The 43,995-nt window shown below is 74.2% G+C and carries 41 protein-coding genes and 2 tRNA genes; 24 read left to right on the forward strand and 19 right to left on the reverse strand.

The features are described from left to right. Window positions 1–22 precede the first annotated feature (22 nt). Window positions 23–1,147 carry a type ISP restriction/modification enzyme gene (locus AB0O29_RS17800; RefSeq protein ID WP_365152724.1) on the reverse strand — a complete coding sequence of 375 codons (1,125 nt, stop codon included), beginning with the start codon at window positions 1,145–1,147 and terminating at the stop codon, window positions 23–25. A gap of 150 nt (window positions 1,148–1,297) precedes the next feature. On the opposite strand from AB0O29_RS17800, the gene AB0O29_RS17805 reads away from it, so the two are divergent. After that, window positions 1,298–1,468: a hypothetical protein gene (locus AB0O29_RS17805; protein WP_365152657.1), complete on the forward strand. Its 171-nt coding sequence runs from the start codon at window positions 1,298–1,300 to the stop codon at window positions 1,466–1,468. 54 nt (window positions 1,469–1,522) lie between these two features. Here the strand turns inward: AB0O29_RS17805 and AB0O29_RS17810 are convergent, their stop codons facing one another. Together AB0O29_RS17810 and hmgA are read right to left on the reverse strand one after the other, a co-directional pair. After that, window positions 1,523–2,272, reverse strand: coding sequence for a GntR family transcriptional regulator (locus AB0O29_RS17810; RefSeq protein ID WP_365152659.1), 750 nt, complete (start codon window positions 2,270–2,272; stop codon window positions 1,523–1,525). Window positions 2,273–2,326: 54 nt separating this feature from the next. Next, entirely contained in the window at window positions 2,327–3,640 is a 1,314-nt protein-coding gene (hmgA, locus tag AB0O29_RS17815) for a homogentisate 1,2-dioxygenase (protein ID WP_365152661.1), read from the reverse strand. Window positions 3,641–3,869: 229 nt separating this feature from the next. On the opposite strand from hmgA, the gene AB0O29_RS17820 reads away from it, so the two are divergent. The 8 genes from AB0O29_RS17820 (at window position 3,870) to AB0O29_RS17855 (ending at window position 15,640) form a co-directional block, all read left to right on the forward strand. Further along, window positions 3,870–5,951 carry a right-handed parallel beta-helix repeat-containing protein gene (locus tag AB0O29_RS17820; RefSeq protein WP_365152663.1) on the forward strand — a complete coding sequence of 694 codons (2,082 nt, stop codon included), beginning with the start codon at window positions 3,870–3,872 and terminating at the stop codon, window positions 5,949–5,951. A 202-nt stretch (window positions 5,952–6,153) separates the two neighbouring features. Continuing rightward, complete coding sequence (locus AB0O29_RS17825; protein ID WP_365152726.1) at window positions 6,154–6,972, forward strand: hypothetical protein; 819 nt, start codon at window positions 6,154–6,156, stop codon at window positions 6,970–6,972. 143 nt (window positions 6,973–7,115) lie between these two features. Beyond that, a complete protein-coding gene (locus AB0O29_RS17830) occupies window positions 7,116–8,420 on the forward strand; it encodes a hypothetical protein (protein WP_365152728.1) in 1,305 nt (434 codons plus the stop codon). Between the two features lie 18 nt (window positions 8,421–8,438). Continuing rightward, window positions 8,439–9,059 (forward strand): TetR/AcrR family transcriptional regulator, encoded by a 621-nt coding sequence (locus tag AB0O29_RS17835; RefSeq protein WP_365152730.1) that lies wholly within the window; start codon window positions 8,439–8,441, stop codon window positions 9,057–9,059. Between the two features lie 148 nt (window positions 9,060–9,207). Further along, a complete protein-coding gene (locus AB0O29_RS17840; RefSeq protein ID WP_365152665.1) occupies window positions 9,208–11,451 on the forward strand; it encodes a molybdopterin oxidoreductase family protein in 2,244 nt (747 codons plus the stop codon). A 73-nt stretch (window positions 11,452–11,524) separates the two neighbouring features. Continuing rightward, window positions 11,525–12,961 carry a citrate:proton symporter gene (locus AB0O29_RS17845; RefSeq protein WP_365152667.1) on the forward strand — a complete coding sequence of 479 codons (1,437 nt, stop codon included), beginning with the start codon at window positions 11,525–11,527 and terminating at the stop codon, window positions 12,959–12,961. 105 nt (window positions 12,962–13,066) lie between these two features. Continuing rightward, a complete protein-coding gene (locus AB0O29_RS17850) occupies window positions 13,067–14,479 on the forward strand; it encodes an aldehyde dehydrogenase family protein (protein WP_365152669.1) in 1,413 nt (470 codons plus the stop codon). An 81-nt stretch (window positions 14,480–14,560) separates the two neighbouring features. Continuing rightward, on the forward strand, window positions 14,561–15,640 hold the full coding sequence (locus tag AB0O29_RS17855; RefSeq protein WP_365152671.1) for a Zn-dependent alcohol dehydrogenase: 1,080 nt from the start codon (window positions 14,561–14,563) through the stop codon (window positions 15,638–15,640). Window positions 15,641–15,779: 139 nt separating this feature from the next. Here AB0O29_RS17855 and AB0O29_RS17860 read toward each other — a convergent pair whose 3' ends face one another. Then, window positions 15,780–16,445: a TetR/AcrR family transcriptional regulator C-terminal domain-containing protein gene (locus AB0O29_RS17860; protein ID WP_365152673.1), complete on the reverse strand. Its 666-nt coding sequence runs from the start codon at window positions 16,443–16,445 to the stop codon at window positions 15,780–15,782. A gap of 77 nt (window positions 16,446–16,522) precedes the next feature. On the opposite strand from AB0O29_RS17860, the gene AB0O29_RS17865 reads away from it, so the two are divergent. Together AB0O29_RS17865 and AB0O29_RS17870 are read left to right on the forward strand one after the other, a co-directional pair. Beyond that, entirely contained in the window at window positions 16,523–17,677 is a 1,155-nt protein-coding gene (locus tag AB0O29_RS17865; protein ID WP_365152675.1) for an acyl-CoA dehydrogenase family protein, read from the forward strand. Between the two features lie 82 nt (window positions 17,678–17,759). Further along, window positions 17,760–18,389, forward strand: coding sequence for a TetR/AcrR family transcriptional regulator (locus tag AB0O29_RS17870; protein ID WP_365152677.1), 630 nt, complete (start codon window positions 17,760–17,762; stop codon window positions 18,387–18,389). A gap of 21 nt (window positions 18,390–18,410) precedes the next feature. On the opposite strand, the gene AB0O29_RS17875 is transcribed toward AB0O29_RS17870, so the two are convergent. Further along, window positions 18,411–18,872 carry a MaoC family dehydratase gene (locus AB0O29_RS17875; protein ID WP_365152679.1) on the reverse strand — a complete coding sequence of 154 codons (462 nt, stop codon included), beginning with the start codon at window positions 18,870–18,872 and terminating at the stop codon, window positions 18,411–18,413. A gap of 124 nt (window positions 18,873–18,996) precedes the next feature. Here AB0O29_RS17875 and soxR point away from each other — a divergent pair, with 124 nt between their 5' ends. Further along, window positions 18,997–19,446: a redox-sensitive transcriptional activator SoxR gene (gene soxR / locus AB0O29_RS17880; RefSeq protein ID WP_365152681.1), complete on the forward strand. Its 450-nt coding sequence runs from the start codon at window positions 18,997–18,999 to the stop codon at window positions 19,444–19,446. Here soxR and AB0O29_RS17885 read toward each other — a convergent pair. The 4 genes from AB0O29_RS17885 to AB0O29_RS17900 form a co-directional block, all read right to left on the reverse strand. Beyond that, window positions 19,421–20,341, reverse strand: a complete 921-nt coding sequence (locus tag AB0O29_RS17885) for a 3-keto-5-aminohexanoate cleavage protein (RefSeq protein WP_365152683.1) — start codon at window positions 20,339–20,341, stop codon at window positions 19,421–19,423. The two genes, soxR and AB0O29_RS17885, sit on opposite strands and share 26 nt — an antisense overlap. After that, window positions 20,338–20,952 carry a hypothetical protein gene (locus tag AB0O29_RS17890; protein ID WP_365152685.1) on the reverse strand — a complete coding sequence of 205 codons (615 nt, stop codon included), beginning with the start codon at window positions 20,950–20,952 and terminating at the stop codon, window positions 20,338–20,340. The genes AB0O29_RS17885 and AB0O29_RS17890 overlap by 4 nt, the downstream gene beginning before the upstream one ends. Before the next feature lie 164 nt (window positions 20,953–21,116). Further along, on the reverse strand, window positions 21,117–22,445 hold the full coding sequence (locus AB0O29_RS17895; protein WP_365152687.1) for a serine-threonine protein kinase: 1,329 nt from the start codon (window positions 22,443–22,445) through the stop codon (window positions 21,117–21,119). 169 nt (window positions 22,446–22,614) lie between these two features. Continuing rightward, window positions 22,615–23,862: a DUF1343 domain-containing protein gene (locus AB0O29_RS17900; RefSeq protein WP_365152689.1), complete on the reverse strand. Its 1,248-nt coding sequence runs from the start codon at window positions 23,860–23,862 to the stop codon at window positions 22,615–22,617. Window positions 23,863–23,969: 107 nt separating this feature from the next. Here AB0O29_RS17900 and AB0O29_RS17905 point away from each other — a divergent pair, with 107 nt between their 5' ends. From AB0O29_RS17905 to AB0O29_RS17915, 3 genes are read left to right on the forward strand one after another with little or no spacing between them, the layout of a single operon-like run. After that, window positions 23,970–24,734 carry an SDR family oxidoreductase gene (locus tag AB0O29_RS17905; protein WP_365152691.1) on the forward strand — a complete coding sequence of 255 codons (765 nt, stop codon included), beginning with the start codon at window positions 23,970–23,972 and terminating at the stop codon, window positions 24,732–24,734. After that, window positions 24,719–26,425 (forward strand): AMP-binding protein, encoded by a 1,707-nt coding sequence (locus tag AB0O29_RS17910; protein ID WP_365152732.1) that lies wholly within the window; start codon window positions 24,719–24,721, stop codon window positions 26,423–26,425. Before AB0O29_RS17905 ends, AB0O29_RS17910 begins: the two co-directional genes overlap by 16 nt. A gap of 36 nt (window positions 26,426–26,461) precedes the next feature. Beyond that, window positions 26,462–27,085, forward strand: coding sequence for a TetR/AcrR family transcriptional regulator (locus AB0O29_RS17915; RefSeq protein ID WP_365152693.1), 624 nt, complete (start codon window positions 26,462–26,464; stop codon window positions 27,083–27,085). A 9-nt stretch (window positions 27,086–27,094) separates the two neighbouring features. Here the strand turns inward: AB0O29_RS17915 and AB0O29_RS17920 are convergent, their stop codons facing one another. Beyond that, window positions 27,095–28,225 carry an alkene reductase gene (locus tag AB0O29_RS17920; protein WP_365152695.1) on the reverse strand — a complete coding sequence of 377 codons (1,131 nt, stop codon included), beginning with the start codon at window positions 28,223–28,225 and terminating at the stop codon, window positions 27,095–27,097. A gap of 62 nt (window positions 28,226–28,287) precedes the next feature. On the opposite strand from AB0O29_RS17920, the gene AB0O29_RS17925 reads away from it, so the two are divergent. Then, entirely contained in the window at window positions 28,288–28,665 is a 378-nt protein-coding gene (locus AB0O29_RS17925; protein ID WP_365152734.1) for a MerR family transcriptional regulator, read from the forward strand. On the opposite strand, the gene AB0O29_RS17930 is transcribed toward AB0O29_RS17925, so the two are convergent. The 6 genes from AB0O29_RS17930 to AB0O29_RS17955 form a co-directional block, all read right to left on the reverse strand. After that, the gene (locus AB0O29_RS17930) at window positions 28,656–29,870 is read right to left on the reverse strand and encodes an acyl-CoA dehydrogenase family protein (protein WP_365152697.1); all 1,215 of its coding nucleotides are present in this window, start codon (window positions 29,868–29,870) and stop codon (window positions 28,656–28,658) included. The two genes, AB0O29_RS17925 and AB0O29_RS17930, sit on opposite strands and share 10 nt — an antisense overlap. A 12-nt stretch (window positions 29,871–29,882) precedes the next feature. Next, a complete protein-coding gene (locus AB0O29_RS17935) occupies window positions 29,883–30,908 on the reverse strand; it encodes a phosphotransferase family protein (RefSeq protein WP_365152699.1) in 1,026 nt (341 codons plus the stop codon). Window positions 30,909–31,032: 124 nt separating this feature from the next. Next, window positions 31,033–31,941, reverse strand: a complete 909-nt coding sequence (locus AB0O29_RS17940; protein WP_365152701.1) for an MBL fold metallo-hydrolase — start codon at window positions 31,939–31,941, stop codon at window positions 31,033–31,035. 87 nt (window positions 31,942–32,028) lie between these two features. Further along, on the reverse strand, window positions 32,029–32,349 hold the full coding sequence (locus tag AB0O29_RS17945) for a DUF202 domain-containing protein (RefSeq protein ID WP_365152702.1): 321 nt from the start codon (window positions 32,347–32,349) through the stop codon (window positions 32,029–32,031). Then, window positions 32,346–32,744 (reverse strand): DUF202 domain-containing protein, encoded by a 399-nt coding sequence (locus tag AB0O29_RS17950; protein ID WP_365152704.1) that lies wholly within the window; start codon window positions 32,742–32,744, stop codon window positions 32,346–32,348. The genes AB0O29_RS17945 and AB0O29_RS17950 overlap by 4 nt, the downstream gene beginning before the upstream one ends. Before the next feature lie 20 nt (window positions 32,745–32,764). Continuing rightward, complete coding sequence (locus tag AB0O29_RS17955) at window positions 32,765–33,307, reverse strand: NUDIX domain-containing protein (RefSeq protein WP_365152706.1); 543 nt, start codon at window positions 33,305–33,307, stop codon at window positions 32,765–32,767. An 85-nt stretch (window positions 33,308–33,392) separates the two neighbouring features. Here AB0O29_RS17955 and AB0O29_RS17960 point away from each other — a divergent pair, with 85 nt between their 5' ends. The 4 genes from AB0O29_RS17960 (at window position 33,393) to AB0O29_RS17975 (ending at window position 39,641) form a co-directional block, all read left to right on the forward strand. Next, complete coding sequence (locus AB0O29_RS17960; protein WP_365152708.1) at window positions 33,393–35,048, forward strand: FAD-binding dehydrogenase; 1,656 nt, start codon at window positions 33,393–33,395, stop codon at window positions 35,046–35,048. 282 nt (window positions 35,049–35,330) lie between these two features. Beyond that, the gene (locus tag AB0O29_RS17965; RefSeq protein ID WP_365152710.1) at window positions 35,331–36,278 is read left to right on the forward strand and encodes a hypothetical protein; all 948 of its coding nucleotides are present in this window, start codon (window positions 35,331–35,333) and stop codon (window positions 36,276–36,278) included. 149 nt (window positions 36,279–36,427) lie between these two features. Continuing rightward, complete coding sequence (locus AB0O29_RS17970; RefSeq protein ID WP_365152712.1) at window positions 36,428–37,981, forward strand: APC family permease; 1,554 nt, start codon at window positions 36,428–36,430, stop codon at window positions 37,979–37,981. Between the two features lie 220 nt (window positions 37,982–38,201). Beyond that, window positions 38,202–39,641 (forward strand): amino acid permease, encoded by a 1,440-nt coding sequence (locus tag AB0O29_RS17975; RefSeq protein ID WP_365152714.1) that lies wholly within the window; start codon window positions 38,202–38,204, stop codon window positions 39,639–39,641. Window positions 39,642–39,787: 146 nt separating this feature from the next. Here the strand turns inward: AB0O29_RS17975 and AB0O29_RS17980 are convergent. Beyond that, window positions 39,788–39,872, reverse strand: a tRNA-Leu gene (locus AB0O29_RS17980). Window positions 39,873–40,036: 164 nt separating this feature from the next. Next, window positions 40,037–40,121, reverse strand: a tRNA-Leu gene (locus AB0O29_RS17985). A 153-nt stretch (window positions 40,122–40,274) separates the two neighbouring features. On the opposite strand from AB0O29_RS17985, the gene AB0O29_RS17990 reads away from it, so the two are divergent. The 3 genes from AB0O29_RS17990 (at window position 40,275) to AB0O29_RS18000 (ending at window position 42,960) form a co-directional block, all read left to right on the forward strand. Continuing rightward, a complete protein-coding gene (locus tag AB0O29_RS17990) occupies window positions 40,275–41,615 on the forward strand; it encodes a M20/M25/M40 family metallo-hydrolase (protein ID WP_365152716.1) in 1,341 nt (446 codons plus the stop codon). A gap of 136 nt (window positions 41,616–41,751) precedes the next feature. Beyond that, a complete protein-coding gene (gene chpH / locus AB0O29_RS17995) occupies window positions 41,752–41,985 on the forward strand; it encodes a chaplin ChpH (RefSeq protein WP_365152718.1) in 234 nt (77 codons plus the stop codon). A 150-nt stretch (window positions 41,986–42,135) separates the two neighbouring features. Then, window positions 42,136–42,960, forward strand: coding sequence for a chaplin (locus AB0O29_RS18000; protein WP_365152720.1), 825 nt, complete (start codon window positions 42,136–42,138; stop codon window positions 42,958–42,960). An 83-nt stretch (window positions 42,961–43,043) separates the two neighbouring features. On the opposite strand, the gene AB0O29_RS18005 is transcribed toward AB0O29_RS18000, so the two are convergent. After that, window positions 43,044–43,232, reverse strand: coding sequence for a DUF5703 family protein (locus tag AB0O29_RS18005; RefSeq protein ID WP_045950166.1), 189 nt, complete (start codon window positions 43,230–43,232; stop codon window positions 43,044–43,046). Window positions 43,233–43,279: 47 nt separating this feature from the next. On the opposite strand from AB0O29_RS18005, the gene AB0O29_RS18010 reads away from it, so the two are divergent. Beyond that, window positions 43,280–43,960, forward strand: a complete 681-nt coding sequence (locus AB0O29_RS18010) for a hypothetical protein (protein WP_365152722.1) — start codon at window positions 43,280–43,282, stop codon at window positions 43,958–43,960. The last annotated feature ends 35 nt before the right edge of the window (window positions 43,961–43,995 follow it).

The following is a 43,995-nucleotide window of genomic DNA, read 5'->3' on the forward strand; positions in this document are numbered from 1 at the left end:
CCCGCCCGCCCCTGCGGGCGGGTCACAGCAGGGCGAACTGCCCGCCCGGGCCCTCCTCCTGATGGTCCAGCACCGACGCCGGGCGGCGGGACCAGCGGGGCGGGGGCAGCACCCCGGCCGCCGCCAGCTCGGCGGCCGGGAGCGGCGGCCCGGGGGTGAACGCCGCCCGCTCCGGCGCCAGATCCGCCAGCAGCGCCAGCGTGGTCACCAGCGCGAGCAGTTCCGAGGTCCACGACTGCGGCCACTCGGCCGGCCCGAACCCCTCCAGGTCCCGCACCCCCGGATCGCGGTGCGCGCTCCGGGCCGCGAACCAGGACTCCAGCACCCGCACGCCCTGCGCCTCGTACTCCCAGGCCCCGGCCGGGACCGGCGAGACGGTCCCGTCCCCGAGGGACAGGGTCTCGGTCTCCGGGTCGTACGCGAGCTCCCGCGGCCAGACCGTCACCGCCGCCCGGACGTACGGCCGCCGCCCGCCCGGCAGCCGGGGCGGCTCCCCGCCCCGCGCCCCGCGCAGCTGGACCGTGAGCAGCCGGTGGCCCAGCTCCAGCCCGGCCCGCCAGCGCTCGGGGTCGGCCGCGAGCGGGACCTCGTACCCCCGGACCCCGGGGCGCCCGGCGGCGAGGATCCAGCACAGCACGTCCTCCGGGGTGACCCAGCCCCCGTAGCGGGACCCGAGCAGGGCCGGCAGGCCCGGCGCGAGGTTGGCCTCGGCGCCGCCCGGCCGCCGGTGCAGCGGGCGGATCCGGCCGAGCCGGCCGGCCGGGAGGTGGGCGGTGACCAGCAGGCCCGGGTTCTCCAGCAGGAACAGCTGCTGACCGTCCAGGACCCGCCACAGCTCCGGGCGGGCCGCGTCGATGAGCCGCTGGTCGGGCAGCAGCCACTGCTCGTCGAAGGGCGCGCGGAGCACCCGTACGGGGTCCGGGAAGGGGCCCGGGTCATCGGTGAAGCGGGCCGTGGCCGCCGAGCGCTGCCCCGGCAGGGCGGCCGCGCCGGCGGCGGGCGTACGGGCCCGGCTCGGCCGGAACAGCCTCTCGCGCTCCGGCCCTTCGGCCCCGGTCAGGGCCGCCCAGCGGGCGCGCAGCGTGGCCGGGTCGGGGGCCGCGACCCAGGCACGGCCCAGGCGCAGGCCGCTCACGGACCAGGGCATCAGATCGTCCAGCAGCGGTACGTCTTCGCTCACCCGGCCGATGGTAGCGACGGCCGGCCGGGCCCGGGCCGCGTCCCGGCCGAAGGGTTACGCTCCTTATGTACGCGTCCGTCACCTACATACGCATCCGTACGGACCGAGGAGCGCGCCATGAGTCAGTACGACGAGTATTCGACCCCCTCGCAGGCCGAGGGAGAGCGGCTCGACGAGGACATGGACGAGCAGCAGAGGGAGCAGCGCCACCACCCCCAGACGATGCGCACCACGCCCTCGCAGGCGGAGGGCGAGCGCCTCACCGAGGAGAACGAGCAGCAGAAGTAGCGCGTTCCCGGGGAGCCCGGGGAACCCGGAGCGTCCCGAGCGTCCGGGGCCCGCTCAGGGGGCGTCGACGGTGACCGTGAAGGAGAACCGGTCGCCCCGGTAGCGGATCCGGGCCACGTCGACCACCCGCCCGTCCTCCCCGTACGTCACGCCCGTGTAGTGCAGGATCGGGCTCAGCAGCGGCACCCGGAGCAGCTCGGCCGTCTCCGGGTCGGCGAGGCGCGCCTCGACGGTGTCCGTGATCCGGCTGATCCGCACGCCGACGACGTCGCGCAGCACCTTGGTCATCGGCCAGCGCTCCAGGTCGGCGAGGTCCACCCCCTCGGCGAGCTCGGGGCGCACCGCGTTCTCCGCCCAGTTGGTCGGCTCCCCGCTCTCGCCGTCGTAGCGCAGACGGCGGTACGCGACCACCTCCGGCAGGTCCGGGAAGTGCTCCAGCAGCTCCCCGGACACCGGCGTCCGCTCGCGCCCGAGGACCGTCGTCCGCTCGCCCGACTGCTGGGCCACGATCGCGTCGACCGAGCCCAGCAGCCGTACCGGGGCGCTGCGGCGGGCGCCCGGCTCGATGAAGGTGCCCCGCCGCCGGTGCCGGCTGATGAGGCCCTCGCCCTCCAGCTCCTTGAGCGCCTGGCGCATCGTCAGCACGCTCACCCCGTAGTGCTCGGCGAGCTGCTCCTCGGTGGGCAGGCGCAGCGAGGCGTCGGGGGTGCGCCCCAGTATCGAGGCGCGCAGCGACTGGGACACCTGGTACCAGAGCGGCAGCTTCCGGTTCAGGACCAGGGAGTCGGGGGCGAAGGCGGTCACGGGTGGTTCTCCGTACGGGACTTCAGCTGGTGCGTTGCGGGGGCAGGGGGAATCCTAGGCGCGGAAGTGGCGCTCCAGACCCTCCCAGACGTCGTCGTATCCGCGCTGGAGGTGGCCGGCGCCGGCCGCCTGGGCGGTGGCGGTGATCGGCCAGCGGGTCTCGAACATGAAGGCCAGGCCGTCGTCGATCTTCTGCGGCTTGAGCTCGGCGGCGCTGGCCTTGTCGAAGGTCTCCCGGTCGGGTCCGTGCGCGGACATCATGTTGTGCAGCGAGCCGCCGCCGGGGACGAAACCCTCGGCCTTGGCGTCGTAGGCGCCCTCGATCAGGCCCATGTACTCGCTCATCACGTTGCGGTGGAAGTACGGCGGGCGGAAGGTGTCCTCGCCGACCAGCCAGCGCGGGGCGAACACCACGAAGTCCACGCCCGCCAGGCCCGGGGTGTCGGAGGGCGAGGTCAGGACCGTGAAGATGGACGGGTCCGGGTGGTCGTGGCTGATGGTCCCGATGACGTTGAACTTCCGCAGGTCGTAGACGTACGGGACGTGGGTGCCGTGCCAGGCGACCACGTCGAGCGGGGAGTGGTCGTAGGTCGCGGCCCAGAGGTTGCCGCAGAACTTGTTGACCACCTCGGTCGGGCGCTCGACGTCCTCGTACGCGGCGACCGGCGCGCGGAAGTCGCGGGCGGCGGCCAGGCCGTTGGCGCCGATCGGGCCGAGGTCGGGCAGCTCGAAGGGCTGGCCGTAGTTCTCGCAGACGTAGCCGCGGGCGTCGCCGTCCAGGAGCTCGACGCGGAACCGGACGCCGCGCGGGATCAGCGCCACCTCGCCGGGGCCGGCGCTGAGCAGGCCGAGCTCGGTGCGCAGCAGCAGGCCGCCGCGCTCGGGGACGATCAGCAGCTCGCCGTCGGAGTCGCTGAACACCCGGTCGGTCATGTCGGCGTTGGCGGAGTAGAGGTGGACGGCCATGCCGGTGCGCTGGGTGGCGTCGCCGTTGCCGCCCAGGGTCCACAGGCCCGCCAGGAAGTCGGTGCCCGGGGCCGGGTCGGGCAGCGGGTTCCAGCGCAGCCGGTTGGGGTCCGGGACGGCCTCGGTGAAGGGGCCGGTGCGCAGCGTGCCGTTGTCGACGCGGGTGAAGGCCGGGTGCGCGGCGGAGGGGCGGATCCGGTAGAGCCAGGAGCGGCGGTTGTGGCGGCGCGGCTCGGTGAAGGCGCTGCCGCTGAGCTGCTCGGCGTAGAGGCCGAGGGGGGCGCGCTGGGGGGAGTTGCGGCCGTGCGGGAGTGCGCCGGGCACGGCCTCCGAGGCGTGCTCGTTGCCGAATCCGGTGAGGTACTCCAGCGCCTGCGCCGTCTTCCTGGCCTGCTCGCTCATGGGCTGCTCCCGCTCCGTCGAAGGAATCCTATGGTTGACAGTAGGATTCCGCGACCCACACGTCAACGCCGTCTTTCCGGTCAGGGTGCGGTGGGGGTCCGGCCCGGGGTCCGGCCCGGGGTCCGGCCCGGGGTCCGGCCGGGGGCCGGTCGCCGGGCGGACGCGTGTCTCCGCCGGGTTCGTGCGCGGGGGGATCCGAAAAGATGAACATTGCTCTACTCTCTCGCGCATGTCGTGGACCCGCAGGTTCCCTGCCGTGCCGGCGGCGCTCCTCGCCGCCCTCCTCGCGCTCCTGTCCCTCCTCGCCGCCGCGCCGGACGCCCGCGCGCACGAGGAGCGCCCCGTCGCCCTCCCCGACGGCACCGGATCCGTCCCCCTGTACCGCGCCGCCGAGCCCGACCTGCTGGTCTGCAAGACGGACCGGGCCGACTTCGAACGCCGCGTCGCGGGCTTCCCCGAGCAGCTCAGACAGCGCAACCTCACCCTGTACGAACGGTGTGAGAAGAGCGGCTACCGCCACCTCCAGGCGGCCGTGGACGCCGTCGACCGGCCGGGCATGAACATCGCGATCCTCCCCGGCCTCTACGAGGAGGAGCCCTCGCTCCCCAAGCCGACGGGGGAGTGCGCGCACCTCAAGGCGCCCGACTCGGCGCTCGGCTACCAGATCCTGTCGTACGAGCAGCAGGTGCGGTGCCGCCACAACCAGAACCTCGTCGCGATCCTCGGCAAGAAGGACCTGCAGATCGAGGGCACCGGCGCCGCCCGTACGGACGTGGTCGTCGACGCCAAGTACCAGAAGCTGAACGCCATCCGCGCCGACGGCTCCGACGGCGTCTACTTCCGCAACTTCACCGCGCAGCGCACCACCTTCAACTCCCTGTACGTGCTCGCGGCCGACGGCTTCGTCATCGACGACGTACTGACCCGCTGGAACGACGAGTACGGCTTCCTGACCTTCGCCAGCGACCACGGGCTGTACAAGAACTGCGAGTCCTACGGCAACGGGGACTCCGGCATCTACCCCGGCAGCGCCTCGAACATCAACGACGGCCGCGGCTACGACGTGCCCCGCTACTCCATCGAGATCACCGGCTGCCGCAGCCACCACAACATGGTCGGCTACTCCGGGACCGCCGGGGACTCCGTGTACGTCCACGACAACGAGTTCGACCAGAACATGGGCGGCGCCTCGATGGACAGCGCCTTCCCCGGACACCCCGGCCTGCCGCAGAACCACGCCCGCTTCGAGCGGAACCTGATCCACGACAACAACGCCGACTACTACCACTACGTCGCCGACGGCACCTGCGCCAAACCGCCCGTCGAGCGCGGCTACGAGCAGGGCGTGGTCTGCCCGCAGATCTCCATGCCGCCGGGCACCGGCATCATCACCGCCGGAGGCAACTGGAACCTCTACGAGAACAACTGGGTCTACGGGCACCGGCGCGCGGGGTTCTTCCTCAGCGCGGTGCCGGCCTTCATCCGCGGCGAGGAGAAGTGGTCCAAGCAGACCGACACCTCCCACCACAACCGCTACACGGGCAACATCCTCGGCAAGGACCGGTCCGGCGCCTCCCGCCCCAACGGCAGCGACGTGTGGTGGGACGGCCAGGGCCGCGGCAACTGCTGGCAGGACGGCCCCGACGGCTCCAGCCCGGGCACCCTCCCGCAGTGCGGCACCGCGCGCGGCCAGGTCAGCGGCGCCTCGGCCCGGCTCGTGGGCGAACCGGTCAAGCTGACCCAGCTGCTGGTCTGCGCCGACTACAACGTCCAGGCCCGCAGGCTCCCGGCCGGCTGCGACTGGTACGGGGCCCGGGGGCTGGAGCGGGTGGAGACCCAGATCGCCCTGGCGGTCGCGGCGGTCCTGCTGCTGGTCGGCGGGGTCCTGTGGGCGCGCCGCCTGCGCCGCTCCCGGCTCGGCACGGCCGCCGCCCTGCTGGGCCTGGCCGGCCTGGCCCTGGACGTCGCCGGCTCCACGACGTCCCTGGCACACACCCCCGTCCCCGCCCTCGCCCTGCTCCTGCTCGGCCTGTGGTGGACCGGCACCGGCCTGGCCCTGCGCCCCGACCGCCCCTGGCTGGCCCGCCTCACCCTCCTCCTCGGCGCCCTGACCCTGCTCGACGCCTTCGACAAGGCCGTCCTGATGATCCCCTGGATCCCGCTGAGCCCCGCCTGGATACGGGCCCTGGTCGCGGTCGTATGGGTCCTGTGGACGGCCGTCGCCTCCGCCCGCCCCGGCCCACCCACCCCGTCCGGCTTCCCGACGGACGACCCCACCCCGGCCCCGACCTCCGCCGGCGCCACCGCATGACCCCCACCCCCGAACCCCGCCCCTCGCCGCCCGGGCGTTCCGCAGCCTGCGGCCGGGTGCGGCCTTCCGCCGCCCCGGCGCGCCCGACCACCGGAGGCCCGCAGTGAACGACCCCGCCGAGCCCCGCGTCCCCTGCGACGTCTGTCGGGCCGCCGTCGCCCGGAGCGCACGCCGGCGCCGCAGGCCCGCCCGCGCGGCCGCGCTGGCCGTCCTGCTCCTGCTGCTCGTGGGCGGCGCCGCCACCGGCTGCGGCGGCCGCGCCACCACCCACCACAAACCCGGCACCACCCACGAGCAGGCCTCCGGCGACGTGGGCACCCTGCTCGACGCCCAGGACGGCGGCGGACACCGCCTGCGCGAGGTCCCGGCCCAGGGCGCGCCGGAGGTGCGGCTCACCGCCCGCCCCGACTCCGAGGACGGCTGGAACCTCCAGCTGGCCGTGACCGGCTTCCGCTTCACCCCCGACAGCACCGGCGGCGCCGCCCTCCCGGGCGCCGGCCACGCCCACCTGGACCTCGACGGCCACAAGCTGGCCCGCGTGTACGGCCCCTGGTTCCACCTGCCCGCGGCGCAGGTACCCCAGGGCCCGCACACCCTGACCGTCCGCCTCTACGCGGACGACCACACCGCCTGGGCCGTCGCGGGGAAACCGGTCGAGTCGACGGTCCAGCTGACCGCGGGCCCCCCGGGCCAGGACGCCCACAGCCACCCCGCACCCGCCCCGACCGGCTCCCTGGCGCCCCCGCAGGCACCCGAGGCCGACCGGACCGTCACCCTCACCGTCCGGGACGGCAAGGTGTCCCCGCCGCCCGCCCGCACCGAGCTCAAGCGCGGCGAACGGATCGCCCTGCGCGTCACCAGCGACCGCGCCGACACCCTGCACGTCCACGGCTACGACAAGGAACTCGCCCTGCCGGCGGGCCAGGAGGCCACCCTGGTCCTGACGGCCGACCGCACGGGCCTCTTCGAGGTCGAGACCCACGAGTCCCGGCTCGTCCTGACCCAGCTCCTCGTCCGGTGACCGCCCTACCCGTGACTGCCCTCCTCGTGCCCGCCCTCCCGGGCGGGCCACCCGGCGGGGGCTGGCCGGGCTTGCTCCCCGGCGGGCCCGGGACGGCCGGTCCCGGCGTGCTGCCGGGGCCGGGCCACGGGTCCGGCCAGGGCGTGGTCCTCCACCCGGCCGACCCGACGGCCCTCCTCGCGCACGGGATCGGCTCCCAGCACGATCTGCCGGTCTCCCCCTTCTACGCCTTCGCCGGCGCCTTCACCGCGCTCTTCGTCTCCTTCCTCGCACTCGGCCTCCTCTGGTCCGCCTCCCGCTTCCGCGGCGCCCGCTCCGGGCTCGCCCTGCCCGCCGGGCTCCAGCGGGTGGCCGACGCGCCGGCCACCCGCACCGCCCTGCGCGGACTGGGTCTCGCCACAGCCCTCGCCGTACTCCTCCACCTCCTCCTCGGTCCCGACGACCCCGCCCGCAACCCCGCTCCGGGCGCCGTCTACGTCCTGCTCTGGGTCGGACTCGTGCCCGCCTCCCTCCTCCTCGGCCCCGTCTGGCGCCTGCTCAACCCCCTCCGGACCCTGCACCGGCTCCTCAGCGTGGCCCGCCGCCGCCCGCCGGGAGCCGGCCGCCCCCTGCCGCCCGGGCTCGGCCAATGGCCCGCCGCCGCCGGACTGTTCGCCTTCACCTGGCTCGAACTCGTCTCGCCCGATCCCGCATCCACCACCTCCCTCCTGACCGCCCTCACCTGCTACGCCGCCGCGCACCTGCTCCTCGCCGCCCGCTACGGCGAGGGCTGGTTCGCCGGCGCCGACGCCTTCGAGGTCTACTCCGACCTGCTGTCCCAGCTCTCCCCCCTCGGCCGCCGCGACGACGGCCGCCTCGTCCTGCGCAACCCCTTCCACGGACTCGACGCGACGCCCGAGCGGCCCGGACTCGTCGCCACCGTCTGCGTCCTCCTCGGCTCCACCGCCTACGACGGCTACTCCGACAACCCCTCCTGGATCAACGCCACTCAGACCTCCCCCCTCGGCCGCACCCCCACGGCCACGCTCGGACTGCTCGCTTCCATCGCCCTCGTCGCCGCCCTGTACTGCCTGTGCGCGGGAGCCACCCGCCTCGTCAGCGGCCCGCACCCCCGCCCGCTGACCGCCTTCGCGCACTCACTCGTGCCGATCGCCCTCGGCTATCTCATCGCCCATTACTTCTCCCTTCTCGTCACCGAAGGACCACGCACGGTAATCATGGCACTCGGCACTGACAACGCCCCCGATCCCAGTCCCCCCTTGGGTCCTGGCGGTCTCGCCGCCCTCCAGGTGATCGCCGTCGTCGCCGGGCACGTACTCGGAGTGATCGCCGCGCACGACCGCTCCGTCCGCCTCTTCCCGCCGGCGAAGGCCGTCGCCGGACAGCTGCCGCTGCTCGCGCTGATGATCACGTACACCATCGGCGGGCTCACCCTCCTCCTGAACTGAGCCGACCGAAAGGGCATGATGGATCCCGTGCCTCCCGCCCACCCCCTGCGCCGGACCCCGGTCCAGCAGCGCAGCGCCGACCGCCTCGCACGGATCCTCGACGCCTGTGCCGAACTCCTCGACGAGACCGGGTACGAGAACCTCAGCACCCGCGCCGTCGCCGTGCGCGCCGGAGTGCCCATCGGCTCCGTCTACCGCTTCTTCGGCAACAAGCGGGCCATGGCCGCGGCCCTGGCCCAGCGCAACCTCGACCGGTACGCCGAGGGCATCACGGCGCGGCTCGCCCTGCTCCCCGCCACCCACTGGCGGCCCGTCGTGGACGCCGTGCTCGACGAGTACCTGGCCATGAAACGGAGCGTCCCCGGCTTCGCCCTGGTCGACTTCGGCATCCCGGCGCCCCCGGCCGAAGGGCCCGCCGCCGACCCCAACCACCAGGTCGCGGCCCGCCTCACCGACCTCCTGCGCACCCACCTCGGACTCGCCCCCGACCCGGTCCTCGGGCGGGCGGTCCTGGTGGCCGTCGAGGCGACCGACGCCCTCGTCCAGCTGGCCTTCCGCTCCGACCCCGCCGGGGACCCCGGGATCATCGACGAGACCCGGGCGATGATGCACGCCTACCTGGCCCGCGTCCTGGACTGACCGGCCTCCTCGGCCTCTCCAGCCTCTCCAGCCTCCCCGGCTGCCCTTCCTCCCGCGCTCGAACGGGCTTCCGCAACCCCCTCCCCGGCGTCCCTACCGGTCGGTATGCTCGGGGCGCCCGTGCGCCCGCGCCGCCCCAGGAGGGCCCATGCCCCGCACCGCCCCGCGTATCTGCCCGCTCTGCGAAGCCACCTGCGGCCTCACCCTCACCATCGAGGGCACCACCGTCACCGGCGCCCGCGGCGACCGGGACGACGTCTTCAGCCGCGGCTTCGTCTGCCCCAAGGGCGCCGCCTTCGGCGCCCTCGACGGAGACCCCGACCGCCTGCGCACCCCCCTCGTCCGCCGGGACGGGCACCTGCGCGAAGCCACCTGGGAAGAGGCGTACGAGGCCATCGCCGCCGCCGTGCCCGCCCTCGTCCGGGAACACGGCGCCCAGTCCGTGGGCGTGGTCCTCGGGAACCCCAACGTGCACACCATGGCCGGCGCCCTCTACCCGCCGCTCCTGCTCGGCGCCCTCGGCACCCGCAACCTCTTCACCGCCAGCACCCTCGACCAGATGCCCAAACACGTCTCCAGCGGGCTCCTGTTCGGCGACCCCTTCGCCATCCCGGTGCCCGACCTGGACCGCACGGACTTCCTCCTGCTCATCGGTGCCAACCCGGTCGAGTCCAACGGCTCCCTGTGCACCGCCCCCGACTTCCCCGGCCGGCTCAAGGCCCTGCGTGCCAGGGGCGGCACGCTCGTCGTCGTCGACCCGCGCCGCACCCGCACCGCCCGGCTCGCCGACCGGCACCTCGCGCCGCGCCCCGGCACCGACGCCCTGCTGCTGGCGGCGCTCGCGCACACCCTCCTGGAGGAGAAGCCCGCCGCCCCCGGAGCCCTCGCGGAACACACCGAGGGGCTCGGGGAACTCGCCGACGCCCTCGCGAGTTTCACTCCTGAGGCCGTCGCCCCCGCCTGCGACCTGCCCGCCGAGGAGATCCGCGCCCTCGCCCGTGAGCTCGCGGCCTCGCCGACCGCCGCCGTCTACGGGCGGATCGGCAGTTGCACCGTCGAGTACGGGACGCTCGCCAGCTGGCTCGTCGACGTCCTGAACATCCTCACCGGCAACCTCGACCGCCCCGGCGGGGCCCTCTTCCCGCTCCCCGCCACCGGCCCCCGGCCCCGTCCCGCCGGGCCCGGCAGGGGGTTCGCCCTCAGCCGCTGGCACAGCAGGGTCAGCGGACACCCCGAGGTCAAGAGCGAACTGCCCACCGCCGCCCTGGCCGAGGAGATCGAGACACCGGGGGAGGGGCGCGTCCGCGCCCTGATCGCCATCGCCGCCAACCCCGTGCTGTCCGCCCCCGACGGCCGGCGGCTCGACGCGGCCCTGGCCGGGCTCGACTTCATGGTCAGCGTCGACCCCTACCTCAACGAGACCTCCCGCCACGCCCACGTCGTGCTGCCCCCGCCGCCGCCCTCCCAGAGCGCGCACCACGACTTCGCCTTCAACGGGTTCGCCATCCGCAACCAGGTCCGCTACACCCGGCCCGCGGTCCCCCTGGAGGCGGACCGGCTCGACGAGTGCGAGATCCTCGCCCGCCTCGTCCTGGCCGTCTCCGGCATGCACGGCTCCGCCGAGCCGTCCGCCGTCGACGAGACGGCGATCCGGGCCGCCCTCGCCAAGGAGACCGCCGACCGCCACTCCCCCCTGCACGGAGCCGACCCGGACCGCCTCGCGGGGCAGCTGACCGGCGAGAACGGCCCCGAGCGCCGACTCGACCTGATGCTCCGACTCGGCCCGTACGGGGACCTGTTCGGCGCCGCCGGGCCCGGGGCGGCGCAGGACGGGCTCAGCCTGGAGCGGCTCCTCGCGCACCCGCACGGCATCGACCTGGGACCGCTGCGCCCCCGGCTCCCGGGGCTGCTGAGGACCCGCAGCGGCAGGATCGAGCTGCTGCCCGACCCGATCGCGGCCGAGCTGCCCCGGCTGCGCGGGGCGCTCGCCGAACGCCCCGCCGCCCTGGTGCTCGTGGGCCGCCGCCACCTGAGGTCCAACAACAGCTGGCTGCACAACGTCCCGGCCCTGGTCGGAGGTTCCAACCGCTGCACCCTCCAGGTCCACCCCCACGACGCCGGCCGGCTCGGTCTCGCCGACGGCGGCCTGGCCCGGGTCACCGCCGACGGGGGCAGCCTGGACGTCCCGGTGGAGGTCACCGACGCCGTCCGCACCGGCGTGGTCAGCCTCCCGCACGGGTGGGGCCACGACCGGGGCGGCACCCGGCTCACGGTGGCCGGCGCCGCACCGGGGGTCAACGTGAACCAGCTCCTCGACGGCAGCCGCCTGGACCCGCTCTCCGGCACCGCGGTGCTCAACGGATTCCCCGTCACCCTGACACCCCTGCCCTGAGCTGGGGTTTTGCTCGTATTGCTCACGCGCGGACGTCTTGTTGGCCCCAGGAGGCGGCACCTACCTTCCCTGCATGCTGACCTTCCTCGGCTTCGCCATGATCGCGACCTTCCTGGTCCTGATCATGCTGAAGAAAATGTCGCCCATCGCGGCGCTCGTCCTCATCCCCGCGCTCTTCTGCGTGTTCGCCGGAAAGGGCGCGCACCTGGGGGACTACGTCATCGACGGGGTCGGCAAGCTCGCGCCAACCGCCGCCATGCTGATGTTCGCCATCGTCTACTTCGGCGTGATGATCGACGTCGGCCTCTTCGACCCGGTCGTCCGGGGCATCCTGCGGTTCTGCAAGGCCGACCCCATGCGCGTGGTGGTCGGCACCGCAGTCCTCGCGGCGATCGTCTCCCTCGACGGCGACGGGTCGACCACCTTCATGATCACCGTCTCGGCCATGTACCCGCTCTACAAGCGGCTCGGCCTCAGCCTCGTGGTCATGACCGGTGTGGCGGCGACCGCGAACGGGGTCATGAACACCCTCCCCTGGGGCGGCCCCACCGCCCGCGCCGCGACCGCGCTCAAGCTCGACGCCGCGGACATCTTCGTCCCGATGATCCCGGCCCTGGCCATGGGACTGGTCTGCGTCTTCGTCCTGGCCTACGTGCTGGGCCTGCGCGAGCGCCGCCGGGTCGGATCCCTGGTCATGCCCGGCGAGGAGGCCGAGCGGGAGTCCGAGACCCTGGTCGCGGCCGGATCCGGTGCGCAGAAGGCCTCCGGGGGCGTCCGTACCGCCACCGGCGGCGGGAGCGGCGCCGGCCCGGACGCGGACACCGAGCCCGCCCCCGGCGCGGCGGCGCCCGCGGAGGGACCCGGGGAGATGCAGGGCCTGGACCCCCACCGTCCGACCCTCCGCCCCCGCCTCTACTGGTTCAACGCCGGCCTGACCGTCGCCCTGCTCACCGCGATGATCATGGAGTTGCTGCCGATCCCGGTGCTGTTCCTGCTGGGCGCCGCCCTCGCCCTGACGGTGAACTTCCCCCACATGCCCGACCAGAAGGCCCGGATCGCCGCCCACGCCGACAACGTCCTGAACGTCGCCGGCATGGTCTTCGCCGCCGCCGTCTTCACCGGGGTCCTCTCCGGCACCGGCATGGTCAAGCACATGGCCGACTGGCTCGTCGGCGCCATCCCCGACGGCATGGGCCCGCACATGGCCCTGGTCACCGGCCTGCTGAGCCTGCCCCTCACCTACTTCATGTCGAACGACGGCTTCTACTTCGGCGTCCTGCCGGTCCTCGCCGAGGCCGGCGCCGCCCACGGGGTCGCCCCGCTCGAGATCGCCCGCGCCTCCCTGGTCGGGCAGGCCCTGCACATGTCCAGCCCGCTGGTTCCGGCCGTCTACGTGCTCGTGGGCATGGCCCGGGTCGAATTCGGCGACCACACCCGCTTCACCGTGAAATGGGCGGCCCTGACCTCCCTCGTGGTGCTCGCGGCAGGGATGCTTTTCGGCATCATCTGAGCCCCGCACCCCTGGCCGCCCGAAAACTACCGACGCTAGTTTGTAGGGTGTTGGCGACGTCAGGTCCGCGCGTCTACGCGCTCGTGCGTGCTCGGGAGGAAAGCGATGAAGGCCCACGACGGGATGTACATCGGCGGGGAATGGCGGCCCGCCGCCGGATCCGGCCGCATCGAGGTCGTCAACCCGGCCGACGAGCAGGTCATCGGCGCGGTCCCGGCCGGTACGGCCGAGGACGTGGACGCCGCCGTGCGCGCCGCCCGCGCGGCCTTCCCCGGCTGGGCCGCCACCCCTCCGGCCGAGCGGGCCGCGCTCATCGGCGCCCTGCGGGACGTCCTCGTCGCCCGCAAGGCCGAGATCGCCGAGACGGTCACCGCCGAACTCGGCTCCCCGCTCGGCTTCGCGGAGGCGGTGCACGTGGGCGCGCCCATCGCGGTCGCCTCCTCGTACGCCGAGCTCGCCGCCTCCCACGCCTTCGAGGAGCGGCTCGGGAACTCCACCGTCTTCCAGGAGCCCGTGGGCGTGGTCGGGGCGATCACGCCCTGGAACTATCCCCTGCACCAGGTCGTTGCCAAGGTGGCGCCCGCTCTCGCCGCCGGCTGCACCATCGTCCTCAAGCCGGCCGAGGACACCCCGCTGACCGCACAGCTCTTCGCCGAAGCCGTGCACGAGGCGGGCATCCCGGCCGGAGTCTTCAACCTGGTGACCGGGACCGGCCCGGTCGCCGGCCAGGCACTGGCCGAGCACGAAGGGGTCGACCTCGTCTCCTTCACCGGCTCGACCGCCGTCGGCAAGAAGATCGGCGCCCTCGCCGGCGCCGCCGTCAAGCGCGTCGCCCTCGAACTCGGCGGCAAGTCGGCGAACGTCATCCTGCCCGGGGCCGATCTGGCCAAGGCCGTCGCGGCGGGCGTCGGACACGTCATGAACAACACCGGCCAGAGCTGCAACGCGCTCACCCGCATGCTCGTCCACCGGGACCGGTACGAGGAGGCCGTCGCCCTCGCGGCCGCCGCCGTCGCCAAGTACCCCTCGGGCGACCCCCGCGACCCGGGCACCCGCCTCGGCCCGGTCATCAACGCCACCCAGCGCGACCGGGTGCGCGGATACATCGCCAAGGGCGTCGAGGAAGGCGCGCGCCTGGTCGCGGGCGGCCTCGACGCACCCCAGGCGCAGGGGTACTTCATCGCCCCGACCGTCTTCGCCGACGTCACCCCCGACATGACCATCGCCCAGGAGGAGATCTTCGGCCCCGTGCTGGCGATCCTCTCGTACGAGGACGAGGACGAGGCCCTGCGCATCGCCAACGGCACCGTCTACGGCCTGGGCGGCGCGGTGTGGGCGGCCGACGCCGAGACGGCGGTGGCCTTCGCCCGCCGCATGGACACCGGACAGGTGGACATCAACGGCGGCCGCTTCAACGTGCTCGCGCCCTTCGGCGGCTACAAGCAGTCGGGTGTGGGGCGCGAGCTGGGCCCGCACGGCCTGGGGGAGTACCTCCAGACCAAGTCCCTGCAGTTCTGAGACTGCCTCTCCCGCTCTCGCCCCCTCAGCCGCACGTCCCGCACCCGAGCCCGCCGAAGACACGACACGGAGACGACGACCATGGTCCGCGCCGCCATCCTGCCCGCCGTCGGAGCACCGCTGGAGATAAGGGAGATCGTGCTGCCCGATCCCGGCCCCGGGCAGGTCCGGGTGCGGCTCGCCGCAGCCGGGGTCTGCCACTCCGACCTGTCCCTCACCGACGGCACCATGCGGGTGCCCGTCCCAGCCGTCCTCGGCCACGAGGGCGCGGGCACGGTGCTCGCCGTCGGGGAAGGGGTGACCCACGTCGCCCCGGGTGACGGGGTGGTGCTCAACTGGGCGCCGTCCTGCGGGGAGTGCCACCACTGCCGGATCGGGGAGGTCTGGCTCTGCGCCAGGGCCCTGTCCGGGGTCGGCGCGGTCTACGCCCATGACGCCGAGGGCGTGGAACTGCACCCCGGGCTGAACGTGGCCGCGTTCGCCGAGGAGACCGTCGTCGCGGCGAACTGCGTGCTGCCCGCACCCGCCGGGATCCCGCTCCAGGAGGCCGCGCTCCTCGGCTGCGCCGTGCTCACCGGGTACGGGGCCGTGCACCACAGCGCGCAGGTCCGGCCGGGGGAGTCGGTGGCGGTGTTCGGCGTCGGCGGGGTCGGCCTCTCGGCCCTCCAGGCGGCGCGGATCGCCGGGGCCGGGCCGGTCGTGGCCGTGGACGTCTCCCCGGCCAAGGAGGAGCTGGCGCGGGCCGCCGGGGCCACGGCGTTCGTGCTCGCCTCCGAGACCACCGCCAAGGAGATCCGTGCGCTGACGGGCGGGCAGGGGGCGGACGTCGCCGTCGAGTGCGTGGGCCGGGCGGAGACCATCCGGGCGGCCTGGGAGTCGACGCGGCGAGGCGGGCGGACGACGGTGGTGGGCATCGGGGGGAAGGAGCAGCGGGTGAGTTTTCACGCGCTGGAGATCTTCCACTTCGCGCGGACCCTCAGCGGGTGCGTGTACGGGAACAGTGATCCGGCGCGGGACCTGCCGGTGATCGCCGAGCACGTGCGGGCCGGGCGGCTGGATCTGGCGGCGATGGTCACCGAGCGGATCGGGCTGGACGGGATTCCGGGGGCGTTCGAGGCGATGGTCGCCGGGAAGGGCGGGCGGTCGCTGGTCGTGTTCTAGGCCGGGGCCGCTTCCAGGGGCTCCGCCCCTGCCCCCGCGCCTCAAGCGCCGGCGGGGCTGAAAGGGCCCGGCGCCGGCGGGGCTGAGAGGGCCCGGGGCCGGCGGGGCTGGAGGCGCCCGGAGCCCGGCGGTCGCCGGGTTACGGCTGGGCCGGGTGGTGGGGGAGGGCGTCGTACTGGAGGGTCAGGCCGTCCAGTAGGGCGGTGAGGCCCGTTTCGAAGGCGCCCTCGTCCACCTCGTGCCGGCGGTCCGCCAGGAGGTGGGCCTGGCCCAGGTGGGGGTAGTCCGCCGGGTCGTACGCCGTCTCGTCGTCCACGAAACCCCGGGCGAAGGAGGCCACCGCCGAGCCCAGGATGAAGTACCGCATGAGGGCGCCGATCCGGGTCGCGTGGGCCGGGGGCCAGCCCGCCGCGGTCATGGCGCCGAACACCGCGTCCGCCAGCCGCAGGCCCGCCGGGCGCCGGCCCGGGCCCCGGGCCAGCACCGGCACGATGTTCGGGTGGTCGGCCAGGGCGTCCCGGTAGGAGTGGGCCCAGGCGTGCAGTGCCCCCCGCCAGTCCGGGGCCGACCCGTCCGCGGGCGCGTCGAACATCGACAGGTCCACCCGCGCGCTCACCGCGTCCGCGACCGCCTCCAGGATCGCGTCCTTCGTCCGGAAGTGGTTGTAGAGGGACGGGCCGCTCACCCCCAGCGCGGCCGCCAGCCGCCGCGTGGAGACGGCGTCCAGCCCCTCCGCGTCCACCAGTTCGCCCGCCGCCTCGACGATGCGGTCTCTGCTGAGGAGGGGCTTGCGCGGTCTGGCCATGCGCCACATAGTAGGCCCTGCGCCGCAATAAACTACCGCTGCTAGTTAAACGTCGCCCCACGCCCCGGAGGGACCCCGTGAACCTGGAGCTCAGCGAGGAGCAGGAGGCCGTGCGCCGGCTCGCCCGCGCGTTCACCGACCGCGAGATCTCCCCCCACGCCGCCGAGTGGGACCGCGCCGAGAGCGTGGACCGGTCGATCGTCAAGAAGCTCGGGGACCTCGGCTTCCTCGGCCTCACCGTCCCCGAGGAGTACGGCGGCTCCGGCGGCGACCACCTCTCCTACGTGCTGGTCACCGAGGAGCTCGGCCGCGGGGACTCCGCCGTGCGCGGCATCGTCTCCGTCTCCCTCGGCCTGGTCGCCAAGACCGTCGCCGCCTGGGGGACCGAGGAGCAGAAACGATCCTGGCTGCCCCGCCTCTGCTCCGGCGAGGCCCTCGGCTGCTTCGGCCTGACCGAACCCGGCACCGGCTCCGACGCGGCCGCCCTCACCACCCGCGCCGTGCGCGAGGGGGACGCGTACGTCATCACCGGCAGCAAGATGTTCATCACCAACGGGACCTGGGCCGACGTGGTCCTGCTCTTCGCCCGGACCGACCCGGCCGACCCCGGCCACCGGGGGATCTCCGCCTTCCTCGTCCCCGCCGACACCCCCGGCCTGACCCGGCGCGAGGTCCGCGGCAAACTCGGCCTGCGCGGCCAGGCCACCGCCGAACTCACCCTCGACGGCGTCCGCGTCCCCGCCTCCGCGATGCTCGGCCCCGAGGGCAAGGGCTTCTCCGTCGCCATGTCCGCCCTCGCCAAGGGCCGGATGTCGGTGGCCGCGGGCTGCGTCGGCATCGCCCAGGCCGCCCTGGACGCGGCCGTCGCGTACGCCGCGGGGCGCGAGCAGTTCGGCAAGCCGATCGCCCACCACCAGCTGGTCCAGGAGCTGATCGCCGACATCTCGGTCGACCTGGACGCCGCCCGGCTGCTCACCTGGCGGGTCGCCGACCTCATCGACCGCGGGAAGCCCTTCGCCACCGAGGCCTCCACCGCCAAGCTCTTCGCCTCCGAGGCCGCCGTGCGCGCCGCCTCCAACGCCCTCCAGGTGCACGGGGGCTACGGCTACGTCGACGAGTACCCGGCCGGGAAGCTGCTGCGCGACGCCCGTGTGATGACCCTCTACGAGGGCACCAGCCAGATCCAGAAACTGCTCATCGGCCGCGCCCGCACCGGCGTCTCCGCCTTCTGAGGGACCCGTCCGCCCCGAGGTTCCTAAGCGCTTGCTCACCCTCCGGTAAGCTGTTCCATTCCTACAGGGCGAGAGGTGAGCGATGGACAGCGCGGCGGAGAGCACCGACGGCTACCAGGCGTGGTCGGAGGTCACCCCCGACGCCGCGCGGCGCCTGCTCGTGGCGGCCGTCGAGGCCTTCGCGGAGCGCGGCTACCACGCGACCACCACCCGCGACATCGCCGGCCGCGCCGGCATGAGCCCGGCAGCCCTCTACATCCACTACAAGACCAAGGAAGAGCTGCTCCACCGGATCAGCCGCATCGGCCACGACAAGGCCCTGGAGATCCTGGAGACCGCCGCCTCCGGCACGGGGGCGGCGGCCGACCGGCTCGACGCCGCCGTGCGGTCCTTCGTGCGCTGGCACGCCGCGCACCACACCACCGCCCGCGTGGTCCAGTACGAGCTCGACGCCCTCGGCCCGGAGCACCGCTCCGAGATCGTCGCCCTGCGCCGGCGCAGCGACGCGGCCGTGCGGCACATCCTCGCCGACGGCGTACGGGCGGGGGAGTTCGACGTCCCCGACGTCCCCGGCACCACCCTCGCCGTGCTGTCCCTGTGCATCGACGTGGCCCGCTGGTTCAACGCGGACGGGCGGCGCACGCCCGACGAGGTCGGCGCCCTCTACGCCGACCTCGTACTGCGGATGGTGGGCGCGCGCCCCGCCGCCTGAGCCCCGCTCGGGAGTGGTCGTTCAGAAGTAGTAGCGGGACAGCGACTCCGCCACGCACACCGGCTTCTCGCCGCCCTCGCGCCCGACCGTCACCGTCGCCGCGACCTGCACCCCGCCGCCCGCCTCCGTGACCTCCGTGATCACGGCGGTGGCGCGCAGCCGCGAGCCGACCGGTACCGGGGCGGGGAAACGCACCTTGCCCAGGCCGTAGTTGATGCCCATCCGCATGCCCTCGACCCGCATGATCTGCGGGACGAGGCTCGGCAGCAGGGACAGGGTCAGATAGCCGTGCGCGATGGTGGTGCCGAAGGGTCCGGCGGCGGCCCGCTCGGGGTCCACGTGGATCCACTGGTGGTCGCCGGTCGCGTCCGCGAAGAGGTCGATCCGCTTCTGGTCCACCTCCAGCCATCCGCTCGGCCCGAGCGGCTCGCCGATCGCGGCGCGCAGCTCCTCGGCGGACGTGAAGATCCTCGGTTCGGCCATGCCCTGCCCCTGTCTCCCGCTGAATCAGGCCATGCGCGTACCGCCCAGTGGGCGAACAAGCGCTTGCTCAGCATGCTGGGGGCCCCGGCGCCCTGTCAACGGACCGCCGACTACCCTCGGAGACGTGCCGCAGATTCCCGAGAAAGTCCACGAACTCACCGTCGGCCAGCTGTCCGCGCGCAGCGGAGCGGCGGTCTCCGCCCTGCACTTCTACGAGACCAAGGGCCTGATCAGCAGCCGCCGTACCGCCGGCAACCAGCGGCGCTACACCCGTGAGACGCTGCGCCGGGTCGCCTTCGTACGGGCCGCCCAGCGCGTCGGCATCCCGCTCGCGCACATCCGCGAGGCGCTGGCGCAGCTGCCCGAGGAGCGCACCCCGACCCCGCAGGACTGGGCGCGGCTGTCCGAGAACTGGCGGGCCGAGCTGGATCAGCGCATCCAGCAACTGAGCCGGCTGCGCGACCACTTGTCGGACTGCATCGGCTGCGGCTGCCTCTCGCTGAAGAACTGCGCGCTGTCCAACCCGGACGACGTCTTCGGCGCGAACCTCACAGGCTCCCGGCTGTCCTCGTGACCCGGCCCGGCGCGCCGTCCCACGCGGCGTCCCCCGACTCCAGGGCCGCCGCGACCAGTTCGGCGTTGGAACGCGCCGGGCGCCCGTCGGGCAGGTGCAGCACCTCGCCGACGCCGATGCGCGCGCCCGCGCCGCACCGCGCGGCCAGCCGCAGTACGGGCCAGGCCGCCGCCTCCCGCCCGTAGAACAGGACCGGCACCGGCGGCAGCCAGCGCATGCCGGCCACCAGCGCGGGGTCGGCCTCCGCCAGCTCCACCGCCAGCCGGACCCGCCCCGGCTCCGGCGGGCCCCACGCCAGGAACCGGGCCAGCGGCTCCGGCCCGGCCCCGCCGCCCAGCGGAACCACGGCGTCCACCGCCACCCCGCGCTCCAGCAGCGCCCGCCCCAGCCGTTCCGCACCCGGTTCGGCGAAGGGCACCACCGCCCGGTCCGGCAGCACCGTCCAGGACCGCACCCGCTCCAGCCGCTCCGCCGGATCCGGCTCGGCCGCGACGGCCGCCGGCACCGACAGGGGTACGCGGACCCCCGCGCCGCGCAACTCCGCCAGCACCGGCCCGACCGCCCGGGGCGAGAGGCTCTCCCGCCCGCACGGGGTCCGCGGATGCACCAGCACCTCACCGGCCCCGGCCGCGACCGCCGCCAGCGCCGACTCCGCCAGATCCGCCGGGGACAGCGGCACCGCACCCCCGTCACCGGCCCCGCGCGAACCGTTCAACGAGACCTGCAACACCCGCCCGCCCCCACCGCCCGCACCCCGGCCCTCCACACCCCGCCCGACCTCGGCGCCGCCGCCGGCCGGGCCGCCCGCGCCCGCCCCGCTCACGCCGCCCGCCGGGCCGCCCGCGCCCGCCCCGCTCACGCCGCCCGCCGGGCCGCCCGCATCCGCCCCGCTCACGCCGCGTCCGCCGACGCCGGGTGGGCCAGTACCGGGTGCGTCAGGGCCGTGTCCGCCAGCGCCGGGCGGGGCACCACGATGCCGCAGCCCCCGCACACCGGGCCGTCCCACGCCCACGCCCCGCCCCACGCCGCCGGCCCCGACAGGGGCGGCTCCCAGCGCAGCTCCCGCTCACCGCAGACCGGGCACGCCGTCCCCGGCTCCGACTCCAGCACCCGCACCAGCCGTCTCAGCACCTCGCCGAGCGTGCCCTCCGGACGTACGTCCGGATCGGCGCACCGCACCACCGCGTCCCCGCTGCCGCCCCAGGCCCACTCCGGCCGCCGCACCCCGTCGTGCTTCTCCCGTCTGCGCCGCGCCGCGAACTGCCTCTCGTACTCCAGCCAGACCGCCCGCGCCTCCTCCAGCTCCTCCAGCGCCGCGACCAGCCGCAGCGGATCCGCGCCCCGGTCCTCGGGGGCGATCCCGTGCCGGTCGCACAGGTGCCACCACGTCGCCCGGTGCCCGTACGGCGCGAACCGCTCCAGGCAGCGGCGCAGCGAATGGCGCCGCAGGGCCCGGTCGTTGCGCGCGTCACGCACCTGGTAGGCCAGACTCCGAAAACCCGCCACCGTACCTTCACCTCCGCCGTGTCCCCACCCGAACCCGCCCGTCCCGCCCCGCCCCGCCCTACCACGTAGAACGAAGCGACCCGCCCCGACGTGCCCAACATGCCCGAGGGGATGCGGGCGCATGCGGGGGCGGTCGAGGCGTACGGGTGGCACATGGCCGGAACTCAGCGCCCCATGCGCCCCGCGCCGACCACGAGCCAGGCCAGTTCCTCATGGCAGATGTCGCTGTGCGCCCCCGACGGAGGGCCGCCCCGGCGGACCACGGAACCCGCGTCCACGCTGACGCAGCCGGACCCCGGGAGCCCCCCGCCCAGGGCCCTGTCCAGGGCCAGCCGCGGGGCGCCCGGCACCGCCTGCACCCCGTCGTGCCCGATCGCGCCCCACCGCTCGTCGAAGCCGAGCAGACCGGCCGAATCCCCCGCCGCCCGGGAGGCCAGCGGGTAGAACACCCCGAGGGCCGAGTCGTGCGAGGAATGGCAGGCCACCACCGGTCCGTCCACCCGGCTCTGGAGCCCCCGCAGGACGCCGCCGCGCCCCGGGTCGTGGGGGAGCCGCTCGCTGAACGCGTAGTGGGAGAAGGCCCCCTGGAGCAGGGTCAGGGACTTCACGTGACGGGCGCCCTGCGGTACGGCGCGCAGCGAGAACGACACCACCCGCGCCCCGAAGCTGTGGCCGATGAGGTGGAAGCGCAGGGCGGGCCGGCGTCCCGCGAGGTCCGTCAGGACCGGTCCGAGCCCGTGCTCGCCGACCACCCCGGCCCGCTTCTTCATCTCGTAGTACGTAGCCTGGCGCAGCAGCTCCTTCGCGCCGTTCCACAGGGTGCGCAGCCCGTCATCCGCCGTGAAGCCCGGCCCCGTCGCGGCGTCCCGCGCCCCGTCCCCGGCGGCGGCGCCCGCCTCCGCCAGGGCGGTCGTCAGGGCCCGGCACACCTCCACCGCGTCCTGCGCGAACACGTCCGGCACCCCGGCCGACGCCACCGCCGCCGGACCGGCCGGACCGGCGGGGCCAGCCGGGCCGGCCCCCACGAGGTCCCGTACCAGCCCACCGAACTCGGCGAACGCCGCCGCCGACTCCGGCTGCCCCGCCAGCAGTTCCGCGACCCGGTCCAGCTCCGCCTCCCGTCCGGGCCAGAACCCGCCCAGCGCCGCCCGGGTGGCCGCGTCCAGGGAGGGGCCGGCGGGTGCCTCCGCGAGCGCGCCGTGCGGATCGAAGTCCGGTATCGGCTCGTCCGAGAACCGGATCGACGGCCACACCACCCCCACGTAGCCCAGCCGCACCCCCGACCCCACCAGCCCCGGGAAGGGGGCGAAGAAGGCGTCGTACAGCCGGGTCGCCGTGGAGCGGTCGCTGTTCCACCCGTGCGCGAAGACCAGCAGGTCGGTCGCCTCCATCCGGGCCACCGCCGCCCGCGTGGCCGGGTCCACGTCCCCCTGCGCGTCGAACGTCAGCTCCTGGTACGGCCCGACCCCGACCCCCGCTCCGCCGTCCGCCATGACGTACCCCTTCCGCGCGAGCCGTGTCCCGGGTCGGTCGCAGCATCCCGCCGCGCGGCCGCATCGGCCAGACCCGTGACGCCGGAAGTCGCGGCCGGCTCCCGGGCGGCCGGCTCACGGATCCGGCCGGCGGCTCCCGGGCGGGCGGCTCGCGGATCCGGAGGATCGCTCACGGATACAGCAGGTACTCCTCGCGGACCGCCGCGAAGCGGGCCAGCCCCGCCGCCCAGTCGCCCGCGACGTCCTCAACACCCGCCCCCGCGTCCACCAGCGTCCGCACCCGGTCCGACCCGGTCAGCCGGTCGATCCAGTGGTCCGGCCGCCAGCCGAACCCGCTCCACACCCGCCGCGCCGTCACCAGCAGCCCGATCCCCGCCCGCACCGGATCGAAGGCCTCCCGGTCGTGCACGATCAGCCGGACCCCGCCGCACACCCTCCCCGCGTGCTTGGAGAAGGCCGGGGTGAACCACGCCTCCCGGAACCACACCCCCGCCAGCCCCAGCCCGTTCGCCGCCTCCGCCCACCGCCGGTCGATCCCCTCGGCGCCGACCAGCTCGAACGGGGTGGTCGTGCCCCGGCCCTCCGACAGGACGGTGCCCTCGAACAGACAGGTCCCGGCGTACGCCAGCGCCGTGTCCGGGGTCGGCACGTTGGGGCTCGGCGGCACCCACGGCAGCCCGGTCTCCCCGAAGAACGAGCCCCGCCGCCACCCCTCCATCGCCACCGTCCGCAGCCGCGGCCCGGCCCCCTTGAGGAACTCGCCGTCGAACAGCAGGGCCAGCTCGGCCACCGTCATCCCGTGCGCGAGCGCGATCGGCTCCCGGCCCACGAAGCTCGCGTACGGCCGCTCCAGGACCGGCCCGGCGGCCCGGAGCCCGCCCACCGGGTTGGGGCGGTCCAGCACCACGACCTCCTTGCCGGCCAGCGCGGCCGCGCGCATGCAGTCGTAGAGGGTCCAGACGTAGGTGTAGAAGCGGGCCCCGACGTCCTGGACGTCGAAGACGAGCGTGTCGATCCCCGCCGCGGTGAAGAGGTCCGCGAGCGCGCGCCCGCTCCGGCCGTACGTGTCGTAGACCGGCAGGCCCGTCGCCGGATCGCGCCCGGGCCCCTCGGAGCCGCCCGCCTGCGCGGTCCCCCGGAAGCCGTGCTCGGGGCCGAACATCGCGACCAGGTCGACGCGTTCCTCCGCGTGCAGCACGTCGGCCAGGTGGCGGGCGTCGGCGGTGATCCCGGTGGGGTTGGTGACCAGCCCGATCCGCCGTCCGGCCAGCTCCGCGTACCCGTCCGCGGCCAGCCGGTCGCAGCCCGTGCGGACCCGGCCCGGCGGGCGGGGCCGGGAGGGTGCGCCCGCTCCGACCGTACCGGCGGCCCCCGCCGCCCCCGCCAGCCCCAGCAGTCCCCGTCGCGACAGTGTCATCCCGCCATGCTGGGGCGCCGCCCCCTTCCGCCCCGACATACCGACTGGTTAGTCTGCCCGGATCCGGCGGCCCGACGGGCCGGCAGGCAGCGGCGAGAGGTGAACCCGTGAGCGCGTACCAGGACCAGCGAGTCGTCGTCACCGGAGCGGGCGGCGGCATCGGCGCGGCCCTCGCCCACCGCTTCGCCGCCGAGGGGGCCGCCGTCGTCGTCAACGACCTCGACCCGGCCCGGGCCGCCGCCGTGGCCGGAGCCATCGGCGCCCGCGCGACCGCCGTCCCGGGCGACGCCTCCCTGATCGTCGAGGAGGCCCGGGAGGCCCTCGGCGGGCGGATCGACGTCTACTGCGCCAACGCCGGACTCGCCTCGGGCGGCGACGCCTTCGCCGACGAGGCCGTCTGGGAGGCGGCCTGGGACACCAACGTCATGGCCCACGTGCGCGCCGCCCGCGCCCTGCTGCCCGACTGGCTGGAGCGCGGCGAGGGGCGCTTCGTGTCCACCGTCTCGGCCGCCGGGCTGCTCACGATGATCGGGGCCGCGCCGTACAGTGTCACCAAGCACGGTGCCCTCGCCTTCGCGGAATGGCTCTCGCTGACCTACCGCCACCGGGGCGTCCGGGTCCATGCCGTCTGCCCGCAGGGCGTGCGCACCGACATGCTGACCGCCGCGGGCTCGGCGGGCGAACTCGTCCTGGCGCCGACCGCGATCGAGCCGGACGCGGTCGCGGACGCCCTGTTCGACGGCATGGAGAAGGGCCGGTTCTTGATCCTCCCGCACCCCGAGGTGGCCGGCTACTACGCCGGGCGCGCGGCCGACCCCGAGCGGTGGCTGGGCGCCATGAACCACCTCCAGCGCACCTGGGAGTCCTCGTGACGGGCACCACCGCCACCGGGGACGGTTCCCCGTACGCCGCCCGGCCGTGGCTGCGCCAGCTGAGCCCCGCCCAGCTGGCGCCGGTGTCGCCGCCGGCCAGCGTGCTGGACGCCTTCCGGGACGCCGTGGCGCGGGCGCCGCGGCGGACCGCGCTGGCGTACTTCGACGGGCGGGTCGGGTACGCCGAGGCCGACGCCCTCTCCGACTCCCTCGCCGGGTACCTCGCGGGGCGGGGGGTGCGGCGGGGCGACCGGGTCGCGGTGATGCTGCAGAACACCCCGCACTTCGTGCTGGCCGTGCTGGCGGTGTGGAAGGCGGGGGCGGTGGTCGTGCCCGTGAACCCGATGTACAAGTCCGCCGAGACGCGGCACGTACTGGGGGATTCCGGGGCGGTCGCGCTGGTCTGCGAGGCCGGGGCGTGGGGCGGGTACCTGGCGGAGGCCGTCCGGGGGACGGCCGTGCGGACCGTGCTGACCGCACGGGACCGGGACTTCCAGATGCGGAACGACCCCCGGGTCTTCCCCCCGGCCCCGGCCCCGACCCCCGACGCTTCCCCCACGTCGCCGGCCCCGGCCGATCTGCTCGCCGTGGCCCGGCAGGGCCACCCCGCTCCGGCGGATCCGGGGCTGCGGGCCGCCGACGCCGCCCTCATCAGCTACACCTCCGGCACCTCCGGGGTCCCCAAGGGGGCCGTCAACCCGCACGGGGCGATCACCTACAACGCCGTCCGCCAGGTCACCGGCCACCCGATCGCCGAGGGGGCCGGGTACTTCGCGCTCGCGCCGCTGTTCCACATCACCGGGCTGGTCTGCGAGCTCACCGCCTGCCTCGTCAACGCCGGCACCCTCGTCCTCGCCCACCGCTTCGACGCCGGGACCGTCCTCGACGCCTTCCTGGAGCACCGCCCCGCCTACACCATCGGCCCCGCCACCGCCTTCACCGCCCTGGCCGCGCACCCCGCCGCCACCCGCGAGCACTTCGCCGCGTTCCGGGTGGTCTCCTCCGGCGGCGCCCCGCTCCCGCCCGCCCTCGTCGCCCGCCTCCGCGCGGACTTCGGGTTCTACCTGCGCAACGGCTACGGCCTCACCGAGTGCACCGCCCCCTGCGCCTCCGTCCCCGCGCACCGCGAGGCACCCGTCGACCCCGGCAGCGGAACCCTCTCCGTCGGGGTCCCGGGCGCGCAGACCCTCGTACGGATCCTCGACGAGCGGGGCGCCGAGCTCCCGCTCGGGGAGACCGGCGAGATCGCCGTCCGCGGTCCGCAGGTCGTCCCCGGCTACTGGGGACGGCCCGAGGCCACCGCCGAGGCCTTCCCCGACGGCGAACTGCGCACCGGCGACGTCGGGTTCATGGACGCCGACGGCTGGCTCTACGTCGTCGACCGAAAGAAGGACATGATCAGCGCCTCCGGGTTCAAGGTGTGGCCGCGCGAGGTCGAGGACGTCCTCCACGGCCACCCCGCCGTACGGGAGGCCGCCGTCGTCGGCGTCCCCGACGCCTACCGCGGGGAGACCGTCAAGGCGTACGTGACCCTGCGCCCCGGCGCCCGCGCCGAGCCGGCCGAACTCTCCGCGTACTGCGCCGAACGCCTCGCCGCCTACAAGTACCCGCGCGAGGTCGAGATCCTGCCTGTTCTTCCCCAGACCACCAGTGGCAAGATCCTGCGACGAGAACTGCGCGAGCGCGGCTGAAAACAGTCGGAGGATCAGGAGAGGGAGGCGAGCACCATGGCCGCCAGGAACACCGCCGGGAACACCCCCGGGACCGAGGACGGCGACCGCGACACCCCGGTGCCGCAGCGGCTGCTGGCCGTCGCCACCAGGCTGTTCGCCGAGCGCGGCTACGACCGCACCTCCGTCCAGGAGATCGTCGAGGCGGCCGGGGTCACCAAGGGCGCGCTCTACCACTACTTCGGCTCCAAGGACGACCTGCTGCACGAGGTGTACGCGCGCATGCTGCGCCTCCAGCAGCAGCGGCTCGACGCGGTGGCCGGATCCGACGCCCCCGTCGAGGAGCGGCTGCGGGCCGCCGCCGCCGACGTCGTCGTCACCACGATCGAGAACCTCGACGACGCGATGATCTTCTTCCGGTCGATGCACCAGCTCAGCCCGGAGAAGTACAAGCAGGTCCGCGCCGAACGCCGCCGCTACCACGAGCGCTTCCGCGCACTGGTCGAGGAGGGCATGCGCGCCGGGGTGTTCGCCACGGCCACCCCCGCCGACCTGGTGGTGGACTACTACTTCGGCTCCGTGCACCACCTGTCCACCTGGTACCGGACCGACGGCCCGCTCACCCCCCACCAGGTGGCCGACCACCTCGCCGACCTGCTGCTCCGCTCCCTGCGCCCCTAGCGCCCGGTCCTAGACGACGGCGGCGACGGAGTCACGGGTCAGCGCCGGGTAGTCGGTGTAGCCCTCCGGGCCGTGGACGTGCATCAGGAACTCCGGGCGGAGCTCGTTGAGGGGCGCTCCCGTACGCAGCCGCTCGACGAGGTCGGGGTTGGCGATGAAGCCCCGGCCGAGGGCGACCAGGTCGGCGCCCGCCGCCAGCAGCCGCTCGCCCCGGGCCGCGCCGGCGTCTGCGGCGACCTCCTCGCGGGACAGCCGGGGGTTGGCGATCAGGGTGCCGGGCCAGGCCGCCCGGAGCTCCGTGAAGCCGGGGCCGTCCGGGTCGGCGTACTCCACGTGCAGGTAGACCGGCTCCAGCGGGGCGAGGGCCGCGAGGAGCGCCGGGTAGAGCTCCGCGGTGTCGGACTCCGTCACCCCGTTGACCTCCACCCCGGGCGAGATCCGTACGCCGGTCCGCTCCGGGCCCACGGCCTCGGCGACGGCGCGGACCACCTCGACGGTGAAGCGGATCCGGCCCTCGACCGACCCGCCCCAGGCGTCGGTGCGCAGGTTGGTGTTCGGGGCGAGGAACTGGTGCAGCAGGAGGCCGTTCGCCGCGTGCACCTCCACCCCCTCGAACCCCGCCGCGACGGCGTTGCGGGCGGCGTGCGCGAAGTCGGCGACGGTGGACCGGACGTCCTCCTCGGTCATCGCACGGGGCGTGACGGGGTCCTGGAGCCCGGAGGGGGTCTGCAGCCGCTCCGGGAGCGGGACCGCCGACGGCGCGAGCGGGAGGTGGCCGCTGGTGTCGGGGTGGCCGATCCGGCCGCCGTGCTGGAGCTGGAGGAACATCCGCCCGCCCGCGTCCCGCACACCGTCGCGGACCCGGCGCCACCCGGCCGTCTGCGCGGGGGTGTGGATCCCCGGGATGTGCGGATACGTCCGGCCCACGGCGTTCGGCGTGGTGGCCTCGGCGATGATCAGACCGGCCGAGGCGCGCTGCGCGTAGTAGGCGGCCATCAGCTTCCCGGGAACGCCGTCGGCCCCCGCGCGGTTGCGGGTCAGCGGGGCCATCACCAGGCGGTTGGGGAGGTCGAGCGGGCCCAGGCGGGCGGGGGAGAAGAGGCGGGATCCGGCGGCGGGGGTCTGTCGTGTCTGCGTCATGGCGGTACCGTAGAACCTGACATCAGTGTCAGGTTCAAGACGGATTCCCCCGTGAGGTGACCATGCGGATCGGCGAACTGGCGGCGCGCACCGGGGTCGGTGAGCGCTCGCTGCGCTACTACGAGCAGCAGGGCCTCCTGGCCTCCGACCGGACGCCCGGCGGCCACCGGGACTTCCCCGAACGGGCCGTCGACCGGGTCATCCGCATCCAGGAGCTCTACGCGGCCGGGCTGAACAGCTCCAAGATCGGACAGATCCTGCCCTGCATGCGGGACGAGGACGGCGGCCCGTCGGTGCGCGCCACCCCGGCCCTGGTGGCCGAACTGGCCGCCGAGCGGGACCGGATCGACCGGATGATCGGCGACCTCGTCCGCTCCCGGGAGGTGCTGGACGAGGTCATCGAGACGGCCTCCGGCCGGACCGCCGCCGTTCAGCGGTAGCGCTTGAGCTCGCGGTGCGCCAGGGAACGCTGGTGGACCTCGTCCGGGCCGTCCGCCAGCCGCAGCGTCCGCGCCGCCGCCCACAGTTCGGCCAGCGGGAAGTCCTGGCTCACCCCGCCCGCGCCGTGCAGCTGCACCGCGCGGTCCAGGATCTCCACCACCGCGCGCGGGGTGGCGATCTTGATGGCCTGGATCTCGGTGTGCGCGCCCCGGTTGCCGACGGTGTCCATCAGCCAGGCCGTCTTCAGCACCAGCAGCCGCAGCTGCTCGATGGTGACCCGGGCGTCCGCGATCCAGTTCTGCACGACCCCCTGCGCGGCCAGCTCCTTCCCGAAGGCCGTACGGCCCACCGCGCGCCGGCACATCAGCTCGACGGCCCGCTCCGCCATGCCGATCAGCCGCATGCAGTGGTGGATCCGGCCCGGGCCGAGCCGGGCCTGGGCGATGGCGAAGCCGGCGCCCTCCTCGCCGATCAGGTTCCCCGCCGGCACCCGGGCCCCGTCGAAGACCACCTCGGCGTGGCCGCCGTGGTCGTGGTCCGCGTACCCGTACACGGTCATCGCCCGGCGCACCTCCACGCCCGGGGTGTCGCGCGGGACCAGGACCATCGACTGCTGGCGGCGCGGATCGGCGCCGTCCGGGTCGGTCTTGCCCATCACGATGAAGACCTTGCAGTCCGGGTTCATCGCCCCCGAGATGTACCACTTGCGCCCGGTGACCACGTACGCGTCGCCGTCCCGCTCGATCCGGGTCTCCACGTTCGTGGCGTCCGAGGAGGCGACCTCGGGCTCGGTCATCGCGAAGGCGGACCGGATCTCCCCGGCCAGCAGGGGCTCCAGCCACTGCTTCCGCTGCCGCTCGTCGCCGAACTGGGCGAGCAGCTCCATGTTCCCGGTGTCGGGGGCCGCGCAGTTGGTGGCCATCGGCGCCAGGTGCGGGCTGCGGCCGGTGATCTCCGCGAGCGGGGCGTACTGGAGGTTGGTCAGCCCGGCCCCGTACTCGGCGTCGGGCAGGAACAGGTTCCACAGCCCCCGGCGGCGCGCCTCGGCCTTCAGTTCACCGAAGACGGCCGGGGTGTCCCAGGGCGAGGCCAGCCGCGCGCGCTGCTCGGCGGCGACGGCTTCCGCCGGGTGGACGTACTCCTCCATGAACGCGAGCAGGCGTCCGCGGAGTTCCTCGGTCCGGGTGTCGAATGCGAAGTCCATCTGCGGGGTTCCTCAGCCTTCCTGGAGGGTGGTCAGACCGTGCGCGATGAAGACCGGGACCAGCTCGCCGATCCGGTCGAAGCCGGCGCCGACCGTCTGGCCGAGCGTGTACCGGTAGTGGATGCCCTCGAGGATCACCGCGAGCTTGAACCAGGCGAAGGCCGTGTACCAGGCGATCGCCCCGGTGTCCCGGCCGGAACGGGCGGCGTACCGCTCGATCAGCTCGGCGGGCGCCGGATGGCCGGGGGCCCGGCTCGTCGTGCTGACGGGGGAGTCCTCCAGGCCCAGGTCGGAGCTGTACATCACCAGCAGCCCGAGGTCCGTCAGCGGATCGCCCAGCGTGGACATCTCCCAGTCCAGCACCGCCCGGATGGTGTCGTCCGGCCCGCCGATCAGTACGTTGTCCAGCCGGAAGTCCCCGTGCACCACGGTCGGCGCGGGGGAGCCGGGCAGGGCCCGGCCCAGCGCCCCGTGCAGCTCGTCGATCCCGGGGAGCTCCCGGCCGCGCGAGGCCGCGAGCTGCTTGCCCCAGCGGCGCAGCTGCCGGTCCAGGAAGCCCTCGGGCCGGCCGAAGTCCCCGAGCCCGACCGCCTCCGGGTCCACCGCGTGCAGGTCGACGAGGGTGTCCACCAGGCCGAGCACCGCCCGCCGGGTCCGCTCCGGGCCGATCTCCGCGAGCTGTCCGGCGGTCCGGAACGGCACCCCGTCCACGTACTCCATGACGTAGAACGGCGCCCCCAGCACCTCCTCGTCCTCGCACAGCAGCAGCGGCCCGGGCACCGGTACGGCCGTCCCGTGCAGGGCGGCGATCACCCGGTGCTCGCGCCGCATGTCGTGGGCGGTGGCCAGGACGTGGCCGAGCGGCGGGCGGCGCACCACCCAGCGGGCGGAGCCGTCGGTGACCGCGTACGTGAGGTTCGAGCGGCCCCCCTCGATCAGCCGGCCGGTCAGCGGCCCGGCGACCAGGCCGGGCCGCACGGCGTCGAGGTGGCCGCGCAGCCGCTCCAGATCGAGGCCTCGGGGGTCGGCTGGGGTCATGGGCGCGCCTCCGTACGAAGTCGGGTCGACGAGGGGTGTCCCGAGCCATCATGCCGACCAGTCGGTATGCCGTCCATAGGGCGGGCCGAAAGAAGCCCCTCCGGCCCGCCGCGGGTCTATCCCCTCACGCGTGGCACAGGATCGGCGTGCCCCCGTTCATCACCGTCATGTCCCGCAGCACGGCCATGATGTCCAGCGGAGCCCCCTCCGGCTCCCCGGCCAGCTCCGCGTACGCCCGGTGCAGGTTCGCCACCAGCCGCTCGCTCTCCCGCCAGGCCGCGAACTCCCCGAGGTCCGCGCGGCGCGCGGTCTCCAGCGGGGTCAGCCCCTCGTCCCGGCCCTCCCGCGCAAGCTCCGCCACGTACCGCAGGTAGCGCTCGGTGGACTCGTACGCCGACGGGTCCGTCAGCGGCCCGTGGCCCGGTACGACGGTCTCCGCGCCGAGCGAGCGCAGCAGCTCCAGCGCCCGCAGCGAACCGGCCAGCGAGCCCATCGCCAGGAACGGGGTGCCCCCGGCGAAGACCAGGTCCCCGGTGAACACCATCCGCTGCTCGGGCAGCCACACCACCGAGTCGCCCGTGGTGTGCGCGACGCCCGGGTGCAGGACCCGCACCTCGGTGTCTCCGACGTGCAGCGTCAGCCGGTCGCCGTAGGTGAGGTCGGGGGCGGTGATCTCTATCGCGCCGAAGTCCGTGGCGGGCCAGATCAGCTCCAGCTGGTGCCCGGCGGCGAGCTGCTCGGCCCGCGCGTTGTCGTGCCCCACGATCACGGCCGGCGCGAAGGCGGCGTTCCCGTAGGTGTGGTCGCCGTGGTGGTGGGTGTTGACCACGGTCCGGGGCGGCGGGGAGCCCGCCGCCAGGACCGCCTCGCGCAGGGCCAGCGCCCGCTGCTCGGTGGCGGCGGTGTCGACCAGCAGGGTCCGCCCGCCGTCGCTGACCCAGCCCGCGTTGTTCAGGCACCAGCCCCCGTCCGGCTGGACGTAGGCGTACACCCCGGCCGCGGGCTGGACGACGTACGGCTTCTCGACGGTCATGGGCGCTCTCCCCGGGTCGCTGTGACAGGCGGTCAGCATCCTGTCAGCCCGTCCGGGGCCGGAGGCGGGCGGGGCCCGGCCGATCGGTCAGACGATGACGGCCATCGCGAACACGGCCAGCGCCACCGCGCACGCCGCCGCTCCCACCGCCGCCGCGGGCGTCAGCCCCGCCGGCCGGGCGGCGGCCAGCTGCCGGATCCGCCGGTGTGCCACCCACAGGAAGGCCACCCAGACCAGCGCGATCACGGCCGCCCCGGTGACCTCCACCGGCGACCCGTGCCCGTGCAGGGCCTGCCGCAGCGCCAGCACCGCGGTGACCGAGCAGGCCAGGGTGGTGCGCCGCCACGCCAGCCGGGTCCGCTCGGGCTGTAGCCCGGCGTCCCGCGCGGCGGTGCCGGGCCGGGTCACGGCCGGGCCGTCCAGCCCATCAGCACGACCACCACCATCACCACCGAGACCAGCCCGACCCCCAGGCTCAGCAGCACCGGGAACGGCGACAGCGGCAGGTCCTCGCCCCGCCGCATCGCCCGCTCGCACCGCACCCAGTGGTGCACGGCCCGCAGCGCGCAGGCCGCCCCCACCGCCAGCAGGGCGAGCGCCATCCCGACCCGCACCCCCCAGCGCAGGTCCGGCAGGAACTGGTCCACCGCGAACCCGCCGCCCACCAGCGCCAGAGCGGTCCGTATCCAGGCCAGGAAGGTCCGCTCGTTGGCCAGGGAGAAGCGGTAGTCCGGGGTCTCGCCCTCGCCGCGCAGCCGCTGCGGTGCGAACCAGAGGCGCACGTCCTTGACGAAGTCGATCACCTGTCCAATTTACGTCCCCTTCAGGCGCGGGGCGCGGGCGGCCGGTCCCCCTCCCCCCGGAAGGCCCGCAGCCGGCGGTACGCCTCCAGCCCGTCCGGCACCCACGGCCACTCCGCGCCGGCCGCCCGCCGCTCCAGCTCCGCGGGATCCAGCCAGGCGTGCCAGTCCACCTCGGACTCCTGAGGGGCCACCGGCAGGGCGCACCGCACCTCGTGCACGTACGACCACCAGGAGCCGCCCGGACCCTCGTAGAGGAACTTGAACAGCGGGGCCGGCTGCTCCAGCCCGCTCACCCCGAGCTCCTCCTCCGCCTCCCGCAGCGCGGCCCCCGGGTAGTCCTCCCCGGCGCCGAGCACCCCGCCCACGAACATGTCGTAGTGCGCGGGGAAGACCAGCTTCGACGCGGTCCTCCGGTGCACGAAGACCCGCCCGGCCTCATCCCTGACCTGCACGAACACACACCGGTGGAGCAGCCCCCGGGCGTACACCTCGCCCCGCGGGGCCTGACCGGTGACCCGGTCGTCGCGGTCCACCACGTCCAGAACCTCATCCGCTGCGCTCACGGATCCATCCAACCACCGCTGTTGACGGGTTACCGCTCCGTAGCAAAGGATCTGCCCCACCACCGACCGGAGGACGGGCAGACGCATGAGCTACGACGCTGACGTGATCGTGATCGGAGCGGGCCTCGCCGGCCTCGTGGCCACCGCCGAGCTCGTCGACGCGGGACGGAAGGTGATCCTCCTCGACCAGGAGCCCGAGCAGTCGATCGGCGGGCAGGCGCACTGGTCCTTCGGCGGGCTCTTCTTCGTCGACTCGCCCGAGCAGCGCCGGATGCGGATCCGGGACAGCCGCGCCCTCGCCCTCCAGGACTGGCTGGGAACCGCCGGTTTCGACCGCGACGAGGACGCCTGGCCGCGCCGCTGGGCCGAGGCTTACGTGGACTTCGCGGCCGGCGAGAAGCGGCCGTGGCTGCACGCCCAGGGGGTGCGCTTCTTCCCCGTCGTCGGCTGGGCCGAGCGCGGCGGCTACGACGCCAACGGGCACGGCAACTCCGTCCCCCGCTTCCACATCACCTGGGGCACCGGCCCCGGCCTGGTGGAGCCCTTCGAGCGGCGGGTCCGCGCCGGCGCGGCCCGCGGCCTGGTCAGCCTGCGGTTCCGGCACCGGGTCACCGGCCTGGCCTCGACCGCCGGCGCCGTGGACACCGTCACCGGGGAGGTCCTGGCACCCTCGGACGCCGTACGGGGCGCGGCCAGCGGCCGCGAGAGCGCCGGCACCTTCAGCCTGCGCGCCCAGGCGGTGATCGTCACCAGCGGGGGCATCGGCGGCAACCACGACCTGGTCCGCGCCCAGTGGCCCGCCCGCCTGGGCACCCCGCCCGCCCGGATGCTCTCCGGGGTCCCGGCGCACGTGGACGGCCTGATGCTCGGGATCACGGAGAAGGCCGGCGCCAGCCACATCAACAAGGACCGGATGTGGCACTACACCGAGGGCATCGAGAACTGGGACCCGATCTGGGCCCGGCACGGCATCCGCATCCTGCCCGGCCCCTCCTCCCTCTGGCTGGACGCCACCGGCCGGCGGCTGCCCGTCCCGCTCTTCCCCGGCTTCGACACGCTCGGCACCCTCGACCACATCATGCGCACCGGCCACGACCACACCTGGTTCGTGCTCAACCAGCGGATCATCGGCAAGGAGTTCGGCCTCTCCGGCTCCGAGCAGAACCCCGATCTGACGGGCCGCTCGGTCCGCGAGGTGCTGGTCCGCGCCCGGCAGGCCGTACCGGCTCCGGTCAAGGCCTTCATGGACCGGGGCGCCGACTTCATCGTCGAACGGGACCTGTCCGCGATGGTCCGCCGGATGAACGAGCTCACCGGCGAGGGCCTGCTCGACGAGGCCACCGTCCGCCGCGAGATCACCGCCCGCGACCGGGAGATCGCCAACCCCTTCACCAAGGACCTCCAGGTCACAGCCATCCACGGGGCGCGCAGGTACCTCGGCGACCGGCTGATCCGCACCGCCGCGCCGCACCGGATCCTGGACCCCGCGGCCGGCCCGCTGATCGCGGTCCGCCTCTCGATCCTGACCCGCAAGTCCCTCGGCGGCCTGGAGACGGACCTGTCCTCCCGCGTCCTGACCCCCACGGGCGAGCCCCTGCCCGGCGTGTACGCGGCCGGGGAGGCGGCGGGCTTCGGCGGCGGAGGCGTCCACGGCTACCGCGCCCTGGAGGGCACCTTCCTGGGCGGCTGCCTCTTCTCGGGCCGGGCAGCGGGCCGCGCGGCGGCGTCCGCGGTGTCGTAGCCGCGATCCAGCCCCGCGATCCAGCACCGCGCGGCGGCACCGCCCCGGGATCCCTCCCGGCCGGTTCCATCCCAACTGCCCCGCTTCGCACACCAGTTGATTCCAGCCACCGCCCGGTCCGGACCTTGACGCGGAGCTGTGCGTACCGGTTTGCTGTGAGTGATCATCCGGATTGACCACCGGCCGATCGAGCCGCCGCGCCCCGGCGCGCCCCGCCCCGCGTACCGCCGCCACCGGCACCGCCCGCACCGCCCGCACCCGCGCTCTGGAGGGAACCCGCGGATGTCCCCGCCGCCGCCCCTCGGCCGCACCCGCAAGCGGAACGCCCAGCTCTTCGACCCGGCCCTCTGTGACACCGAACTCGTCTCCGTACGGGGTCAGTTCACCCAGGGCCGGTGGGCCAGGGCCCGCAGCCTGCTGGTGGCCACCGGTGACGACTGGGACCGCCGGGGCCACCGCGTCACCGTCCTCGCCGAGACCCCCTCCGCCACCGCCTGGGCCCGCGAATGGCTGCTCGCCGAGCCCGACAGCGCCGACGCCGCCACTCTCCTCGCCTGCTCCGCCGTCCACGCCGCCCTGCGCGGCAAGGGCACCCCGCAGGCCGCCGACGAGGCCTGCCGCCGGGCCGCCGCCCTGCTCCCGGCCGACCCCACCCCCTGGCTCGGCCTACTGATGCTCTCCCGGGCCTTCGGGTCCGACGAGGAGTTCAGCCGCCACTTCGACCAGGTCAGGGCCCGCCACCGCGAGCACCACCACGCCCACCACCTCATGGTCGCCCGGCTCGCCGAACGCGATCCCGCCGCCGGCCGCGACCCGCTCCACGAGGTCTACGACTTCGCCGCCTGGGCCGCCGAGGAGTCCCCCGCCGACTCCCCGCTCGCCGTGCTCCCCGTCATCGCCCACGCCGAGCGCTACCGCGTCCTCGCCGCCGCCCGGGGCGGCACCGCCCCCGAGACCGCCGTCGAGCACTGGACCGGCCGCCGCGCCCGCCAGGTCCTGCGCTCCGCCTTCGACTGGTGGCTGGAGTGGGAGCGCGAGGACCACCCCCGCAACCGGGTCGACCTCAACTTCCTCGCCCACGCCAAGCTCTGCGAAGGGCGCCCCGCCGAGGCCGCAGCCCTCTTCCACCGCATCGGCGCCCACGCCACCCGCGCCCCCTGGTCCTACCCGGACCGCGACCCCGTCAAGGCCTTCCTCGCCGCGCGCAGCGCCGCGCTCGGCACCGCTTGACCCCGACCCCGGCCCCGGCCACCACGCCGACCCCGGCCCGACCCCCGGGCGCGTGACCCCTGACCCCCGGGCGCCCGCCCCCCGACCGCAGCCCCGCCCCCGGACGCCCCGCCCCCGATCCGACCACTCGCCCCCGAAAGGACCCTGCCATGCCGACGGGCAGATCCACCGTGCCGGCCGCCGCCACCACCCAGGCCGAGATCCGCACCTACAAGGGCCAGGACCGGGCCCTGCGCGCCGGCCGCCTCGGCACCGCCGGCCTGCTGCTCTCCGTACTCGCCGCCAGCGCGCCCCTGATGGTCGTCGCCGGAGTCATGCCCACGATCTTCGGGGTCATGGGCATCGTCGGCCAGCCGCTGCTCTTCGTGATCCTGGGCGTGGTCCTCGCCCTCTTCGGCATCGGCTACGCCGAGATGAGCCGCCACGTCCACAACGCGGGCGCCTTCTACGCCTACATCGCCCGCGGCCTCGGCCCCACCGCCGGAGCCTCCGCCTCCTTCGTGGCCCTCGTCGCGTACAGCGCCATGCAGGTCGGCGTGTACGGCATCCTCGGCTTCGAGATCTCCGGCCTCTTCGCCACCTACCTGCACACGCAGATCGCCTGGTGGATCCCCGCCCTGCTCGCCGTCGCCGCCACCGGCGCACTCGGCTGGCTGAAGATCGACCTCAACGCCAGGGTGCTCGGCGTCCTGCTGCTCATCGAGTGCGCCCTCGTCGTCGTCTTCGACCTCGCCGCCCTCGGCAAGCCCGGCCCCCAGGGCCTCTCCCTGGACGCCTTCGACCCCGCCGGCCTCGGCGGGGCCGGGCTCGGCACCGCCCTGTGCTTCTGCATCGCCGCCTTCGTCGGCTTCGAGCAGTCCCCGGTCTACGCCGAGGAGACCAGCAAGCCGCACATCGTCGTCTCCCGCGTCATGTTCCTCGCCGTCGGCTTCGTCGCCCTCTTCTTCGCCCTCAGCGCCTGGGCCCTCAGCGTGGCCACCGGCCCCGCGCAGATCACCAGGGCGGCCGCCGACGCCGGCCCCGCCCTGCTCTTCGACCTCACGCGGAGCCGCCTCGGCGCCGGCTTCACCGACGTCCTGCACGTGCTCTTCGTCACCGGCATGTTCGCGGCCATGCTCAGCTTCCACAACGTCGTCGCCCGCTACGCCTTCGCCATGGGCCGCGAGGGCCTGCTCCCCGCCCGCTTCGGGCGGACGAACCCGGGCACCGGCGCCCCCGCCACCGGCTCCCTGCTCCAGACCGTGGTGGCGGCCCTCGTCGTCCTCGCCTTCGCGCTCACCGACGGGTCCCCGGCCGGGGACCCCACCGCCCCCGTCCTGCACCTGTTCACCTGGATGGGCAGCGTCGGCGCCCTCGGCGTGACCGTCCTGATGGCCGCGTCCTCCTTCGCCGTCATCGCCTTCTTCGTCCGCCGGGGCGCCGCCGGGGCCCAGGTCGGCCGGCTCGTCGCGGCGGGCCTCGCCGGCCTGGCCCTCGTCGTCATCGCCGTCTACACCGTCAAGGACTTCGCCGTCCTGGTCGCCGCCGAGAAGGGCTCCGCCCTCAGCTGGGTGCTGCCCGCCCTCATCGGCGCGGCCGCCCTCGCCGGACTGGTCCACGGGCTGGTGCTCAAGTCCCGCCGCCCCGAGGCGCACGCCCGGATCGGCCTCGGCAACGAGGCCTTCCGCCTCGACCAGGCCGCCGAGGCCGGGCCGGGCGCCTGAGCCCCCGCAGCCCTCGGTTTCGTGCCTCCGAGAAGCCCCCGACGACCGTTTCCAAGGTCGCCGGGGGCTTCGTCGCGCAGTGGCCGATTTTGGCGGGGGGAGGAGGCGCGTGGTCTCCTGGGGCGACAAAATCACCGGAACGCGGCACGGGGGACACCACCCAGCTCCCCCGCACGCGGCTTCGGACCTGCCTGTCCGACCCACGAAGGCGAAGTCGTATATGAGTGACCGCACCTTGACCGAGGCCCCAGCCGAGGCGTCCTCCCGCCATGTCGACGCAGGCGACGAGGGCTACAGCAAGGACCTCAAGTCCCGCCACATCAACATGATCGCGATCGGCGGGGCGATAGGCACCGGCCTGTTCCTCGGAGCCGGCGGCCGCCTCGCCGGTGCGGGCCCCTCCCTCGCCATCGCGTACGCGGTGTGCGGCGTCTTCGCCTTCTTCGTGGTCAGGGCCCTCGGCGAGCTGGTCCTCTACCGCCCCTCCTCCGGGGCCTTCGTCTCGTACGCGCGCGAGTTCATGGGGGAGAAGGGCGCCTACACGGCCGGCTGGCTCTACTTCCTCAACTGGTCCACCACCACCGTGGCGGACATCACCGCCGCCGCGACCTACGCCCATTTCTGGTCGATGTTCACCGACATCCCCCAGTGGGTGCTCGCCTTCATCGCCCTGGCCGTGGTCCTCACCGCGAACCTGATCTCGGTGAAGTACTTCGGCGAGATGGAGTTCTGGTTCTCCCTGGTCAAGGTCGCCGCCCTGGCGATCTTCCTGATCGTCGGCATCTACCTCGTCGCCACCAGCCACGACATCGGCGGCAACACCCCGGGCCTGGCCAACATCACCGACCACGGCGGCATCTTCCCGTCCGGCGTGCTCCCGATGCTCCTGGTCATCCAGGGCGTGGTCTTCGCGTACGCCTCCGTCGAACTCTGCGGCGTCGCCGCCGGTGAGACCGAGAACCCCGAGAAGATCATGCCGAAGGCGATCAACTCGATCATGTGGCGCGTGGGCCTCTTCTACGTGGGCTCCGTCGTGCTGCTCGCGCTGCTGCTCCCGTACACGCAGTACTCGGCCGACCAGAGCCCCTTCGTCACGGTCTTCGACAAGCTGGGCGTGCCCGGCGCCGCCGGCATCATGAACCTGGTCGTCCTGACGGCCGCCCTGTCCAGCCTGAACTCCGGCCTCTACTCCACCGGCCGGATCCTGCGCTCCATGGCCATGTCGGGCTCCGCCCCGAAGTTCACCGGCGTCATGAACAAGGGCAAGGTCCCCTACGGCGGCGTCCTGTTCACCGCCGCCTTCGGCGTCGCCGGCGTCGGCCTGAACTACTGGATGCCCGGCGAGGCCTTCGAGATCGTCCTCAACCTGGCCTCCATCGGCATCCTCGGCACCTGGGCCATGGTCATGATCTGCTCGCTGTTCTTCTGGCGGCGCGCCCAGAACGGCCTCGTCGAGCGCCCCGGCTACAAGCTGCCCTGGGCCCCGTACACGCAGATCGTCACCCTGGTCTTCCTGGTGACCGTCCTGGTGCTGATGTGGTGTGACGGCGGCGTCGGCCGCACCACGGTGATGATCCTCCCCGGCATCGCCGCGGCCCTGGTCGGCGGCTGGTTCCTGGTCCGCCGCCGGGTGAACGAGATCGCCGCCTCGCGCGGCTGACGACCCCCACGGGCCCCAGGGGCCCCCGGGACGGGCCCCGCCCGCTCCCGGGGGCCCCTCGCCGTTCCGGGCCCCGCACACGGGCGCGCGGGCGACGGCGGGAAACGAAGAAGGACCCCGCCGGAGCGGGGTCCTTCTTCACTGTGTGTCCGAGGGGGGACTTGAACCCCCACGCCCGATAAAGGGCACTAGCACCTCAAGCTAGCGCGTCTGCCATTCCGCCACCCGGACGGGGTGTGTGTCGTTCCGGCCTCGGCGGCCGTGGCGACAGGTGAAACATTACCAAACATTCCGGGGCCACCCGCCCCACCCCCCGACCAGCGGCTTCCGGCCACCACGACCCCGGCGGGGAAACGAAGAAGGACCCCGCCGGAGCGGGGTCCTTCTTCACTGTGTGTCCGAGGGGGGACTTGAACCCCCACGCCCGATAAAGGGCACTAGCACCTCAAGCTAGCGCGTCTGCCATTCCGCCACCCGGACCGGGTGTGTGCGGTCCGGCCTCGCGGCCGTTCCGACGTGGAAAACATTACCAAACAGTCCGGGGTCCTCGATCACACCCCCTCCGGCCGGCGGACCGCCCTTGGGGAGAGCGGCTCCGGGCGCGAGGATGGGGAGACAGCCGGTACGTGATCAATGGGAGGAAGCAGCGTGAGCGCAGCGGGCGCGGGCAAGACCGTCTCGGGCCAGGACGAGGTCGTCGACCTCTGCCGGGACCTCATCCGGATCGACACCAGCAACTACGGGGACCACTCGGGCCCCGGCGAGCGCAAGGCGGCCGAGTGGGTCGCGGAGAAGCTCGCCGAGGTCGGACTGGAACCGCAGATCTTCGAATCGCACAAGGGCCGCGCCTCAACCGTGGCCCGCATCGAGGGCGAGGACCCCTCACGGCCGGCCCTGCTCATCCACGGGCACACCGACGTGGTCCCGGCCAACGCCGCCGACTGGACGTACGACCCCTTCTCGGGGGAGATCGCCGACGGCTGCGTGTGGGGCCGCGGCGCGGTCGACATGAAGGACATGGACGCGATGACGCTGGCCGTCGTGCGCGACCGCATGCGCAGCGGGCGCAAGCCCCCGCGCGACATCGTGCTGGCCTTCCTCGCGGACGAGGAGGCGGGCGGCACGTACGGCGCCCGGCACCTCGTGGACAAGCACCCCGGGCTCTTCGAGGGCGTCACCGAGGCCATCGGTGAGGTCGGCGGGTTCTCCTTCACCGTGAACGAGAACCTCCGCCTCTACCTGGTGGAGACGGCCCAGAAGGGCATGCACTGGATGCGGCTCACGGTGGAGGGCACCGCGGGCCACGGCTCCATGACCAACAACGACAACGCGATCACCGAGCTGTGCGAGGCCGTCGGCCGCCTCGGCCGCCACACCTGGCCGGTCCGCGTCACGAAGACCGTCCGGCACTTCCTCGACGAACTCTCGGACGCGCTCGGAACCCCGCTCGACCCCGACGACATGGACGCCACCCTCGCCAAGCTCGGCGGGATCGCCAAGATGGTCGGCGCGACGCTGCGCAACTCGGCCGCGCCGACGATGCTCGGCGCCGGCTACAAGGTCAACGTGATCCCCGGCCAGGCCACGGCGCACGTGGACGGCCGCTTCCTGCCGGGCTACGAGGAGGAGTTCTTCGCGGACCTCGACCGGATCCTCGGCCCGCGCGTGAAGCGGGAGGACGTGCACGCGGACAAGGCCCTGGAGACGGACTTCGACGGGAAGCTCGTGGACGCCATGCAGGGCGCCCTGAAGGCCGAGGACCCGATCGCGCGCGCCGTGCCGTACATGCTCTCGGGCGGCACGGACGCGAAGTCCTTCGACGACCTCGGCATCCGCTGCTTCGGCTTCGCGCCGCTCCAGCTGCCGCCGGAGCTGGACTTCGCGGGCATGTTCCACGGCGTGGACGAGCGGGTTCCGGTCGAGGGCCTGAAGTTCGGCGTGCGGGTGCTCGACCGTTTCATCGACAACGCCTAACGCCGGGGATTCGGGAAGGTGTGCGGATTCCACTGAGAAGAGTGAATGCGCTCATACGCTCGTAGCCCCGGTGATCCCTCCTCGTTACAGGTGGTGCGGTCCGCGGCTGGGACCGCATTGCCTACTAGGAGGAACAATGCTCAAGAAGGTTGTCGCCGCTGCGGCTGCCACCGGTGGTCTGGTTCTCGCGGGTGCCGGCCTCGCCGTCGCCGACGCGGGCGCCCAGGGTGCGGCCATCGGCTCCCCCGGTGTCGCGTCCGGCAACGTCATCCAGGTTCCCGTGCACGTCCCGGTCAACGTCTGCGGCAACACCGTGAACGTGATCGCGCTGCTGAACCCGGCCTTCGGCAACACCTGCGTCAACGCCTGACGCTTCTGAAGTTCTGGCCCCGGAGCGCAATCCAGCGCTCCGGGGCCGCCGGGCATCAGGGCCCGGATTCCAGACGGGCCGGCGTGACGGGCGGGGGAGACCGTACAGCCTGTGCGCCGCGCGAACGCACACACCAGGGGACGAGTACAGATGCGACGACCTGTCCAGGTCACGAGGAAGACGCTGATCACGATGGCCGCGGCGGGGGGTGTCCTCGCCATCGGCGGCGGTTACGCGCAGGCCGACTCCGGCGCCTCCGGGCACGCCGCGAACTCGCCGGGACTCCTGTCCGGGAACAACGTGCAGGCGCCGGTGGACGTGCCGGTGAACGCCTGCGGCAACACCGTGACGGTGGTGGGGGGCCTGAACCCGGCCTTCGGGAACCGCTGCGCCAACACCTCGCACGGCCCCGAGCGCCCGGGCCACCCCGGACACCCCGGCAACCCGGGCAACCCCGGCACCCCGGGCGACGGCGACGAGGACTGCGACGACGACGAGCCGGGCCACCCCGGCCACCCCGGCGGCGAACACCCGGGCCACCCGGGCAACCCCGGCACCCCGGGCGGACACAACCCGGGCGGGAACCCCGGTACGCCGGGCGGCAATCCCGGTACGCCGGGTGGGAACCCGGGTACGCCGGGCGGGAACCCGGGGACTCCCGGCGGCAACCCCGGTACCCCCGGCGGGAACCCGGGCACCCCGGGCGGTCAGACCCCGGGCAACCCCGGTACGGGCACCCCGGGCGGCGGGCAGCAGAACCCCGGCACCCCCGGCGGTCAGACCCCCGGCACTCCGGGCACGGGCAGCTCGGGTACCGGCGGCAGCACCACCCCGGCGGGCCACACCGCCCCGGCGCCGGGCGCGGGGCTCGCCGCCACCGGAGCCGGTGACGCCATGACGGCCGGCCTCCCGCTCGCGGGCGGACTGCTGCTGGCCGGAACCGTGCTCTACCGCCGGGCGCGCAACTCCGCCTGACGGACGCTCACGGCGCGGGTCCCGGACTCCGGGGCCCGCGTCCGCACGTCCGCCCCCGGCGGGGCGCCGTCACGGCTCCAGGGTCACCAGGTCGCTCTGACCTGGCGGATGATCCGGCGGCGCAGCCGCGCGCGGCGGCTGCCGTCCCGGTACAGGGTCAGGCGGTCGAGCTCCCAATGCCCGTATTCCGCATGGTCGGTCAGCAGGCGGGTCGCCTCCTTGCGGGGGGTACCGCGGGGCACGTACACGTCGACGAATTCGTATTCCGGCATCGCATCTATTGTGCGGGCACCGGCCCGCTACGGATAGCGTCTGCACTATGTCTGATGCCGCTCTGCCCACTGTTGCCGAGGTACGCGCCGCCGCCGAGGCGGTCAAGGCCGCTCTCGACCGTCACCTCGCCGCGGTCGAGAGCAGGGTCGGGGACGAGGACCCGGCCGTCTACGCCGCGTTCAACGAACTCGCCGCCGCCGCCGAGGAGTACGACGAACTCCTCTACGACCGCTACGACGAGGTCACCCCCTTCGAGATCCCCACACCCGAGACCGGGGCCCGCTACACCGGCCCCGCCGAGCCCGCCGCCTTCAGCGTGCTCATCCGCCGCGACTACGCCGTCGTCGAACCGGCCCGGCTGATCGCCCAGGCCGAGCGCGTCGCCGCGCACGACCGCGACGCCGAACTCATCGACGACGGCGGGACCGGCGGGGCGCTCGGGGTGCTCTTCGGGGAGTACGAGGCCGACGAGATCGCCTCCCGCTACAAGGAGTTCGGCCTGGAGGAGGGCGACTCCACCCTGTGGATCGCCGCGCTGGAGGAGGCCTCGGAGCCGGGGGAGTGGCTGGGCTCGCCCTTCGGCCAGACCGATCCGCAGGACGTCCTGCACCGCTTCGACGTGAGCTCCGTCTTCGACGAGGACGCGGAGTACTTCGAGGACGACGAACACGACGAGCACGACGAGGCCGACGAGAGCCCCGCCTCCTCCGGCCTCACCCCGGCCTGAGCGCGCGCCGTGCCGCCCCCGCCCGTCCGGGCGGG

Origin of the sequence: Streptomyces sp. NPDC089915 (assembly GCF_040684675.1) — a bacterium.
Lineage (GTDB): Bacteria > Actinomycetota > Actinomycetes > Streptomycetales > Streptomycetaceae > Streptomyces.

Bases quoted from the DNA above. Each gene is read 5' to 3' on its own strand.
- AB0O29_RS17875 (WP_365152679.1), bottom strand. From the start codon at position 18,872: ATGGCCGAACCGAGGATCTTCACGTCCGCCGAGGAGCTGCGCGCCGCG.
- AB0O29_RS17970 (WP_365152712.1), top strand. From the start codon at position 36,428: ATGCCGACGGGCAGATCCACCGTGCCGGCCGCCGCCACCACCCAGGCC.
- AB0O29_RS17990 (WP_365152716.1), top strand. From the start codon at position 40,275: ATGGGAGGAAGCAGCGTGAGCGCAGCGGGCGCGGGCAAGACCGTCTCG.
- AB0O29_RS17960 (WP_365152708.1), top strand. From the start codon at position 33,393: ATGAGCTACGACGCTGACGTGATCGTGATCGGAGCGGGCCTCGCCGGC.
- chpH (WP_365152718.1), top strand. From the start codon at position 41,752: ATGCTCAAGAAGGTTGTCGCCGCTGCGGCTGCCACCGGTGGTCTGGTT.
- AB0O29_RS18010 (WP_365152722.1), top strand. From the start codon at position 43,280: ATGTCTGATGCCGCTCTGCCCACTGTTGCCGAGGTACGCGCCGCCGCC.
- AB0O29_RS17930 (WP_365152697.1), bottom strand. From the start codon at position 29,870: ATGGACTTCGCATTCGACACCCGGACCGAGGAACTCCGCGGACGCCTG.
- AB0O29_RS17940 (WP_365152701.1), bottom strand. From the start codon at position 31,941: ATGACCGTCGAGAAGCCGTACGTCGTCCAGCCCGCGGCCGGGGTGTAC.
- AB0O29_RS18005 (WP_045950166.1), bottom strand. From the start codon at position 43,232: ATGCCGGAATACGAATTCGTCGACGTGTACGTGCCCCGCGGTACCCCC.
- AB0O29_RS17935 (WP_365152699.1), bottom strand. From the start codon at position 30,908: ATGACCCCAGCCGACCCCCGAGGCCTCGATCTGGAGCGGCTGCGCGGC.
- AB0O29_RS17850 (WP_365152669.1), top strand. From the start codon at position 13,067: ATGAAGGCCCACGACGGGATGTACATCGGCGGGGAATGGCGGCCCGCC.
- AB0O29_RS17820 (WP_365152663.1), top strand. From the start codon at position 3,870: ATGTCGTGGACCCGCAGGTTCCCTGCCGTGCCGGCGGCGCTCCTCGCC.
- AB0O29_RS17965 (WP_365152710.1), top strand. From the start codon at position 35,331: ATGTCCCCGCCGCCGCCCCTCGGCCGCACCCGCAAGCGGAACGCCCAG.
- AB0O29_RS17925 (WP_365152734.1), top strand. From the start codon at position 28,288: ATGCGGATCGGCGAACTGGCGGCGCGCACCGGGGTCGGTGAGCGCTCG.
- AB0O29_RS17870 (WP_365152677.1), top strand. From the start codon at position 17,760: ATGGACAGCGCGGCGGAGAGCACCGACGGCTACCAGGCGTGGTCGGAG.
- AB0O29_RS17845 (WP_365152667.1), top strand. From the start codon at position 11,525: ATGCTGACCTTCCTCGGCTTCGCCATGATCGCGACCTTCCTGGTCCTG.
- AB0O29_RS17840 (WP_365152665.1), top strand. From the start codon at position 9,208: ATGCCCCGCACCGCCCCGCGTATCTGCCCGCTCTGCGAAGCCACCTGC.
- AB0O29_RS17800 (WP_365152724.1), bottom strand. From the start codon at position 1,147: ATGCCCTGGTCCGTGAGCGGCCTGCGCCTGGGCCGTGCCTGGGTCGCG.
- AB0O29_RS17860 (WP_365152673.1), bottom strand. From the start codon at position 16,445: ATGGCCAGACCGCGCAAGCCCCTCCTCAGCAGAGACCGCATCGTCGAG.
- AB0O29_RS17855 (WP_365152671.1), top strand. From the start codon at position 14,561: ATGGTCCGCGCCGCCATCCTGCCCGCCGTCGGAGCACCGCTGGAGATA.
- AB0O29_RS17805 (WP_365152657.1), top strand. From the start codon at position 1,298: ATGAGTCAGTACGACGAGTATTCGACCCCCTCGCAGGCCGAGGGAGAG.
- AB0O29_RS18000 (WP_365152720.1), top strand. From the start codon at position 42,136: ATGCGACGACCTGTCCAGGTCACGAGGAAGACGCTGATCACGATGGCC.
- hmgA (WP_365152661.1), bottom strand. From the start codon at position 3,640: ATGAGCGAGCAGGCCAGGAAGACGGCGCAGGCGCTGGAGTACCTCACC.
- AB0O29_RS17915 (WP_365152693.1), top strand. From the start codon at position 26,462: ATGGCCGCCAGGAACACCGCCGGGAACACCCCCGGGACCGAGGACGGC.
- AB0O29_RS17835 (WP_365152730.1), top strand. From the start codon at position 8,439: ATGGATCCCGTGCCTCCCGCCCACCCCCTGCGCCGGACCCCGGTCCAG.
- AB0O29_RS17920 (WP_365152695.1), bottom strand. From the start codon at position 28,225: ATGACGCAGACACGACAGACCCCCGCCGCCGGATCCCGCCTCTTCTCC.
- AB0O29_RS17895 (WP_365152687.1), bottom strand. From the start codon at position 22,445: ATGGCGGACGGCGGAGCGGGGGTCGGGGTCGGGCCGTACCAGGAGCTG.
- AB0O29_RS17975 (WP_365152714.1), top strand. From the start codon at position 38,202: ATGAGTGACCGCACCTTGACCGAGGCCCCAGCCGAGGCGTCCTCCCGC.
- AB0O29_RS17900 (WP_365152689.1), bottom strand. From the start codon at position 23,862: ATGACACTGTCGCGACGGGGACTGCTGGGGCTGGCGGGGGCGGCGGGG.